The organism is Streptomyces sp. Ru71, from assembly GCF_002920535.1.
Lineage (GTDB): Bacteria > Actinomycetota > Actinomycetes > Streptomycetales > Streptomycetaceae > Streptomyces.
The window spans coordinates 1-56,998 of record NZ_PQSS01000007.1; the positions used below are offsets into that span (position 1 = coordinate 1).

48 protein-coding genes, 3 tRNA genes and 2 pseudogenes (1 of these 53 cut by a window edge) are annotated in these 56,998 nt (G+C 73.1%); 29 read left to right on the forward strand and 24 right to left on the reverse strand.

Annotation, left to right across the window (positions count from 1 at the left end; genetic code table 11):
* From C3489_RS06335 to C3489_RS06400, 14 genes and pseudogenes are all read left to right on the forward strand, one after another.
* Positions 1–373, forward strand: a pseudogene (locus tag C3489_RS06335) (ROK family transcriptional regulator); the annotation flags it as partial.
* Between the two features lie 517 nt (positions 374–890).
* Positions 891–1,724, forward strand: coding sequence for a hypothetical protein (locus C3489_RS06340; RefSeq protein WP_103780749.1), 834 nt, complete (start codon positions 891–893; stop codon positions 1,722–1,724).
* Between the two features lie 31 nt (positions 1,725–1,755).
* Complete coding sequence (locus C3489_RS06345; protein WP_103780751.1) at positions 1,756–2,535, forward strand: GntR family transcriptional regulator; 780 nt, start codon at positions 1,756–1,758, stop codon at positions 2,533–2,535.
* Between the two features lie 173 nt (positions 2,536–2,708).
* Positions 2,709–3,794, forward strand: coding sequence for a TIGR03364 family FAD-dependent oxidoreductase (locus tag C3489_RS06350; protein ID WP_258054595.1), 1,086 nt, complete (start codon positions 2,709–2,711; stop codon positions 3,792–3,794).
* A 5-nt stretch (positions 3,795–3,799) separates the two neighbouring features.
* Complete coding sequence (locus C3489_RS06355) at positions 3,800–4,483, forward strand: phosphonatase-like hydrolase (RefSeq protein ID WP_103780752.1); 684 nt, start codon at positions 3,800–3,802, stop codon at positions 4,481–4,483.
* On the forward strand, positions 4,480–5,532 hold the full coding sequence (locus C3489_RS06360) for an ABC transporter ATP-binding protein (protein ID WP_103780754.1): 1,053 nt from the start codon (positions 4,480–4,482) through the stop codon (positions 5,530–5,532). Before C3489_RS06355 ends, C3489_RS06360 begins: the two co-directional genes overlap by 4 nt.
* Positions 5,525–6,307: a 2-aminoethylphosphonate ABC transporter permease subunit gene (locus C3489_RS06365; RefSeq protein WP_103780756.1), complete on the forward strand. Its 783-nt coding sequence runs from the start codon at positions 5,525–5,527 to the stop codon at positions 6,305–6,307. The genes C3489_RS06360 and C3489_RS06365 overlap by 8 nt, the downstream gene beginning before the upstream one ends.
* Positions 6,294–7,091: an ABC transporter permease gene (locus C3489_RS06370; protein WP_103780757.1), complete on the forward strand. Its 798-nt coding sequence runs from the start codon at positions 6,294–6,296 to the stop codon at positions 7,089–7,091. The genes C3489_RS06365 and C3489_RS06370 overlap by 14 nt, the downstream gene beginning before the upstream one ends.
* A gap of 65 nt (positions 7,092–7,156) precedes the next feature.
* Positions 7,157–8,212, forward strand: a complete 1,056-nt coding sequence (locus C3489_RS06375; RefSeq protein ID WP_103780759.1) for a 2-aminoethylphosphonate ABC transporter substrate-binding protein — start codon at positions 7,157–7,159, stop codon at positions 8,210–8,212.
* A 58-nt stretch (positions 8,213–8,270) separates the two neighbouring features.
* The gene (locus C3489_RS06380) at positions 8,271–9,824 is read left to right on the forward strand and encodes an alkaline phosphatase family protein (RefSeq protein ID WP_103780761.1); all 1,554 of its coding nucleotides are present in this window, start codon (positions 8,271–8,273) and stop codon (positions 9,822–9,824) included.
* A gap of 105 nt (positions 9,825–9,929) precedes the next feature.
* The gene (locus C3489_RS06385) at positions 9,930–10,709 is read left to right on the forward strand and encodes an HAD-IIA family hydrolase (RefSeq protein ID WP_103780762.1); all 780 of its coding nucleotides are present in this window, start codon (positions 9,930–9,932) and stop codon (positions 10,707–10,709) included.
* 101 nt (positions 10,710–10,810) lie between these two features.
* Positions 10,811–11,395: a hypothetical protein gene (locus C3489_RS06390; RefSeq protein ID WP_103780764.1), complete on the forward strand. Its 585-nt coding sequence runs from the start codon at positions 10,811–10,813 to the stop codon at positions 11,393–11,395.
* 2 nt (positions 11,396–11,397) lie between these two features.
* Positions 11,398–12,063 carry a class F sortase gene (locus tag C3489_RS06395; protein WP_103780766.1) on the forward strand — a complete coding sequence of 222 codons (666 nt, stop codon included), beginning with the start codon at positions 11,398–11,400 and terminating at the stop codon, positions 12,061–12,063.
* 97 nt (positions 12,064–12,160) lie between these two features.
* On the forward strand, positions 12,161–13,156 hold the full coding sequence (locus C3489_RS06400) for a glycoside hydrolase family 6 protein (RefSeq protein WP_103780767.1): 996 nt from the start codon (positions 12,161–12,163) through the stop codon (positions 13,154–13,156).
* A 25-nt stretch (positions 13,157–13,181) separates the two neighbouring features.
* On the opposite strand, the gene C3489_RS06405 is transcribed toward C3489_RS06400, so the two are convergent.
* The 4 genes from C3489_RS06405 to C3489_RS06420 form a co-directional block, all read right to left on the reverse strand.
* Complete coding sequence (locus C3489_RS06405) at positions 13,182–17,405, reverse strand: trypsin-like peptidase domain-containing protein (RefSeq protein WP_103780769.1); 4,224 nt, start codon at positions 17,403–17,405, stop codon at positions 13,182–13,184.
* A 107-nt stretch (positions 17,406–17,512) separates the two neighbouring features.
* A complete protein-coding gene (locus C3489_RS06410) occupies positions 17,513–19,447 on the reverse strand; it encodes a kelch motif-containing protein (RefSeq protein WP_103780771.1) in 1,935 nt (644 codons plus the stop codon).
* A complete protein-coding gene (locus C3489_RS06415) occupies positions 19,444–21,531 on the reverse strand; it encodes a glycosyltransferase family 2 protein (protein ID WP_103780772.1) in 2,088 nt (695 codons plus the stop codon). Before C3489_RS06415 ends, C3489_RS06410 begins: the two co-directional genes overlap by 4 nt.
* Positions 21,532–21,882: 351 nt before the next feature.
* Positions 21,883–21,956: transfer RNA gene (locus C3489_RS06420), tRNA-Lys, on the reverse strand.
* 189 nt (positions 21,957–22,145) lie between these two features.
* On the opposite strand from C3489_RS06420, the gene C3489_RS06425 reads away from it, so the two are divergent.
* The 4 genes and pseudogenes from C3489_RS06425 (at position 22,146) to C3489_RS06440 (ending at position 25,989) form a co-directional block, all read left to right on the forward strand.
* Positions 22,146–23,594, forward strand: coding sequence for a peptidoglycan-binding protein (locus C3489_RS06425; RefSeq protein WP_103780773.1), 1,449 nt, complete (start codon positions 22,146–22,148; stop codon positions 23,592–23,594).
* Between the two features lie 31 nt (positions 23,595–23,625).
* Positions 23,626–24,740, forward strand: a pseudogene (locus tag C3489_RS06430) (SPFH domain-containing protein).
* Positions 24,741–24,861: 121 nt separating this feature from the next.
* On the forward strand, positions 24,862–25,467 hold the full coding sequence (locus C3489_RS06435) for a lytic polysaccharide monooxygenase (protein ID WP_103780774.1): 606 nt from the start codon (positions 24,862–24,864) through the stop codon (positions 25,465–25,467).
* Positions 25,468–25,542: 75 nt separating this feature from the next.
* Positions 25,543–25,989, forward strand: a complete 447-nt coding sequence (locus tag C3489_RS06440; protein ID WP_103780775.1) for a hypothetical protein — start codon at positions 25,543–25,545, stop codon at positions 25,987–25,989.
* 42 nt (positions 25,990–26,031) lie between these two features.
* On the opposite strand, the gene C3489_RS06445 is transcribed toward C3489_RS06440, so the two are convergent.
* The 6 genes from C3489_RS06445 to ehuB all read right to left on the reverse strand — a co-directional run bounded on the left by C3489_RS06445 (position 26,032) and on the right by ehuB (position 30,494).
* Positions 26,032–26,105, reverse strand: a tRNA-Lys gene (locus tag C3489_RS06445).
* A gap of 388 nt (positions 26,106–26,493) precedes the next feature.
* Positions 26,494–27,252: an IclR family transcriptional regulator gene (locus C3489_RS06455; protein ID WP_103780777.1), complete on the reverse strand. Its 759-nt coding sequence runs from the start codon at positions 27,250–27,252 to the stop codon at positions 26,494–26,496.
* 210 nt (positions 27,253–27,462) lie between these two features.
* Positions 27,463–28,245 (reverse strand): ectoine/hydroxyectoine ABC transporter ATP-binding protein EhuA, encoded by a 783-nt coding sequence (gene ehuA, locus C3489_RS06460; RefSeq protein ID WP_103780778.1) that lies wholly within the window; start codon positions 28,243–28,245, stop codon positions 27,463–27,465.
* The gene (ehuD, locus tag C3489_RS06465) at positions 28,235–28,885 is read right to left on the reverse strand and encodes an ectoine/hydroxyectoine ABC transporter permease subunit EhuD (RefSeq protein WP_103780779.1); all 651 of its coding nucleotides are present in this window, start codon (positions 28,883–28,885) and stop codon (positions 28,235–28,237) included. Before ehuD ends, ehuA begins: the two co-directional genes overlap by 11 nt.
* The gene (gene ehuC / locus C3489_RS06470; protein WP_103780780.1) at positions 28,882–29,583 is read right to left on the reverse strand and encodes an ectoine/hydroxyectoine ABC transporter permease subunit EhuC; all 702 of its coding nucleotides are present in this window, start codon (positions 29,581–29,583) and stop codon (positions 28,882–28,884) included. Before ehuC ends, ehuD begins: the two co-directional genes overlap by 4 nt.
* On the reverse strand, positions 29,580–30,494 hold the full coding sequence (gene ehuB, locus C3489_RS06475; RefSeq protein ID WP_103780781.1) for an ectoine/hydroxyectoine ABC transporter substrate-binding protein EhuB: 915 nt from the start codon (positions 30,492–30,494) through the stop codon (positions 29,580–29,582). Before ehuB ends, ehuC begins: the two co-directional genes overlap by 4 nt.
* Before the next feature lie 47 nt (positions 30,495–30,541).
* Here ehuB and C3489_RS06480 point away from each other — a divergent pair, with 47 nt between their 5' ends.
* Positions 30,542–31,036, forward strand: coding sequence for a DUF3830 family protein (locus tag C3489_RS06480; protein WP_181139521.1), 495 nt, complete (start codon positions 30,542–30,544; stop codon positions 31,034–31,036).
* On the opposite strand, the gene C3489_RS06485 is transcribed toward C3489_RS06480, so the two are convergent.
* Positions 31,017–32,417: an amidase gene (locus C3489_RS06485; RefSeq protein ID WP_103780783.1), complete on the reverse strand. Its 1,401-nt coding sequence runs from the start codon at positions 32,415–32,417 to the stop codon at positions 31,017–31,019. The genes C3489_RS06480 and C3489_RS06485 overlap by 20 nt on opposite strands.
* 17 nt (positions 32,418–32,434) lie before the next feature.
* Complete coding sequence (locus tag C3489_RS06490) at positions 32,435–33,388, reverse strand: D-2-hydroxyacid dehydrogenase (RefSeq protein ID WP_103780784.1); 954 nt, start codon at positions 33,386–33,388, stop codon at positions 32,435–32,437.
* A 149-nt stretch (positions 33,389–33,537) separates the two neighbouring features.
* Between C3489_RS06490 and C3489_RS06495 the strand changes: the two genes are divergently transcribed.
* The 3 genes from C3489_RS06495 (at position 33,538) to C3489_RS06505 (ending at position 36,545) form a co-directional block, all read left to right on the forward strand.
* Positions 33,538–34,347 (forward strand): aspartate/glutamate racemase family protein, encoded by an 810-nt coding sequence (locus tag C3489_RS06495; RefSeq protein ID WP_103780785.1) that lies wholly within the window; start codon positions 33,538–33,540, stop codon positions 34,345–34,347.
* Complete coding sequence (locus C3489_RS06500; RefSeq protein ID WP_103780786.1) at positions 34,344–35,075, forward strand: aspartate/glutamate racemase family protein; 732 nt, start codon at positions 34,344–34,346, stop codon at positions 35,073–35,075. Before C3489_RS06495 ends, C3489_RS06500 begins: the two co-directional genes overlap by 4 nt.
* A 360-nt stretch (positions 35,076–35,435) precedes the next feature.
* Positions 35,436–36,545: an LLM class flavin-dependent oxidoreductase gene (locus tag C3489_RS06505; protein WP_103780787.1), complete on the forward strand. Its 1,110-nt coding sequence runs from the start codon at positions 35,436–35,438 to the stop codon at positions 36,543–36,545.
* Here the strand turns inward: C3489_RS06505 and C3489_RS06510 are convergent.
* Positions 36,518–38,362 carry a bifunctional diguanylate cyclase/phosphodiesterase gene (locus C3489_RS06510; protein WP_103780788.1) on the reverse strand — a complete coding sequence of 615 codons (1,845 nt, stop codon included), beginning with the start codon at positions 38,360–38,362 and terminating at the stop codon, positions 36,518–36,520. The genes C3489_RS06505 and C3489_RS06510 overlap by 28 nt on opposite strands.
* Positions 38,363–38,675: 313 nt before the next feature.
* On the opposite strand from C3489_RS06510, the gene C3489_RS06515 reads away from it, so the two are divergent.
* Complete coding sequence (locus C3489_RS06515) at positions 38,676–39,992, forward strand: M6 family metalloprotease domain-containing protein (RefSeq protein ID WP_181139522.1); 1,317 nt, start codon at positions 38,676–38,678, stop codon at positions 39,990–39,992.
* Positions 39,993–40,096: 104 nt separating this feature from the next.
* On the opposite strand, the gene C3489_RS06520 is transcribed toward C3489_RS06515, so the two are convergent.
* The 7 genes from C3489_RS06520 to C3489_RS06550 all read right to left on the reverse strand — a co-directional run bounded on the left by C3489_RS06520 (position 40,097) and on the right by C3489_RS06550 (position 46,289).
* A tRNA-Lys gene (locus tag C3489_RS06520) sits at positions 40,097–40,170 on the reverse strand.
* Entirely contained in the window at positions 40,161–40,739 is a 579-nt protein-coding gene (locus C3489_RS06525) for a bifunctional DNA primase/polymerase (protein ID WP_219821932.1), read from the reverse strand. The genes C3489_RS06520 and C3489_RS06525 overlap by 10 nt, the downstream gene beginning before the upstream one ends.
* A gap of 133 nt (positions 40,740–40,872) precedes the next feature.
* Positions 40,873–41,238, reverse strand: a complete 366-nt coding sequence (locus C3489_RS06530) for a hypothetical protein (protein WP_103780791.1) — start codon at positions 41,236–41,238, stop codon at positions 40,873–40,875.
* A gap of 123 nt (positions 41,239–41,361) precedes the next feature.
* Complete coding sequence (locus C3489_RS06535; protein WP_103780888.1) at positions 41,362–42,699, reverse strand: AAA domain-containing protein; 1,338 nt, start codon at positions 42,697–42,699, stop codon at positions 41,362–41,364.
* 2 nt (positions 42,700–42,701) lie between these two features.
* The gene (locus tag C3489_RS06540; RefSeq protein WP_103780792.1) at positions 42,702–44,291 is read right to left on the reverse strand and encodes a hypothetical protein; all 1,590 of its coding nucleotides are present in this window, start codon (positions 44,289–44,291) and stop codon (positions 42,702–42,704) included.
* Positions 44,282–45,403, reverse strand: a complete 1,122-nt coding sequence (locus tag C3489_RS06545) for a hypothetical protein (protein WP_103780793.1) — start codon at positions 45,401–45,403, stop codon at positions 44,282–44,284. The genes C3489_RS06540 and C3489_RS06545 overlap by 10 nt, the downstream gene beginning before the upstream one ends.
* A complete protein-coding gene (locus tag C3489_RS06550; RefSeq protein WP_103780794.1) occupies positions 45,354–46,289 on the reverse strand; it encodes a phosphatase PAP2 family protein in 936 nt (311 codons plus the stop codon). The genes C3489_RS06545 and C3489_RS06550 overlap by 50 nt, the downstream gene beginning before the upstream one ends.
* A 207-nt stretch (positions 46,290–46,496) precedes the next feature.
* Between C3489_RS06550 and C3489_RS06555 the strand changes: the two genes are divergently transcribed.
* Positions 46,497–47,093, forward strand: a complete 597-nt coding sequence (locus C3489_RS06555) for a histidine phosphatase family protein (protein ID WP_103780795.1) — start codon at positions 46,497–46,499, stop codon at positions 47,091–47,093.
* Positions 47,094–47,410: 317 nt separating this feature from the next.
* Here C3489_RS06555 and C3489_RS06560 read toward each other — a convergent pair whose 3' ends face one another.
* Positions 47,411–48,844 carry a hypothetical protein gene (locus C3489_RS06560; RefSeq protein ID WP_103780796.1) on the reverse strand — a complete coding sequence of 478 codons (1,434 nt, stop codon included), beginning with the start codon at positions 48,842–48,844 and terminating at the stop codon, positions 47,411–47,413.
* 269 nt (positions 48,845–49,113) lie between these two features.
* Between C3489_RS06560 and C3489_RS06565 the strand changes: the two genes are divergently transcribed.
* The gene (locus C3489_RS06565) at positions 49,114–49,593 is read left to right on the forward strand and encodes a hypothetical protein (protein ID WP_374936722.1); all 480 of its coding nucleotides are present in this window, start codon (positions 49,114–49,116) and stop codon (positions 49,591–49,593) included.
* A gap of 188 nt (positions 49,594–49,781) precedes the next feature.
* Complete coding sequence (locus C3489_RS06570; protein WP_103780798.1) at positions 49,782–50,651, forward strand: spermidine synthase; 870 nt, start codon at positions 49,782–49,784, stop codon at positions 50,649–50,651.
* Between the two features lie 67 nt (positions 50,652–50,718).
* On the opposite strand, the gene C3489_RS06575 is transcribed toward C3489_RS06570, so the two are convergent.
* Positions 50,719–51,258, reverse strand: coding sequence for a hypothetical protein (locus tag C3489_RS06575; RefSeq protein WP_103780799.1), 540 nt, complete (start codon positions 51,256–51,258; stop codon positions 50,719–50,721).
* 98 nt (positions 51,259–51,356) lie between these two features.
* Here C3489_RS06575 and C3489_RS06580 point away from each other — a divergent pair, with 98 nt between their 5' ends.
* From C3489_RS06580 to C3489_RS06590, 3 genes are all read left to right on the forward strand, one after another.
* Entirely contained in the window at positions 51,357–52,082 is a 726-nt protein-coding gene (locus tag C3489_RS06580) for a response regulator transcription factor (protein ID WP_103780800.1), read from the forward strand.
* Entirely contained in the window at positions 52,079–53,458 is a 1,380-nt protein-coding gene (locus C3489_RS06585) for a HAMP domain-containing sensor histidine kinase (RefSeq protein ID WP_103780801.1), read from the forward strand. The genes C3489_RS06580 and C3489_RS06585 overlap by 4 nt, the downstream gene beginning before the upstream one ends.
* A gap of 195 nt (positions 53,459–53,653) precedes the next feature.
* Positions 53,654–55,126: a cellulose binding domain-containing protein gene (locus C3489_RS06590; RefSeq protein WP_103780802.1), complete on the forward strand. Its 1,473-nt coding sequence runs from the start codon at positions 53,654–53,656 to the stop codon at positions 55,124–55,126.
* Between the two features lie 24 nt (positions 55,127–55,150).
* Here C3489_RS06590 and C3489_RS06595 read toward each other — a convergent pair whose 3' ends face one another.
* Positions 55,151–56,587: a GH1 family beta-glucosidase gene (locus tag C3489_RS06595; RefSeq protein WP_103780803.1), complete on the reverse strand. Its 1,437-nt coding sequence runs from the start codon at positions 56,585–56,587 to the stop codon at positions 55,151–55,153.
* 139 nt (positions 56,588–56,726) lie between these two features.
* Positions 56,727–56,998 carry the 3' portion of a carbohydrate ABC transporter permease gene (locus C3489_RS06600; RefSeq protein WP_103780804.1) on the reverse strand. It continues 622 nt past the right edge of the window, so the window shows 272 of its 894 coding nt (coding positions 623–894); the start codon falls outside the window, past its right edge — the gene reads right to left on this strand; the stop codon is at positions 56,727–56,729.

The following is a 56,998-nucleotide window of genomic DNA, read 5'->3' on the forward strand; positions in this document are numbered from 1 at the left end:
GTTCGGACACCAGGTGATCCAGCTGGACGGGCCGGTGTGCGGGTGCGGCAACCGCGGGTGCGTCGAGGTGCTGTGCCTGGGGGCGGTGCGGCGCGGGGACGTGGCCGAGGCGGCCCGGGTGCTGGGCGCCGGGGCGGCCAACCTGGTGGGGCTGCTGGACATCGACGGGGTGCTGCTCGGCGGACGGGTCGTGGCGCGGGCGGCGGAGACGTTCGTGCGCGGTGTCGCCGAGGTGCTTCAGGAGCGGGCCGAGCGCGAGGGGGCACCCGACGGGGCGGTGCCGGTACGGGTCGCCGGGGGCGGCGAGTGGGGCGTCGCCGCGGGCGCGGGGCACCTGGTGCTGGGGCCGGTGTTCGGGCGACGGGACGGGTGAGGCGACGCCGGGTCGATCACGGCCCTCGCCTCCAGCGCGCTGCCCGGCGGCTCGGCCGAGGCCCTGGCCGCCTCCGCGGTGTGCTGCTCGGCGGCTCGGCTGAGGCCCTGGCCTCCCGGGCGTGCTGCTCGCTGGGCGGCTTTCGGGGCGTGGGGGGCTGGTCGCGCAGTTCCCCGCGCCCCTTCTGTTGGCATCCGTCCCTCGGCCGAGACCCTGGCCCTCCGGTGAACTGCCCGGCGGCTCGGCCGAGGCCCTGGCCTCCCCGGCGCGCTGCCCGGCGGGTCCGACCGAAGCCCTGGTTCCCCCGGGCGCGCTGCCCGGCGGGTCGCCCGAGGCCGTGCATTCCCCGGCGTCCGGGCCGGCCAGACGGGCCTCCCCGGCGCGCTGCTCGACGGCTCGGCCGAAGCCCCGGCCTCCCGGCCCCGGGACCGCCCGGGTGGGCCGCCTCGGCCGTTCGAGGCACCCCTCGGTACGCCTGCGCCGCAGCCGCCGCCCCACCCCCCAGACTCATGTGATCATGCGACTGTTTCCGCCTTCCCTCGTCCCCGCGGCGGCAGCCGCCACGCTGCTGCCCCTGCTGCCGTTACCCGCCCTCACGGCCCCCGCGCACGCGGCCCCGCCCGTCCCCGCTCGCGCCGCCGACCCGACCTGCGCCGGTTCCGACTCCCCCGACTTCCCCCTGCGCGCCCGCATCCGCGGAGGCCCCGCGGCGTACGAGGCGGGTGGCGGGTACGGCGTCTGGTACCTCGACCTGACGAACACCACCGGCGGCACCTGCATCGCCGTCCACCCGGTGGTCGTCCTGGTCGACGACCGGCACGCCCTGACGGCCGCTCAGCCGCGGCTGGACTTCCACGACGGCCGGCGCCTGCGCGCCGTACGGTTCGAGACGACCGACGAGGACGAACTGGTCGGCGCGTTCGGGGAGACGGACGGCTTCCCGGGGTTCAGCGTCGGGCCGCGCCGCACGCTCACGGTGAAGGTGCGGCTGGCGTTCGCCCCCGACGCCGTACCCAACGAGGTCACCGCCGAGGCGGCGGTCGTTCAACGGCACGAGGACGACGGCGACTGGGTGGGCCAGTCGAACGACTACCGCTTCACCGTACGGAACGCGGCACGGCCCCCGGCGGAGACCGGCACCGGGACCGACCCGACCGGCGCACCCACCGCTCCCGGCGAGCCCTCCACCACCCCCTCCAGCACCCCCTCGGCCTCCGCCTCGGCCAAGCCCCCCGGCACCCTGTTCGCCGACGAGCTGGCCCGCACCGGCATCGCCGACGGTGTCCTCGCCGCCACCGCCGCACTGCTGCTGGCCGGCGCGGCCCTGCTGACGCTGCGGAGGCGCCGCTGAGCCGGACCGCCCCGTCTGCGACGATCCTGGCGTGGACAACCCGAACGACCAGCCCCACGGCTACCCCAACGACCAGGCCCCCGGCGCACCGGTGCGCTCCGGCATCCCCGAGCACGGGCGCATCCCGAAGTACTACGCGGTCAAGGCGCGCATCGACCGTCTCGTCGCCGAGCTGGGCGAGGGCCGCGTCATCCCCACCGAGCGCGACCTGGCCGAGCGGTACGACGTGGCCCGGGAGACCGTCCGGCAGGCACTGCGCGAGCTGGTGCTGGAGGGCAAGCTGCGCCGGCGGGGCCGGGGGACCGTGGTCGCCGGGCCCAAGCTGGAGCAGCCGCTGTCGCTGGCCAGTTACACCGAGGGCGTACGGCGGCAGGGGCGCACCCCCGGCCGCAGCCTCGTCACCCTGGACCGCTTCCCCTGCCCGCAGGCGCTGGCCGCCGAGACCGGGCTGACGCGCGGTGAGCCGGTCTGGCACCTGGAGCGGGTGCTGCTCGCCGACGACGAGCGGGTCGGCCTGGAGAGCACCTATGTCGCCGTGGCCCGGGTGCCCGACCTGGACGCCGACTTCGAGCCGGACTCCTCCTTCTACGGCTATCTGAAGTCCCGCGGGATCGCGTTCGGCGACGCCGACGAACGGATCGAGACCGTGCTGGCCACGCCGCGCGAGGCCCTGCTGATCGGCACGCCGCCGGCGCTGCCGATGCTGCTGATCCACCGCGTCTCCCGGGACGCGCAGGGCCGGCCGCTGGAGCGGGTGCGCAGCCTGTACCGGGGGGACCGGTTCTCGTTCACGACGCATCTGCGTGGCTGAAATCCATCGACGATCACTCCCGAGGTAAACGGTAACGAAAAGATAACGGGTCTAGCCCAAACGTGATGGCTCGTTCACGCTCTCGTTGGCAGCCGGACCCTTCCGGTTCCCCGAGCGAGAGGAGCGTGACCGCCGTGAGAGTGACAGTCGTCGGAGGCGGCGTGGTCGGGACCATGCACGCCTGGCAAGCAGTCCAGCGCGGCCATGAGGTCGTCCAGATCGAACGCGAGAGCGAGGCGCGCGGTGCGTCGCTGCGCAACTTCGGCCAGATCTGGGTCAGTGGCCGCGCGGGAGGGGAAGAGCTGGAGACCGCGCTGCGGGCGCGCGAGCTGTGGGAGGAGATCGGCGCCCGGGTGCCCGCGCTCGGCTTCCGCCCCAACGGCTCGCTGACCCCCGTGTGCGGCGACCTCGAACTCGCCGTCGCCGAGGCGGCGGTGGCCCGCGCGGACGCTCCGGCCCGCGGCTACAAGCTGCTCACCCCGGACGAGGCGCGCGCTCTGAACCCCGCCCTGCGCGGCGAGTTCACCGCGGCCCTGTACTGCGAGCGCGACGCCGCCGTCGAGCCGCGCACCGCGCAGCTCGCCCTGCGCGCCGAGCTGGCGAAGTCCCCGCTGTACACCTTCCTGCCGGGCCGCGAGGTCCGCGAGGTGATCGGCGACAACGCCGTCCGCGACGACCACGGCGACGTGCACCGCGCCGACGTCGTCGTCCTGGCCACCGGCGCCTGGCTCGGCGGCCTCGTGCGCGAGCTGGCCGGACCCGATCTGCCCGTGCGCCGGGTGCGGCTGCAGATGATGCAGACCGACCCGCTCGGCGAGACCCTGCCCACCTCGGTCGCCGACGCCGACAGCTTCCGCTACTACCCGGCCTACGCCTCCCCGCAGCTGGACGAGCTCAACGCCCGCCGGCCGCAGCCCGAGACGGCCGCCGAGCACCGCATGCAGCTGCTGATGGTCCAGCGCGCCGACGGCGGGCTCACCATCGGCGACACCCACGAGTACGAGCACCCCTTCGCCTTCGACACCGTCGAGGACCCCTACGACCACCTCACCGGGGTCGTGGAGTCCCTGCTGGCCCGGCCGCTGCCGCGCATCCGGCGCCGCTGGGCCGGGGTGTACGCCCAGTGCACCGACCCGCGCCGGGTCGTGCACCGACAGCAGGTGCGCGAGGGCGTGTGGCTGGTCACCGGGCCCGGCGGGCGCGGCATGACCTGCTCGCCCGCGATAGCCGAGACCACCGCGAACGAACTGAAGTGGTGAACCGTATGACCAGCCCCGACATCCGTCTCGTCGTCCTCGACATGGCCGGCACCACCGTCGCCGACGGCGGCCTCGTCGAGCAGGCCTTCGAGGCGGCCGCCGCCGAACTGGGCGTCGAGCCCGGCACCCCCGACCACGCCGACAAGCTCGCCTACGTGCGGGCCACCATGGGCGAGTCGAAGATCTCCGTCTTCCGGCACCTGTTCGGCGCGGAAGACCTCGCCCAGCGCGCCAACACCGCCTTCGAGAAGGCGTACGGCGACCTCGTCGACGCCGGCCGGGTCGCCCCGGTCCCCGGCGCCCGCGAGGCCGTCGAACGGATCCAGGCCACCGGCCGCACCGTCGTGCTGACCACCGGCTTCGCCCGCGCCACCCAGGACGCCGTCCTCGGCGCGCTCGGCTGGCACGACCTGGTGCCGCTCACCCTGTGCCCGGCCGACGCCGGCGGGCGCGGGCGGCCCTACCCCGACATGGTGCTGGAGGCGTTCCTGCGTACCGGGGCCGCCGACGACGTCCGCCAGATCGCGGTCGTCGGCGACACCTCGTACGACATGCTCAGCGGGGTCCGCGCGGGAGCCGCCGTCGTCGCCGGTGTGCTCACCGGCGCGCACGACGCGGACGCGCTGCGTGCGGCCGGCGCCACCCATGTCCTGGACTCGGTGGCCCAGTTGCCGGGAGCGCTCGCGTGACCAGCGGCATCCGCTTCGAGAACGTCACCGTCGCCTACGACGGGAACGTCGTCCTCGACGCCCTCGACCTCACCGTCGAACCCGGCGAGGTCATGGCGCTGCTCGGGCCGTCCGGATCCGGCAAGACCACCGCGCTGCGGGCGGTCGCCGGGTTCGTACGGCCCGCCGCCGGGCGCGTCCACCTCGGCGGCCGGGACGTCACCGAACTGCCGCCGCACCGGCGCGGCATCGGCATGGTCGTCCAGAGCTACGCCCTCTTCCCGCACCTGCGGGTCGAGGACAACGTCGCCTTCGGACTCAGGGCCCGCAAGGTCGCCAGGGCCGAGATCCGCACCCGGGTCGCCGAGGCGCTGGAGATGGTCGGCATGGCCGGCTACGCCCGGCGCCACCCGCGCGAGCTGTCCGGCGGACAGCAGCAGCGCGTCGCCATCGCCCGCGCGCTCGCGATCCGCCCCTCGGTGCTGCTGCTGGACGAACCGCTGTCCGCGCTGGACGCCCGGCTGCGCTCCGGGATGCTCACCGAACTGGCCCGGCTGCACCGCGAACTGCCCGAGGTGTCGATGCTGTACGTCACCCACGACCAGGTCGAGGCGCTCACCCTCGCCGACCGGATCGCGGTCATGGACAACGCGCGGCTCCAGGCCTGCGGCACGCCCGGACAGCTGTACCGGGCGCCGGCCGACGCGTTCACGGCGTCCTTCGTCGGCAACGCCAACCTGCTGCCGGTCACCGTGGCAGCCGAGGGCGCCGACTTCGCGGGCACCAAGGTGCGGGTCGACACGGCGGGCGCGGCCGCCGGGGCGCGGGCCACCCTGTGCGTACGGCCCCATCTGGTGGGCTTGGGCGACGGACCCAACCGGCTCACCGGCACCCTGCGGGAGATCCAGTGGCGGGGGGCCACCCACCGGCTGTACGTCGACGTCGACGGGCACACGCTGACCGCCGACGTACGGGAGCTGAAGGCTCCGCCGGCGCTCGGGGACGCGGTGATCCTCCACTTCGCCGCCGAGGACGCGGTGCTGCTGCCCGCCGGAGTCGCCGATGAGTAGGCGCCTGTGGTGGGCCCTCCCCCCGGTGGCCCTCCTCTCCCTCTTCTTCCTCTACCCCCTCGCCCTCGTCGTCCAGCAGTCCTTCCGGCCGGACGGCGGCGGGGCCTCGCTGCAGCCCTACGCCGACGTCCTCGCCTCCCCGGCGTTCCGGCGCGCGCTGTGGACCACGGTCTGGCTGGCGCTGGGGTCGACCGCCGGATGCCTGGTGCTCGGGTTCCTGCTCGCGCTGGTCATCGCCTTCGTACCGTTCCCCGGGGCGAGAGCGGTGGCGCGGTTCATCGACGTCTACCTGTCCTTCCCGTCCTTCCTGATCACGCTGGCGCTGCTGTTCATCTACGGCACCACGGGGATGGTCGGCTCCCTTCAGTTCCTGGCCACGCCCTGGGGGGTGCTGCTGGCGGAGGTCACCTACTTCACCCCCTTCGTCATGCGGCCGCTGCTCGCCGCGTTCGCCCAGCTCGACACCGCCCAGCTGGAGGCGGCCAGTTCCCTGGGCGCCCGCGCGCCCCGCATCGTCCGGCAGGTGATCTGGCCGGAGGCGCTGCCCGCGCTGGCCGCCGGCGGCAGCCTCGTGCTGGTGCTGTGCCTGAACGAGTTCGGCATCGTGCTCTTCACCGGCGCCAAGGGCGTCACCACCCTGCCGACCCTCGTCTACGGCAAGGCGATCCTGGAGTCCGACTATCCGGGGGCGTGCGTGGTCGCTGTCGTCAACGTCCTTCTGTCCGTGGGCCTGTACGGCCTGTACCGTGTGGTGAGCCGTCGTGCTGGTGCATAGCCGCAAGGGGAAGGCGGCCGTCTGGGCCGTCTTCTGGGTCCTGTTCCTGCCGCTGTTCGCGCTGCCCCTGCTCGTCGTCCTCGGCGCGTCCTTCGCCACCCACTGGTCGAGCGTCCTGCCCTCGGGCCTCACCACCGCCCACTACCGGTCCGCGACCCGCGGCGAGGCCCTCCAGGCGCTCACCACCAGCCTGCTCACCGCGCTGGCCGCCAGCCTGCTCGCCCTGGCCGCCGGCACCTGGGCGGCGCTGGCCGGCGCGGCGCTCGGACGACGGCAACGCCGGCTCATGGACGCCCTGTTCGTCCTCCCCGTGGCCGTGCCCTCCGTGGTCGTCGGGCTGTCCGTCCTGGTCGCCTTCTCCAAGCCGCCGCTGCTGCTCAACGGCACCCGCTGGATCGTGATCGTCGCCCACACCGTGCTGGTCACCGCCTTCGCCCACCAGTCGGTGTCCGCCGCGATCCGCCGCCTCGACCCGGTCTACGAGCAGGCCGCCGCCTCCCTCGGCGCCCGTCCCGCGTACGTTCTGTGGCGGGTCCGGCTGCCGCTGCTGCTGCCCTCGCTCACCGCAGCCGCCGGGCTGTGCTTCGCCCTGTCCATGGGCGAGCTGAGCGCCACGATGATGCTCTACCCGCCCGACTGGACCCCGCTGCCCGTCCTGATCTACGCGGCCACCGACCGCGGCGCCCTGTTCGCCGGGTCCGCCGTCGCGGTGGTGCTCATGGCGGCGACGCTGCTCGCGCTGTTCGCCGTCTCCCGCGTCCGCACCAAAGCCACCTATCGCTGACCGCGCAAAGCCTCCTACCGCTGACCCGCACAAAAACCCCGCAGACACCTGGAGTTGGCCTCGCCATGCCCAGAAACACCCTCAAGGTCGCCACCGCCCTCGCCGCACTGGTCGTCGCGGCCCCGCTGCTCACCGCCTGCACAGGCTCCGCCGCCGACGACAAGGCCGTCACCGTCTACAGCGCCGACGGACTCAAGGGCGAGAACGGCGACGGCTGGTACGACCGCGTCTTCAAGGACTTCGAGAAGCAGACCGGCATCAAGGTCAAGTACGTCGAGGGCGGCTCCGGCGAGATGGTGCAGCGCGCCGCCCGCGAGAAGAGCAACCCGCAGGCCGATGTGCTGGTCACCCTGCCGCCGTTCATCCAGCAGGCGGACGGCAAGGGCCTGCTGCAGAAGTACGCGCCGCAGGGCTCCGCACAGGTCAGCGGCGCCGACAAGGCGGCCGACGGCACCTGGACCGCCGTCGTCAACAACTACTTCGGCTTCGTCTACAACAAGAAGGAGCTGACGCAGGCCCCGAAGACCTGGCAGGAACTGCTGGACGCCAAGTACAAGAACAAGCTCCAGTACTCCACGCCCGGCGTTGCCGGCGACGGCACCGCCGTCCTCATCAAGGCCATGCACGACTTCGGCGGCAAGCAGCCCGCCCTGGACTACCTGGGCAAGCTCCAGGCCAACAACGTCGGCCCGTCCGCCTCCACCGGCAAGCTCGCGCCGAAGGTCGACAAGGGCGAACTCCTCGTCGCCAACGGCGATGTGCAGATGAACCACGCCCAGTCCAAGACCATGCCGAACCTCGGCATCTGGTTCCCGGCCGGCGAGGACGGCAAGCCCACCACCTTCGCGCTGCCCTACGCGGCCGGCCTGGTCACCAAGGCCCCGCACAGCGAGAACGGCAGGAAGCTGCTCGACTTCATGCTCGGCCAGACCGCCCAGCAGCAGGTCAGCGAGATCGGCGGCGGCTTCAGCGCCCGCACCGACGTCAAGGCCACCGACGCCAACGCGATCGCGCTGGCCAAGCTGATGGACGGCGTGGAGGTCTTCGAGCCCGACTGGGCCGACATCGACAAGAACCTCACCGCGTACGTCGAGGACTGGAAGTCCGCCACCGGCAGCTGACCGGCGCAGCACCCCGAGCACCCTCCGCACCGCCCCTGGCACCACCGGGGGCGTTGCCATGCCCGCACGCACCCGCCAGCCCCTGCGGTACCCACCGCACCCCACCCCGGAGGATCCCGTGTCGCCCCACCCCTCCCGCCGCACCCTCCTCGTCTCCGCCGCGGCCCTCGCCGTCGCCGCCGGCCCCCTCACCGCCACCGCCCGCGCCGCCGGCCGCACCCCGAAGGTGCTGGTCATCGGTCTGGACGGGGCCCTGCTGAGCCGGATCAAGGACGCCGACGCGCCGAACCTGGACGCCCTGATGGCGGCCGGTCTCACCGCGCCGAGCAGCATCTACGCCAACCCGCTCGCGTCCACCCTGTCCGGCCCGGGCTGGTCCACGCTCATCACCGGCGTCTGGCCCGACAAGCACAACGTCAAGGACAACACCTTCACCGGCAACCGGTTCGACCGGTACCCCGACTTCGTCACCCGCGTCGAGACCGCGCGGCCCGACCTGTCGACGTACGCGGTCTCCTCCTGGGCGCCGATCACCGACACCGTGTTCTCGGCGAAGGCCGACACCCGGGTCTCCACCCCGAGCAGCGAGTACGACACCGGCACCACCGCCCGCGCGGTCGACAAGCTGCGGAGCGGCGACCCGGACGCCGTGTTCGTGCAGCTCGACGGCATCGACCACGCCGGCCACAGCTACGGCGCCGCCTCCCAGCAGTACCTGGACGCCATCCACACCGCCGACGCGCAGGTCGGCCAGATCGTCGCGGCCGTCAAGGCCCGGCCGGCGTACCCGGACGAGGACTGGCTGATCATGGTCACCGCCGACCACGGGCACACCGACGCCGGCGGCCACGGCGGCTCCACGCTCGCCGAACGCCAGACCTTCCTCATCGCCACCGGTCCCACCCTGGCGCCCGGCTCGGTCCGCCACGACGTGAAGATGCCGGACGTCGCCGCCTCCGCGCTCGCCCACCTCGGCATCGCGCTCGACCCCGCCTGGGACCTGGACGGCCGCCCCGTCCAGCAGCCGGCCCCGGACGACTTCGACGCCCTGCGCGGTCAGCTGGCGACCCGGGCCGACGAGACCGGCATCCCGGCCGGGCCGGCCGGCTTCACCCACACCCCGCCGCCGGGCTGGTCGGTGGACAACTCCGCGATGGGCGGCGGCGGGGTCACCGAGTGGCGCGGATGGTCCTTCACCACGGACGAGTTCTGGACCCAGGCCCAGCGCGACCAGAACCGCGAGTGCAACGTCCGCGCCCGGAACGTCTTCGCGGTCGCCGACGGCGACGAGTGGAGCGACAAGGCCGTCACCGGCACCTTCGACTCCACCCTGGTCAGCCCGGCGTACCCGGTCACCGGCGGGCGCGCTGCCACCCTGACGTACACCACCTTCTACCGGCAGGAGGCCCCGCAGAAGGGCGAGGTGCTCGTGTCCTACGACGACGGCACCCCGGTGAGCGTGCGGACGTACACCGCCGACGTGCCCTCGCGCACCGAGAGGCTCACCCTGCAGGTGCCGGCGGGCGCCGGCACCGTCCGCGTCCGCTTCCGTTACACCGGCGGCAACAACTGGTACTGGGTGGTCGACGGTGTGAAGATCACGCAGTCCTGACGGGGTCGAGATCGGCAACGGCTGATTAGGCTGGGGGCGTCGGTACGCCGTGGTTCCGGCGCCCCCAGCCCGTGTAGGACCGTACGTACGCAGGAGACGCAGCACATGGCAGACCGCAAGCCCATCGAGTCGTGGCTCACCGACATGGACGGCGTCCTGATCCACGAGGGAGTGCCGATCCCCGGTGCCGACGCCTTCCTGAAGAAGCTGCGCGAGTCCGGCCGGCCCTTCCTTGTGCTCACCAACAACTCCATGTACACCGCCCGTGACCTGCACGCCCGGCTGCGGCGCATGGGCCTGGACGTGCCGGTGGAGAACATCTGGACCTCGGCCCTGGCCACCGCCCAGTTCCTGGACGACCAGCGGCCCGGCGGCAGCGCCTACGTCATCGGCGAGGCGGGCCTGACCACCGCGCTGCACGACATCGGCTACATCCTCACCGACCACGAGCCGGACTTCGTGATTCTCGGCGAGACCCGCACCTACTCCTTCGAGGCCCTCACCAAGGCCGTCCGGCTGATCAACGGCGGCGCCCGGTTCATCGCCACCAACCCCGACAACGTCGGCCCGTCCACCGAGGGCGACCTGCCCGCCACCGGTTCGGTGGCCGCGCTGATCACCGCCGCGACCGGCAAGAAGCCCTACTTCGTCGGCAAGCCCAACCCGCTGATGATGCGGGCCGGGCTGAACGCGATCGGTGCTCACTCCGAGCACTCCGCGATGATCGGCGACCGCATGGACACCGACGTGCTCGCGGGTCTGGAGGCCGGGATGCGCACCTTCCTGGTCCTCACCGGCGTCACCCGGCCCGCCGACGTGGACCGCTACCCGTTCCGCCCCTCGCAGGTGGTCGACTCCATCGCCGACCTGGTCGATCTGGTCTGACACGGGGCCCGGGAACATCACCCGGACGGAGTAATCTCGCCGCTCCTGCGGATGCGTGGGCGGGTCCGGACGGGGAGCCTCCAGATAACTGGAGGTACACGATGGGCTCACTCAAAGTCACTCTCTGTGCAGGCGCGGCGATGGCCGCCGCCGCGCTGACCCCGACGGCGTACGCGGCGGCCCATGCGGCGGACGCGGGCGGCGTCTCGGTGACCCCGTCCTCGCCCGCCCCCGGTGCCGATGTGACGCTGACGGTGCGCGGCTGCACCGGCGGCACGGCCACCGCCGCCTCCACCGCCTTCGTCGCCGACGCCCACCTGGCCGGCGCCGACGGCACCCTGGCCGGGGAGACCAAGGTCCGCTCCGCCGTGGCACCGGGCGCCTACGACGTGAAGGTCGCCTGCGCCGGGCGCACGCTCCGAGGGAGGATCACCGTCGTCCGGCCCGGCGGGACGGACCACCCGGCACGGCCCACGGAAGCGCCCGCCGCACCCGCCTCCCCCGTCGCCCCCGTCCACGCGGGCGGCGGCGGCACCGCCCCGCTCACCGCCCCGCTGACCGCCGCCGACACCCGCGCCGACGGGCCCGGCACCGGGCACACCGTCATGGGCCTGGTACTGGCCGGCGTCGCCGGGACCGCGGTGGTCGCGCGCGGCGTCGCCCGCCGGAGCCGCGGGACGCACTGACCATGGCGGACACCGAACGCTCCTCCGGCGCCGCGCGCCTGCTCATGGGCGCCGCCTGGGCGGTGCTGCTGCTCGGGCTGTGGCTGTGGGGCATGAAGGTCACCGACGTACGCCACGGCGTGCCCGCGCCGGCCACCGGGGACCTGGCCGCCGCCGGCCGGCCCGCGCCGGTGCACCTGCCCCCGGCCGCCCGGCCGCTGAGGGGGGCCGTGCCGCAGCGCATCGACATCCCCGACCTGGGCGTGCAGGCGCCGGTCGTGGAGAGCGGCCTGGACGCGGACGGCGCCATCGAGGCGCCGCCGTTCGACCGGGCGGCGGTGGTCGGCTGGTACGCGGGCGGCGCGGCGCCGGGGGCGCCCGGGACCGCCCTGATGGTGGGTCATGTGGACACCGAGACCCGCCCGGCCGTCTTCCACCGGCTCGGCACGCTCAGGCCGGGCAGCACGGTCCGGGTGGTCCGCGCCGACGGACACGTCACCGAGTTCACCGTCGAGGACGTCGAGGTCCTGCCGCGCGACCACTTCGACGCCCACCGCGCCTACGGCCCCCGCCGGCCCGGACGCGCCGAACTGCGGCTGATCACCTGCGGCGGCACCTTCGACCGGGCCGACCGCAGTTACACCGCCAATGTGATCGTGTCGGCGTACCTGACCGGCAGCCGGCTGTAACAGCTCGCCGACGGTCCGCCCGGACGACCTCGTGGGCGTCGCGGGTCGTATGTCAGGATTGGCGCCCTGGACAGACGTGCACCCAAGGGGGAGTTGGATGTACCGCAAGAGGGGGGTGGCAGTGGCGCTGGGTGCGGCGCTGCTGATCGCCGGCTGCTCCTCCGGGGGCGGTGACGACAAGGCCGCGGGCGCGAACATCACCCAGCAGCCCAAGGAGGCCGACCCGTTCTGGGTCAACCCGGACGGCAGGGCCGCACAGCAGGTCGCGGCCTACCTCAAGGACGGCAGGAAGGCCGAGGCCGACCAGATCCGCAAGATCGCCGAGCAGCCGACCGGCGAGTGGATCGGCCCGGAGAACCCGGAGGCGGAGGCGCGCGGCTTCACCGAGGCCGCCGACAAGGCCGGCCGCACCGCGCTGCTGGTGCTGTACAACATCCCGCACCGCGACTGCGGCCAGTACTCGCAGGGCGGCGCCGCCGACGGCGACACCTACCGCACCTGGCTGGACGGCGTCGCCAAGGGCATCGGCGACCGCAGCGCCACGGTGATCCTGGAGCCGGACGCCGTGCTGCACCTGGTGGACGGCTGCACCCCGGACGAGTTCCACGAGGAGCGCTACGACCTGCTCAAGGGCGCGATCGCCAAGCTGAAGTCGCTGAAGAACACCAAGGTGTACCTGGACGCGGGCAACGCCGGCTGGGGCCATCCCGACCAGGTCGTCGAGCCGCTGAAGTGGGCGGGCGTCGACCAGGCCGACGGCTTCGCGGTCAACGTGTCCAACTTCTACTCCACCAAGGACTCCCTGGCCTACGGCAAGCAGCTGTCGGCGAAGACCGGCGGCAAGCACTTCGTCATCGACACCAGCCGCAACGGCAACGGCCCCTACAGCGGCGGCGACGCGGGCGAGCGCTGGTGCAACCCGCCGGGCCGGGCGCTGGGCGAGCCGCCGACGACGAGGACGGCCGACCCGCTGGTGGACGCCTATCTGTGGGTCAAGCGCCCCGGCGAGTCCGACGGCGAGTGCAAGGGCGGCCCGAAGGCGGGCGAGTGGTGGGCGGACTACGCGCTGAAGCTGGCCAAGGCCAGCCGCTGACCGGCGACTCGGTGCCCGGGCGACGCTAGGCGTCCGGGCACACGTCCTCCGTCCTGCCGCCGGAGGGCGCCAGCTTCCGTTCCCCGGCCGTCATGTCCCGCTCCGCCAGCACGCACAGCCGCGCGGCCCAGCGCTTCGGGTCCAGCGGTACGACGGACACCCGCGAGCCGTCGACGATCGTCAGCGCCCTGCCGTCCGCGCTCGGCGAGATCCGGGCGCCGTATCCGACGTAGTAGCCGTAGGCCTCCCGGCCGGCGGCGACGTCCCACACCCGCTGCTCACCGCTCGTGCCCGTGGTGTGCAGCAGGTGGTCGCCGAGGAAGAGGCCGATGTAGTACACCCCGTTGTAGGTGAGCCTGGGCAGGTCCCGCTTCTTCTCGACGTCCCACAGGCGCACCTCGCCGCCGAAGTACTGCACGGCGAGCAGCTTGCCGTCGGAGGACAGGCTCACCGCACGCACCGACCGGTCGTTCTCGCCCTTCGCGATCCACGTCGTGAACTCGCCCTTGGTGAAGTCCCAGCTGCCGATGGCGCCCGGTTTGCGGACCACCGCCCGCGCGGTGCCGGGGATCGCCGCGGCGAACGTCGCGGCCGCCTCGTTGGCGAGCTGCCACCGCTCCTGCACCGAGGGACGGTAGACCTCGCCGTCCAGGGCCCCGGTGTCCAGCCGCCAGCGCGAGACGTACGACAGCGCCGAGATCATCGCGTGGCCGTCGTCCAGGAAGGCCATGTTGACCGAGGACGGGGTGAGCCCGGTGAGCGGGTCCGGCCCGGAGGCGGTGAGGCCGGGCGGGGCGGGCAGCTCAAGGACGTGCTCCTCGGTGAGCGTCACCGTGTCGCCCGGGGCCCCGCTGATCCGCCAGGACAGGACCGTGCGCTGGTCGGACGCGAGGGTCAGCATGCGCCGCCCGTCCGGGCTGAAGACGGCGGGCTGGACGGCCAGCGGCCGGGACGCCCGCGCGGTGGCCAGCAGCCGCCGCCGGGACAGGTCCCACAGCTGGACCCCCCGGTAGGTGGAGTCGACGACGGCCATCCGCTGGTGGGCCCCGTCCGGGGTGCGGACCCGGTTGAGCAGGGCGTTGCTGTCGAACTGGGTGGGCGGCCCGACCCGAACGGTGACCACGCTCCCGCCCACGCCGACGGCGGCCCGCAGATGACCGGGCGGCCCGGCCAGGGCGACGGCCGGCGCGAACCGGCGCCCGGTGACGTTCTGGTCCTCGGGCGCCGCCGCCGGGGTGTCGAAGGTGGCCGGCCAGCCCTGCTCCAGGTCCAGCACGAGGAAGCGCAGCCGGCCCAGGTCGGCGCCGATCCGCCCGGTCGGGTTGATCAGAAAGCGGCCCGAGGCGTCGAGCCGGGGCGTGTACAGCGGGCACAGCCCCTGGAAGCCGCTGTTGCTCCAGCTCTGGAACCGGCGCGGCGACGCGCCCAGCCGCCAGGCCTCCAGCACCCCCTGCTGGGTGCAGGTGACCAGGGTCCGCCCGTTGCCGCTGACCGTGGCGGAGGCCGCCGCCTGATCGCCCCATGGGCGCTGCACCGTCCCCCGCTCCAGGTCCCAGACGAGCAGCCGGCCGCGTTCGTCGTCCGCGTCCGCGCCGGCGGGCACGATCCTGGCCACCACCGTGCCGTCGGCGCCGAACCAGGCCTGCGCCGCGTCCCAGCCCTTCGGCGGGACCAGGGTGCGGCCGGCGCGCTGGTGCGTGTCGGTGCGCCAGACGAGGACGCCCTCGCGGGGGATCGCCGCGAGGATGCGCTGCCCGGTCCCGTCGAAGCGCAGGTCGTGCACGCCGCGCGGGTTCTTCTCGACGGGCTCGCCCTCGCGCAGGACGACCGTCCGCGGCGTGCCGGCGCCGGGCGAGGTGCGCACGCCCAGCGAGATGAGCCCCCAGTCGCTCGCCCGGGCCATGATCCGCCCGTCGGGGGAGACGGCCGTGCGGTCGTTGTTGCCGCGCTTCGTCTGCAGCTTGGGATCGGCGCGGGGCTTCTTGCGCAGGTCCACGTGCAGGAGCTGGCCGTTGCGCAGCCGGGCGTACAGCTGCTCGCCGTCCTCGGTGAGCGCGACGTCCGCCACCTCCCCGCGCCCCTCCAGCGCGACCCGCTCCACGTCCTGCATCCGCAGGTACTGCGCCAGCAGCGAGGTGCGCGCGTCCGGGCGGTCCCCGCTGCGGTAGGCGGCGGCGGAGAAGAGGGAGGAGGTGACGACGGAGACGTCGTCGAGGGAGGCGGCCTGCTGGGCCATCCGGTCGGAGGCCAGACGCCGTTGCTCGGTGAGCAGGTTCAGATAGAGCACGGAGACGACCGACGCCGCGACGACCGCGAGGACGGTGACGACGATCCCCAGATACCGCAACTGGCGCCGGCGCCGCTCGGACCGCGCCACCTCCCGTTCCTTGCGCTCCCGCAGGGCCACCCCGGCCGCGATGAACTCCCGGTCGGCCTCGGTGAGTTCGTCGCCGCGTTCGGCGAGCCACCGCTCGGCCGTTGCCAGCGCCGGGTCCTCCAGCAGCGCGCCCTCCGGCCGGCCGGCCTGCCACCAGCGGGCGCGGTCGTAGCGCAGTTCGTCCCGCCAGGTGAGGAACGCCCGGTCGTTCTGGAGCTGTTCGGCCAGCGGCTGCCAGTGCTCGATCAGGGCCTCGTGCGCCAGCTCCACCGTCTCGCCCCGCTCGGGGTCCGCGCCCAGCACCAGCACGCGGGCCTCGGCCAGCCGGCGGGCGATGGCCCACTGCTCCTCGCCCGTGTCACGGCGTGCGAGCCGGGCGCGCAGCGGGGTGGTGCCGCCCGGCGGGAGCTGGATCAGCGCCCGCAGCAGACCGGCCGCGGCCTGCGGCGGTGCGTCGCGCAGCGCCCGGCGCCACGCCGAGTCGGCCCGGCTGCTCAGCACCCCGCCGACCCCGCCGAGCTCCCGGTAGGTGTCCAGGCGCAGCCGGCCGCCGACCTGCCGCTCCCACAGGGTGGTCAGCACGAACCCGAGCAGGGGCAGCGCGCCGGGCCGGCCCGCCGCGTCCTCGACGAGCCGGTCGGCCAGCCCCTCGTCGTACTCGACACCCGGGATGGCCCGCAGCGGCAGCCGGACCACCTCGGTGAGCTGCTCGCGGGTCATCACGCCCAGCGGGTGGGCGGGCGCACCGCCGAGCAGCCGGCTCAGCTCCGGGTGGCGCAGGGCCGCGTCCTGGAAGTCCGCCCGCAGCACCACCAGCACGCCCACGCCCGGGCGGCGGCAGGCGTCCAGCAGCGCGTCGACGAGCGGGCGCAGGTCGTCCTCGGGGCGCAGCAGCAGCGCCTCGGCCTGGTCGAGGGCCAGCACCAGGCCGTGTGGCGGGCGTTCCCGCCCGAGTACGGCGGTGACCTCGGCGGCGTCCGGCCGGCCGCCCTCGGCGCGCAGGACGACGACGTCCGTGCCCCGCTCCTTCAGACGGGGCAGCAGGCCGGCCAGCAGCAGCGAGGACTTGCCGGAGCCGGACGGTCCGGTCAGCGTCACACAGCCCTCCGGCGGCCCGTCGGGGCACAGCAGAGCGGTGACCGCGTCGACGTCCTCCTCCCGCCCGAAGAAGTGCGCGCTGTCGGCCTCGGTGAAGGGGCGCAGTCCCGGGAACGGTGAGGCGGGCGCCAGCAGTTCGGCCAGCGCGGGCACTTCGGCCAGCACGGTCGCGGTCGGGATGCAGAAGCTCTGCCCGCGCGCCGGGGAGGACACCGAGGCGACGATGCCGACGACGGCGCCCAGCTCCCGGTCCCACACGGGTGAGCCGCTGAAGCCGGGCTGGATGGGGTCGGACTGCGCGTCGAGGGGCGCCATCTGCAGCCGGCCGGTGCTGGTGCGGGCGCGCAGCACGGCGGTGTGCCAGCCGCCGCCGGTGTCGTCGCGGGGCAGTCCGAACGCGATGGCCTGGTGGTCCCACACGTCCCGGGGCGCCACCATGAGCACGGGCCGGGCGCCGGCCAGCGGGCGTTCCAGGGCCAGGACGGCGACGTCCCCGGTGCCGTCGGCGCGCACCGGCACCCAGTCCCGGACGACGGCCTCGGTTTCCTCGCCGTCGCGCAGGACCAGACGCAGCCGCACCGGCCCGTCGGGCGGTTCGGGCCGGGTCAGCGGCAGGTTCAGGGCGCCCAGGACGACATGGGCGCAGGTCAGCACCAGGGTGGGGGCGATGACCACCCCCAGGCCGCCGATGTGTCCGTCCCGGTCGGCGATCCGGACCGTCGCGGCGGCCAGGACCTCGTCGGCCACCGCGTCCGATGCGGTCGGCTCGGCCATCTCCCGTATCCCCCAGCGCCGTTGACCACAGGTGTTACCGGTGCCTGTCGAGATCACACCAGGCACCGGCCACCGGTCAAGGCGGGTTCACGCCAAGAGGCTCCCGCTCACGGCACCCGCACCCACTGTGCCTGGCTGGGCGTGCCCTGGTCGTCGTCGACGAACAGCATGTACCAGCCGGACTGGACGAGGTTGCGGTTCTTCGGGACGGTCACCGTCACCTTGTCCCCGGACACTGTGAAGTCCAGCGCGATGGAGCGCTGGTCGACGTCCGTGACATGGGTCGAGGCGCTGGGCCGGATCAGCCGGGCCTTCTTGAGGGTGGAGGCGTGCTGCGAGGTGAAGGTGCCCGAGCCGCCGCGCCGGATGGTCTGCGGTCCGCCGGACAGGTCGGGCCGCGCGTCCCGGTACAGATAGGGCGGGGTGTAGATCTCGATGCGCTGCTCGAACTTGCCGGGCTTGGTGTTGGCCTTGTCGCCGTACAGCGAGTCCGACCCGAAGAACATCACCCGCCCGTCCGGGAGCAGGATCGAGCCGGAGTGGTAGTTGCGGCCGACCAGCGGGTCGGCGACCCGCTTGAACGCGTTGGCCTTGGGGTCGTAGATCCGCGCCTGGAGGATGTTGGAGTCGCTGCGGCCCCGGTAGTCCTCCGAGCCGCCGGAGACCAGCACGGTGTCGTCGGGCAGGATCGAGGACTGCGGGTAGCGGGTGCCCTTCTCCAGCGTCGGCCCGTCCACGAACTTCGGGTCCGGGTCCTTCAGATCGACGATCCGGGTCTTGTTGCTGGACAGCTTGGACTCGCCGACCCCGCCGCCGCCGATCACCATGAACCGCTCGTCCTGCGCGGGCGGCAGCAGCACGGTGCCGGAGGTCTCCATCTCGTTGGCGTCGCTCAGGCCGGGGATCTTGGTGAACTTGTTGGTGTCCACGTCCCAGACGCCCGGGTCACGGCCGACGTTGTCGGGGCCGTAGCCCGCGTTGGACCCCGAGTAGAAGATCTTGCCGTTCTGCATCAGGAACAGCGCGGGGTAGGTCGGGAACTGACGGACCGTCTTCGTGTAGTTCCAGGTCTTGGTCTTGGGGTCGAAGACCTCGTTCTTGCCCGGCACCAGCTGGCCGATGTCGTCGAGGCCGGAGACGCTGAGGATCTTGCCGTCGCTCAGCGTGGTGAGCGTCGGGTACCAGCGGGCCTCGTTCATCGGGTCGACCTTGATGTACTTCTCGGCGACCGGGTCGAACTCGTAGGCGTCGCGGATGCCCTGGAAGTCCTTCTTGTCCAGGGCGAGCTTCTGCGCGATGCCGTAGGTGTTGCGGGCGTCGACGCCGCTCAGGCCCTGGATGCGGTAGTTGTCCTGGGTGCCGGTCTCGTACTTCTGCCCGCTCTTCTGCGCCTCGACGTAGATCCGGCCGAGGCCGGGGTCGTTGCGCAGGAACCGGCCCGCCTTGTCGAAGACCTTCTTGGCGCGCGGCACCAGCACCGGGTCCTTGGAGACGAACGTCTTGCCGTTCTGCTTGCCGGTGAACCGGGTGCCCGCGGGCAGGGTGATCGGCTTGTCCGGGTTCTCGTTGTGGACGATCATCAGGCCGCCGGCCTTGGTGACGTCACCCTTGAGCTTCTCGTACCGTCTGGTGCCGCCGGCGATCAGCAGGTTGCCGTTGGCCAGCTGGGTGTGGCCCGTGCAGAACAGGTCGCTGGGGGTGGGCACCTTCTTGATGGTGCCCTTGACCGGGTCCCAGATCCGGGTGTCGAACTTCTTGGCGTCGAAGTTGTCCTGGTTGTTGCCGGACCCGGCGACGAGCAGGATCTTCCCGGTGTGCAGCAGCGCCGCGTGGATGGTGTTCTGGCGGTACTCCTCGGGGAACTCGACGATGTCCCAGTGGCCGTTCTCCGCCTTGTACTCCGGCTTGTTGATCTTGTAGTCGTGGTACTTCGCGGTGCTGAAGCGGTACAGCCACGGACCGTTCATCCCGGCCAGCGCGAGTACCACCGCCGTGCCTATCGCGAGTCGACGGGCGCGGCGGCGGCCGGCACGGTCGTTCATTCCTTACGTCCCCCCAGCCCACCAAGGGCGATCTGCATGGTCTGGTCGTTGCCCGAGCCCGGCTCGGCCCACTCGGGCCGCGGGGCCGGGGCGTGCGGCGCGTACTGCGCCGGGACGCCGGGCGCCGGGGTCCCCTGAACCGGGGTCCCGTGGGCCGGTGCCCCATGGGCCGGTGTGCCGGGGGCCGGTGTCCCGTACGCCGGGACGCCCTGCGCGGGGGTCCCGTGGGCCGGGACGCCGTGCGCCGGGGCCGCGTCCCGGGGCCCGCCCGCGGTGCCCGCGGCGGGCTGCTTGGTGGCCTGCCGCAGCTCATGGCGCCAGACGAAGATCGGCGTGGCGGTGATGAGCAGCGCGAACATGGCCCAGGTGATCATCGCCGGGTGGGAGTGCCCGAGGGCCAGGCCCGCGGCGATGGAGCCACCGAAGATCGCGATGAAGTACCAGTGGTAGCGGAAGGTGCCGAACCAGGTGTCCGGGCTCGCCGAGTCGCCCTTGGGCGTGACCACGAACTTGGACTTGCGGCGCAGCAGGGAGTCGATCAGCGCCTTGGCGTACAGCGGCGCCGACAGCGCGGACATCACCATGCCGGCCACACCGCCGGAGCCCTCCGGCTCGTGCGGGGAGACGTTGTGGCGCCGGTTCCAGATGTACAGGCCGATCTGCAGCGCGGAGGCGTTGCCGTAGAGCATCAGCCACACGGTGGGGTCGATGTTCACGCCCGAGGCGCCCAGGCCCAGGAACAGCGCGCAGCTGAGCGCCGCGAGCATCCAGTTCAGGGCGGACATCGGATAGAAGATGATCATCATCGTGTAGTTGAAGAGCCGGCCCGCCGGCAGCGTGCCCCAGCCCTTCCAGTACTGCTTGAGGATCGTCTCGTAGGTGCCGCGCGACCAGCGCATCTGCTGGGTGAAGAAGTCCGTCCAGGCGGCCGGGCCCTCACCGACGGCGAGCACGTCCGGGGTGTAGACCGACTTCCACTTGCGGCCCGTCGCCGGGTTCTTCGCCCGGTGCATCTCGAAGCCGGTGGCCATGTCCTCGGTGATCGAGTCGTACAGGCCGCCGATCTGCTTGATCGCCCTGATGCGCACGGCGTTGGAGGTGCCGACGAACATCGGGGCGCCGTACTTGTTGCCGGCGCGCTGGATCAGCGCGTGGAAGAGGAACTGCTGCGACTCGGCCGCCTTGGTGACGAACGAGTCGTAGTTGCCGTACACCTGCGGGCCGATGACGAAACCGACGTCCGGGTCGCGGAAGAAGCCGAGCATCCGCTCCAGGTAGTTGGGCATCGGCACGTGGTCGGTGTCGACGGAGGCGAAGAAGTCGTAGTCGTCGCCGTGCGCGTCGAGCCAGGCGTTGTAGTTGCCGTGCTTGGTCTTGGCGCGGTGCGGGCCCTTGGCCTGGTTCCACTTCGCCACGCCCTTGCGGGAGAAGTGGTGCACGCCGAGCCGCTCGCACACCGCCTTGACGTCGGGGTCGTCGCCCTCGTCGAGCAGCCACACGTGCAGCAGGCCCCGGTGGCGCAGCTTCACGGCCGCCTCCAGGGTCTTGGTGACCATCTCCAGCGGCTCCTTGCCGGGCACGAAGGAGGTGAGGAAGGCGACGCGGGTGCCGGTCTCGGGTACGACCGGGATCGGGTCGCGGGCGACCAGGGTGGCGTGCGCGTTGGAGAGCACGTTCATGCAGCGGAAGAACTCGATCAGGCCGATCGAGACCAGCATGACGACGTCGAGGGCCGGCAGGAAGTCGAAGGCGGGGTAGTCGCGTTGGGTCCAGTGCTCGGGCTGGAGCAGCCAGAACAGCAGCACCAGCGACAGCACGGGGGCCGCGGCCAGCATCAGGGCGACCCGGATGCGGTGCGGCTCCTGCGAGATCAGCGAGCGGTACTGGACGGTGTACGGCTTGCCCGGGTCGGGCTGGGTGAGGGGCCCGGCCAGCCGGCTGTAGTGCTCGTAGTCGTATCTCGGCAGGGTCTTCTTGATCCTGCGGAAGGTTCCCGTGGTGCTCATCCGGTGTCCGGGCACCCTGAGCTGAGTGGTCTGTGACGGGTCGGAGCCGTGCCGGGCGCCCGTCGGCGTCGACGTCATGAGTCATCCCCCCACACGCATGGTCATCGCGTGTCGATCGGTCGCTTCACCTGCTCCGGTCCCCCTCGACCTTCACAGACGTTTCAGTGGCGGGCCGCTGTCCCCATGTCGTCCCAACCCTATAGACATGGAACGGCAGCCTTCCGGTTGCATGATGCCCCCCTCGGCATCAGCCCTTCGAACGGGGCCCCTCCTCCCCGTGAAAATCCGCGCAACCGGCTCTTAGCCCCCCAAGTGCCGTGTATCCGCAGTTTCTTGAAGGACCAGGGTTCTACGGCGTTCAGCATGATCGCAAGATGCCCGCCGGAACAGCACAAGGCCCCCCGCCGAAGCGAGGGGCCTTGCCGTCGGTGCGCCGCCAGGGACTCGAACCCCGGACCCGCTGATTAAGAGTCAGCTGCTCTAACCAACTGAGCTAGCGGCGCCTGCTGACGTCGTTAACTCTACATGACCTCCAGGGGTGCCTCTGACCACGCACCGCGTGTCCGTAATGTCATGAAATGGGAAAGTCGTACATCATTCGGACCGTCACCATGCGCATCAGGAAGACGGTTGGGAAACTGATCACCGTGTACAGGCCAGGACAAAACGGACCGGAGTGTGAGGCAGATCGCATGAACCGTCCGGTATTCGAGGAAATCGATCCTGCGAGCGACTGCGGCTGCCCCGGCTGCGCCCGGCAGCCCCGCTCCGCCCCGCCGCCCTCCCCGTCCCCCGGTACGGCCGCCGCCCACCGGGTGGTGATCGTGGCGGCCGCCACCTCGGCGGCGCTCGGCGCGAGCAGCGCGGGGGTGGCGGACGCCGTGGGGGAAGCGGGGGCGGCCGGGGCCGCGGGGGGCGCGCAAGCGGCTGACGCCGTGGCCGCCCCCGGTGAGCCGCGCGCCCCTGTCGGCCGGCCCGGCGTTCCCGCGGGGGACGAGCCGCAGACGCCGCAGGGCGGCAAGGCTCCACTGCACGGGCCGGCCGGTGCCCCGGCCAGGCCCGGCGACGGGGTGAAGCTGCCACCGACCACCCGGGCGGAGATCATCAACCGGGCCAAGGCGTGGGTGGCGGCCCAGGTGCCGTACAGCATGTACGCCTACTGGTCCGACGGGTACCGGCAGGACTGCTCGGGCTTCGTGTCGATGGCCTGGCATCTGGCCGGGAACGAGTGGACGGGCAGCCTCGGCCAGTTCGCCGAGCGGATCTCCAGGGACGAGCTCCAGCCGGGCGACATCCTGCTGTTCCACAACCCGGCCGACCCCGAGAAGGGGTCCCATGTGGTGATCTTCGGCGGCTGGACGGACTACACGCACACCTACTACACCGCCTACGAGCAGACCCGCCCCACCACCCGCCGCCAGGTCACCCCCTACCCGTACTGGAGCAACGGCTCCAAGTACCTGCCGTACCGCTTCAAGGGGCTCACCGACGGCGCGTCCGGCGCCAAGCCGGCCGGCGGGGCCGCCCAGGCGGGCGCCACCGCCTTCCCCGGCGCCGGCTCCTTCGGTCCCGGCGCGAACAACGCCGACGTCACCCGGCTGGGGCAGCTGCTGGTCAAGCGCGGCGGCGCCCGCTTCTACACCAGCGGCCCGGGGCCCGTCTGGACGGACGCCGACCGGCGGGCCACGCAGGCCTTCCAGCAGGCGCAGGGCTGGACGGGCGCCGGCGCCGACGGCCTGCCGGGCCCGAGGACCTGGGCGCTGCTGGTCTCGGGCACAGGCAAGAACATCCCAGCGGCGGGGACGGCAGGCGCGGCGGGACCGGCGAAGCCGGCGCCCCCCGCTAAGCCCGGCACGCCCGCGAAGCCGGCCACCCCCGCGAAACCCGCGCCGGCCGCCGCCGTCCCGCCCTTCCCGGGCGCGGACAGGTTCCGTCCGGGCGCGAACAACGCCTACGTCACCCAGCTCGGCCGGCAGCTGGTGAAGAAGGGCTTCGGCAGGTTCTACGCGTCGGGCCCCGGCCCGCGCTGGGGCGAGGCGGACCGCAGAGCCGTCGAGGCCTTCCAGCTCGCCCAGGGCTGGCGCGGCTCGGCCGCCGACGGCTACCCCGGCCCGGAGACCTGGCGGCGGCTCTTCCGGTGACATCACCCATCCGCAGTGGCTGGAGGCACGCATGAGTACGACCACGACGCCCGAGTCCGACGGGTCCGCGGACGGCACCTCGTCCCGCCCGGCCCGGCTGATCCAGAACGAGGCCACCACCGAGATCCCGGTCCATCTGCTCTTCCGGGACGACCCGGACCCCGAGCCGGTGCCGCTGCGGCCCACGGTCGTCGCCCGCCGGCAGGGCACCGGTGAGCAGCCGCGGGTGCGCCGGCCGGCCCCGGCGGCGCCGCGACCCGCGGTGCCGGAGGTCGACCCGGAGCTGGTGGAGCGCCGGGCGCGGGTGCTGCCCGGGGTGGTGGGCGTGCTGGCCGGGGCCTGCGGGGTGCGGGGTGCGCGGTCACCGTCCTGGTGGCGGGGCTGGTGCCCTCGCTCGCGCTCCGGGCGCTGCACCTGCCGGCGGTCGAGGGCGCGGGGCCCGGGCCGGCGCAGTGGGCGGCGTACGCGGGGGCGGGCGCGCTCGCCCTGTTCGGCTTCGGCGGGCTGGCGCGCGGGCGGACCGGGCGGGCGTGGGTGCTCGGTCTGTTCGGCCGCTACCGGGGCACGGTCCGGCGCACGGGCCTGCTGTGGGTCAACCCGCTGCTGCTGCGTCACCGCGTGGACGTGCGGCTGCGGCACTGGCGCAGCGAGCCGGTGCCGGCCGCCGACGGCAACGGCGTGGCGCTGGACGCCGTCGTGCTGGTGGTGTGGCGGGTGCGGGACACCGCGCGGGCCGTGCTCGGGGTCGAGGACCACGAGACGTATCTGCGCGAGTGCGTCGAGGCGGCGCTGTCCCGGGTGCCGGTGGAGCCGCCCGGTGCCGGGCGGGGTGCGGCGGAGGCGGCCGGGGAGACGCTGACCCGGCTGGTCGCGGCGGATGTCGCGCCGGTGGGCCTGGAGGTGTTCTCGGTGCGGCCGGTGCGGGTGGAGTACACCCCGGAGGCGGCCGCCGCGATGCAGCGCCGGCAGCTCGCCGTGCTGGACGCCCAGCACCGGGCGAGCGTGATCGGCTCGGTCGTCGACTCGGTGGAGGACACGGTGACCCGGCTGACCATGCGCGGCCTGGTGGCGCTGGACGACTACGAGCGCAAGGCCCTGGTGAAGGACCTGACGGTGGCGTTCTGCGTGGGGCGCGGCGAAAGCTGACCGGTCGGGGCAGTGAGCCCTGCGATTGGTATGGACATGTTCAACGCTCAGCAATAACCTCGAACTTGGTCTAGACCTACCTGCACGGCTCACTGAACTCCCCACATCCAGGAGCGGCAGCATGCGCACAAGGACCAAGCTGTACGCCGCCGTGGTGGGGCTGGCCACGACCGGAGCCCTCGCGCTCTCCTCCGGCGGCGCCAGCAGCCACGGCTACACCGACCTGCCCGTCAGCCGGCAGAAGCTCTGCCAGCTGGGCACCGTCACGAACTGCGGCGACATCCAGTGGGAGCCGCAGAGCGTCGAGGGCCCCAAGGGCTTCCCGGCCGCCGGACCGGCCGACGGGCAGCTGTGCTCGGGCGGCAACACCCGCTTCGCCCAGCTGGACCGCTCGCGCACACCGTCGGGCGGCGCCTGGCCGACCACGAAGGTGTCGGGCGGGCAGAGCTACACCTTCCGCTGGCAGTTCACGGCGATGCACGCCACGACCGACTTCAAGTACTACGTCACCAGGCCGGGCTGGAACCAGGACCACAACCTCTCCCGCTCCGACCTCAACCTCACCCCCTTCCTCACCGTCCCCTACGGCGGCCAGCGCCCGCCGTCCACCCTCTCCCACAGCGGCACCCTCCCGACCGGCCTCAGCGGCCACCACGTGATCCTCGCGGTATGGACGATCGCGGACACGGGCAACGCGTTCTACGCCTGCTCGGACGTCACGTTCTGAGCCGGGTAGGCTCCCCCGGCGCGGTCATGGTCATGGCGGCGTCGGGGGATCATCTGCTCGGTTTCGGGGGGAAGCGTGCTGGACGTCGTCGTCTTCGGGGGCCTCGGCCTGGTCATGGCCGTGGTCCTCCTCCTCGCGTACGTCGCGGTGCGCCGCTGGCGGCGGATGCGCACCGCCTGGAGGAGCGGGCTGACCGCGAAGGCCCGCTGTGTGACGGCCTGGACGGTCGTGCGCGGGGGAGGTGAGGCCGCGGCCCGCACGGAGGTGCACCGCCTCTACGAGTTCACGACCCGCCGCGGCCACATCGTGCGGTTCAGGGAGGAGGACGGCCCGGTCCCCACGCGTGAGGGCGATGTCGTCACCGTCCACTATGCGGAGGGGCCCGAGGTGGTGGCCACCACGCTCACACCACGGCAGGGCCGGGCGGCGGTGGGCGTGGTCGGGATGCTGGTGACCCTCGTGGTGGTCACGGGTTTGTGCGTCGCCGCCGCGGTGTCCTACGCCCTGCTCTCCGGGGCCTGATACGCGAAGGGCCCCTCGCTCTCGCGAGGGGCCCTTCTTCTGTGCGCCGCCAGGGACTCGAACCCCGGACCCGCTGATTAAGAGTCAGCTGCTCTAACCAACTGAGCTAGCGGCGCATGACTCCCGCCGACCGCTTCACCAGGTGTTTCTCCCGGCCCCGCGGGCGGCGACGAAGAAAATACTACCTGGTTCTCCGGGGTGCTCGTGACCACCCGCCCGGGGGCTAGGCCCTGTCGTCTGGATCATCCCGGCGTCGCGGGGTCTGGCACGCTCCCCCGAGCTCTTCGAGCAGGGGGGACCCCCAGCGGCGTTGTCGTCGGTTGCCAACTCCCCCAAGCTCTTCGAGCAGGGGGCACCCCCACCGCGTTGTCGCCCTCCTCCGCCTTGCAGCTGCACGCTCCCCCACGCTCGAATCGAGCTCGCGCGGGGGCACCCCCATCGCCCCCGCTCGGCTCGGCCGAGAGGCGCCGTTTCTCACAGCCGGCCTGATCCAAACGACAGGGCCTAGATCGCCAGCGACAGCAGGACCGGCGCCGCGCTGCGGCCCAGCGCGTCCGCGGCCGTGCGCAGCCGGTGCGCGTGCTCCACCGGCATCGACAGCGCGAGGCACCCCACCGAGGAGCCCGCCGTGATCGGGACGGCCGCGCACACCGTGCCCACCGCGTACTCCTGCAGATCGAGCACGGGCACGGTGGGCGGCTGCGCCTCCAGGCGGGAGAGCAGCAGCTTGTCGCTGGTGATCGTGCGGGAGGTGAGGCGGGCCATCTTGTGCCGGGAGAGGTGGTCGCGGCGGCCGTTGTGGTCGAGCTGGGTCAGCAGGCTCTTGCCGACGGCGTGCGCGTGCGCGGACTCGCGGAAGTCGACCCACTCGTTGACCGGGGGAGCGCCCGGCCCGGCGGCGTACTGGGTGATGCGCACCTCGCCGTCGACGTACCGGCTGATGTAGACGGCGGCCCGCACCGAGTCGCGCAGCCGGTCCAGGGTGCGCTGGAGGTGGGCCCGCAGCGCCTCCTCGCGGCCCTGGGCGGAGCCGAGCCGGGCCAGCGCGTCGCCGGTGACGTAGGCGCCGCCGGTGATCTGCTCGACGTATCCCTCACGGCGCAGCATCCGCAGCAGGGGAGTGAGCCGCTCGGTGGTCAGGCCGGTGCGGCGGGCTATCTGGGCGTCGGTGACGCCGGCGGCGTGTCGCGCCACGGTCTCCAGCACGCGCAGCGCGTCCTGTGCCGCGTGGTACGGCGCGGTCGGCTCGTTCATCAGCGCCACGGTGTCTCCCCTGCGGTCGCTTTCAGGCCGTGATCCGAAGCCCGGATCCCCTCCACGATAACGGGCAAGCGCCCTGCGTGGAGGGGGTGTTGGCGAGATTGAATCCCCGTCATCTGGGGCACTGAGCGTCTGGCATATGTCTCAGTCATGCCCCGTGCCATAGACCTGGAGTGATGGCCCGTACACGCGCAGCGACCTAAGCGCCGGCCGTCACAGCACGGCGCTCAGGAACTCCCGCGTCCGCTCCTGCTCCGGGTCGTTGAAGATCTGCTCCGGCGGCCCCGCCTCCACGATCCGGCCCGCGTCGAACATCAGCACCTGGTCGGAGATGTCCCGAGCGAAGTTCATCTCGTGGGTCACGCACAGCATGGTGATGTCGGTGGAGCGCGCGATGTCCCGCAGCAGGTCCAGCACGCCCGCGACCAGCTCCGGGTCCAGCGCCGAGGTCACCTCGTCCAGCAGCAGCACCTTCGGCCGCATCGCCAGCGCCCGCGCGATCGCCACCCGCTGCTGCTGCCCGCCGGACAGCTGAGTCGGCCGCGCGTCGCACTTGTCCGCCAGGCCCACCAGGTCCAGCAGCTCCCGCGCCCGCTGCTCCGCTTCGTCCTTGTCCAGGCCGAGCACGGTGACCGGCGCCTCGGTGAGGTTGCGCAGCACGGTCATGTTGGGGAACAGGTTGAACTGCTGGAAGACCATGCCGATCTTCTTGCGGACCTCCCGGCACTGCTTCTCGCTCGCCGGGAACAGCTGCTCCCCGTCGACGGTGATCGTGCCCGTGTCGGGCTTGGTCAGCGTCATCAGCAGTCTGAGGATCGTCGTCTTGCCGGAGCCGGACGGCCCGATCAGGGTGACGTGCTTGCCGGCGTCGACGGAGAAGTCCAGTTCGTCCAGGACGGTGTTGTCCCCGAACCGCTTGGTCACCTGCTCCAGGCGCACCAGCGGCGTCAGATCGGCGGGCGTGGCGGTCGGCTGCTTGCTGGTGTCAACGGACAAGGCGTCGCTCCAGGGTGCGTAGGAGAAGGGAGGCCAGATAGGAGATGACGATGAAGGCGACACCGATCACCGTCAGCGGCTCGGTGAACTGGAAGTGCTGCTGGGAGTACAGCCGCGCCTGGCCGAGCATCTCCAGCACGGTGATCACCATCAGCATCGGCGTGTCCTTGAGCATGGAGATCACGTAGTTGCCCAGCGCGGGCACCACCCGGCGCACCGCCTGCGGCAGGATCACCGCCGTCCAGGTGCGCACCGGCGGCAGGCTCAGCGCGGTCGCCGCCTCCCACTGGCCCGGCGGCACCGCCTCGATGCCGGCCCGGTAGACCTGCATGGTGTACGTCGAGTAGTGCAGGCCGATCGCGACCACACCCGTGGTCAGCGCCGACATGGTCACCCCCCACTCGGGCAGCACATAGAAGAGGAAGAACAGCTGCACCAGCAGCGGGGTGTCCCGCACGAACTCCGTGACCACCCCCACCGGCCAGCGCACCCAGCGCGTCGGCGCGCGCATCAGCAGCGCCCACACCAGGCCCAGCGCGAACGAGATCAGCGAGCCCAGCACCAGCGCCTGCAACGTCACCAGCAGGCCGTCCCAGAAGTGCGGCATGAAACCGCTGACGGCACTCCAGTCCCACTTCACGCGACACCAGCTCCCTCGGGCACCCGCACCGGATCGGTCTTCCGGGCCGGCGCCCTGCCGATCCCGGCCTTCAGCCGCCGCTCAAGGCCCCGCATCACCCGCGTGAGCAGGAAGGCGATCACGAAGTAGATCAGCAGGACGTACGAGTAGATCTCCGCGCTCTCCTGCAGCGCCAGGCGCACCAGGTTGCCGCTGAAGGCCAGGTCGCCCATGCCCATCACCGACACCAGCGCGGTGCCCTTGAGCAGCTCGATCAGCAGGTTGCTGAACGGCGGGATCATCTCCGGCACCGCCTGCGGCAGCAGGATCTTGCGCATCCGCTGCCCCGGCGTGAACCCGAGCGCGATACCGCCCTCGCGCTGCGCCGGATCGACGGAGTTCAGCGCCCCGCGCACGATCTCCGCGCCGTACGCGCCGTAGGTCAGTCCGAGCGCCAGCGTGCCCGCCCACAGCGGCACCAGCTGCCAGCCGAAGGCCGGCGGCAGCACGAAGAACACCCAGAAGATCATCACCAGCGCCGAGGTGCCGCGGAACACCTCCGTGTAGAAGCCCGCGAGGAAGCGGACGATCCACAACCGGTGGGTGCGCGCGACGCCCACCGCGAACGACACCGCCGCGCCCAGCAGTGCGCTGAACACCAGCAGCTGGAGCGTGACCCACACGCCCCGCAGTACGAGTTCCCACAGTCCCGAGGTCATCCGCCGCACAGCTCCTTCGCGGTCAGATCGGTCATCTCGGCCTGCGTGAAGCCGAACGGCCGAAGGACGCGGAACAGTTCGCCGCTCCTCTTCAGCTTGTGCAGCTCCGCGTTGAAGGCGTCGCGCAGCTTCGTCTCGGTCGGCCGGAACGCGAACGCGCCGCCGTCGACGTGCGGCTTGCCCTTCACCAGCGGCGCGAACGGCTTGGTCGCCTCCGCCCTGGCCGACTTCTTCACCACCTCGCGGGTGGTCAGCGCGGTCCCCGCGAACACGTCGACGCGGCCGGCCTCCACCGCGTTCAGCCCCGCGACCTGGTCCGGGACGATCAGGATGTCGCTCTCCTTGTAGCCCGCCTCGACGGCGTACTGGATCTCCGCGTATCCCGTGCCGGTGGCGAACTTCGCCTTCTTCTCGACGATGTCCCGATAGGTGTGCAGACCCTTGGGATTTCCCTTGCGGACGATGAAGGAATCGAGCATCTGATAGTCGGGATCGGCGAAGATCACCTGCGCGCAGCGCTCGGCATTGACATACATCCCGGCGGCCACGACATCGAACTGCTGGGAATTCAGCCCGGGTATGAGCGAGCCGAACTCGGTCGGCACGGGCTGCACCTTCTCCACCCCGAGCCGTTTGAAGATCACCTTGGCGAGTTCCGGCGCCTCACCGGTGAGTTCGCCGTTCTTGTCGATGTATCCGAAGGGAATCTCGCCGGCTATTCCGAGCCGTACGACGCCCTGCGCGCGCAGCCGGTCGAGCAGGTCACCGCCCTGAGTCGTGGACGCGGTGGCCACCCGTGAGCAGCCCGCGGCGCCCAGCGCGCCGACCGCCGCCACCCCCGCGAGCAGCGACCGGCGAGTGGGTCCGGTTGTGTGTGCGCCATGTCGTGCATGACCGTGTGGTGGAGCCATGGCGGCGCTGCTACCCAACTCCAAGCGATGCATGCACCATGGTTTTCATGGCGGATCGCTACCTCGAAGTGTCCCTGGTCAAGCGTCAAATCCACTGCACGGCAAAGCTCCTGGACGACCGCGCCCCGCTCACCTGCGCCGCGGTGTGGGACGCCCTGCCGCTGTCCGGCGACGTCTACCACGCCAAATATGCGCGTAACGAGATCTACGCCCTTTTCCCGCCCTTCGCCGGGGCCGAACCACCCCTGGAAAACCCGACCGTCACCCCGATTCCGGGAGATCTCTGCTATTTCTCCTTCGCCGGCGCCGAACTGGGCACCCGGGCCTACGGCTACGACCGCGAGGTGCGCGCCGGGACCACCGTCGTCGACCTGGCCCTGTTCTACGAGCGCAACAACCTGCTGCTGAACGGCGACGTGGGCTGGGTGCCCGGGATCGTCTGGGGCCAGGTCGTGGACGGGCTGGACGCCATGGCCGAGGCCTGCAACGACCTGTGGCGCACGGGCGCGGCGGGGGAGAGCCTCAGCTTCCGGCGGCTGTGAGGCCCGCGGCGCCCGCCTCGTACAGGGCGTGCGCCGCCCGCAGCACCAGGTCGTCGCGGTGCCGGGCGGCCACGATCTGCAGACCCACCGGCAGCCCGTCCGCGTCCGCGCCGACCGGGACGGACGCCGCCGGCTGCTGCGTCAGGTTGAACGGGTAGGTGAACGGCGTCCACCCCGTCCAGCGCTTCAGCCCCGAGCCGTGCGGCACCTCGGCGCCCGCCTCGAACGCCGTGAGCGGCAGGGTCGGGGTCAGCAGCAGGTCGTACGACTCGTGGAAACGGCCCATGCGCCGGCCCAGGTCCATCCGGACATCCACCGCGGCGAGGTACTCCAGCGCCGACAGCCGGGCCCCGGCCGCGCAGATCTCCCGCAGGCCGGGGTCCAGCAGCTCCCGCTGGTGCGGGCTCAGCCGCTGCACCACCCGGGCCGCGCCCGCGAACCACAGGGCGTGGAAGGCGTCCACCGGGTCGGCGACGTCCGGGTCGGTCTCCTCGACGTACGCGCCGAGCCCCGCGAGCCGCTCCGCCGCCCGCCGCACCGCCGCCGCGACCGCCGGCTCCACCGCGACCTGCCCGCCCAGCGACGGCGAGTACGCCACCCGCAGACCCCGCACCCCCGCGCCGAGCACCTCCGTGTACGACAGCCCGGCCGGGCCCAGCGCCGACCAGTCCCGGGCGTCCGGCGTGCCGATCACGTCCAGCATCAGCGCCGCGTCCGCCGCGGTACGGGTCATCGGTCCCACGTGCGACAGCGTGCCGAACGCGCTCGCCGGGTACAGCGGCACCCGGCCGTACGTCGGTTTCAGGCCGAAGATCCCGCAGAACGCGGCCGGGATGCGGACACTGCCGCCGCCGTCCGTGCCCAGCGACAGCGGCCCCGCGCCGAGGGCCACCGCGGCCGCGCTGCCGCCGCTGGAGCCGCCCGCCGTGCGCGAGGAGCCGTACGGGTTGCGGGTGACACCGGACAGCGGCGAGTCCGTCACGCCCTTCCAGCCGAACTCGGGCGTGGTCGTCTTGCCGACGAACACCGCGCCGTGCTCGCGCAGCCGGGCCACCGACGGGGCGTCCTCCGCCCACGGCCCCGCCGCCTCGATCGTGCGCGAGCCGCGCAGGGTGGGGTGGCCGCGCAGCAGCAGGATGTCCTTGACGGTCACCGGCACCCCGTCCAGCAGCCCGGCCGGCTCACCGCGCCGCCACCGCCCGGCCGACGCCCGCGCCTGCTCCAGGGCGTCCTCGGGCAGCAGCCGGACGAAGGCGTTCACGTCCGGCTGGACGCGCTCGGCCCGCTCCAGCACCGCGCGGGTCGCCTCCACCGGGTCGAACTCGCCCTTGCGATAGCCCTCGACCAGCTCGGTGGCGGTCAGCTCGGTGAGTTCCGTCATGCAGGCCTCCCAGGGTGTCAGTGACCGGGTACGTACCCGCGCTGCTTGTCGACCACGTTGAGCAGCGGCCGGCCCGCCGCCCAGCGCTCGTACAACTCCACGAACTGCTTGCCCAGTTCATCCCGCCAGCCGACCGTGTCCCCGCTCATGTGCGGGGAGACGATCAGGTCCCGCACCTGCCACAGCGGGCTGTCGGCGGGCAGCGGTTCGTCGGCGAACACATCCAGCGCGGCCCCGGCGATCCAGCGCTTGGCCAGCGCCTCGGCGAGCGCCTCCTCGTCGACCAGCGGCCCGCGGCCGACGTTGACGAAGCACGCCGACGGCTGCATCACCCCGAAGCGGCGCGCGTCGAACATGCCCCGCGTCTGCTCGGTCAGCGGGGCCGCCGCGATCACCCAGTCGGCGCGGGACAGCAGCCGGTCGAGGTCGTCGGGGCCGTACACGCCGGTGCGCGGGGTGCGGCCGACGAGCGCGGTGGTGACGCCGAGCGCCTTCAGCAGCCGGGCGATCGCCCGCCCGATCGGCCCGGAGCCGACCACGCACGCGCGCGTACCGGTCACCCGGCGCGACTCGCGGTGCCGCCACTCCCGCTTCTGCTGGAACTCCAGGGTGCGCGGCAGGTCCTTGGCCATCGCCAGCACCAGGGCGGCGACGTACTCGGCGATCGGCTGGTCGAAGACGCCACGGGCGTTGGTCACGACGGTGTCCGAGGCGGCGAGCTGCGGGCACATCAGGTGGTCCACGCCGGCGCTGGCGGTGTGCACCCAGCGCGGCCGCGGCCCCTCGCCCGGCCAGGCGTCCCGTACGGCGGTGGAGGTGAAGTCCCACACCAGCAGCACATCGGCGTCGGGCAGCCGCTCGGCGAGACCTGCGGCGTCGGTGTGCACGATCCGCGCCCGGCCGGTCAGGCGGCCCAGCCGGGGCGGGGGATCGGCGTCGAGGACGAGGAGCGTGGGCGGTGCGCTGGTCATGCAGGGGCCGTTTCTCCGGGACCGGGCGAGATGATCTGGCGTCTGACATGCACGGATTGACCACGCTCGCACCGGAACCTACCGTCGTCAACAGGGCCGCGCGTACGATCCGTTGCCCTGTCGTCTCCCACCGTGAGGCGGTGCCCTTTATGGAGGCCATGTTCCTGGGCGGCCCCCGCCCGCAGCGCGGTGTCGGCGTCGTCGCGCCCTTCGACTTCGCGCTCGACCGTGAGCTGTGGCGCTGGACGCCGGACGAGGTGTCGCTGCACCTGACCCGCACCCCGTACGTACCGGTCGAGGTCAGCCTGGATCTCGCCCGGCTGGTCAGCGAGCACGAGACGCTCTCCGACGCCGTGCGCACCCTGATCGCCGTACAGCCGGAGGTCGTCGCCTACGCCTGCACCTCCGGCAGCTTCGTCGGCGGGATCGCCGGGGAGCGCGCGATGTGCGAGGCGATGGACGCGGCGGGCGCGGTGCCCTCCGTGACGACCTCCGGGGCGCTGCTGGAGGCCCTGGCCGAGCTGGGCGTACGGCGGGTGGCGCTGGTGACGCCGTACACGGTGTCGGTGACGCGCTCGCTGCGGGCGTACGTCGCGCAGGCCGGGGTCGTGGTCACCGGGTGCGTGTACATGGGGCTGACCCGGCACATCTGGAAGGTGCCGTACCGGGACGTGGTCGAGATGGCCCGGCGGGCGGTGGGGACACCGGGCGCGGCCGGCGGTGCGCAGGCGCTGTTCCTCTCCTGCACCAACCTGCCGACGTACGACGTGATCCCGCAGCTGGAGGCGGAACTGCGCATCCCGGTGATCTCGGCCAACCAAGTGACGATGTGGGCGGCGCTGCGTCGGCTGGGTACCCGCGCGGTAGGGCCGTACCAGGCGCTGATCGACATGTCGGCGCGCGCGTGGCCCCCCGTACTGCCGGACGAACCGCAGGAACAGCAGGAAGGGCGAACATGACCGCACTCGGATTCCTCTACCCGGGTCACTCGGCCGAGGACGACTACCCGCGCATCGAGCAGCTCCTGGGCAGTGACATCCGGGTGGACCTCGTCCACACGGACATCGGCGAGGACGCCCACCGGGTCGACGCGCTGCGCCGGATGGGCGCGGTCGAGCGCCTCCGCGCGGGCGTGGAGGAGCTGCGGCTGTCCGGCGCCGAGTCGGTGGTGTGGGCGTGCACCAGCGGCAGCTTCGTGTACGGCTGGGAGGGCGCCCATGATCAGGTCCGCTCCCTGGCCATGGCCGCCGGGATGCCCGCCTCCTCGACGTCGTTCGCCTTCGTGCACGCGGTGCGGGAGCTGGGGCTGCGCAGGGTCGCGGTCGGGGCGACGTACCCCGAGGACGTGGCGGTCCTGTTCGAGGAGTTCCTCGCCGCCGGGGGCGTGCGGGTGACCGGGGTGCGCAGCTCGGGGATCGTCACGGCGGCGGAGGTCGGCACGTGGGGCGAGGCCGAGGTGCTGGCGCTGGCCCGCGCGGCGGACCGCCCGGACGCGGAGGCGGTGCTGCTGCCCGACACCGCGCTGCACACGGCGGCGCATGTGCCGGTGCTGGAGAAGGAACTGGGCAAGCCGGTCCTCACGGCGAACCAGGTCACGGTCTGGGAGGGCCTACGCCTGGCCGACCGCAGGGTCAACGCCCCGGCCCTGGGCACCCTGTTCCTCCGCGAACCGCTCGTCCAGGCCTAGCGGCCCCCCCGGGGGTTCACCCGTCGCCCTCCTCGACCGGGAGCCCGCCCCGGGGCTCCGCCCCGGACCCCGCCAGGGGCTCCGCCCCGGCCCCCGAGGCGCGCACCATCTGCATAGCTGCGGGCAGTCGTGCCGCTGGGGCGGCACGGGTGGGCGCTGGGGGTCCCCCCTGCTCGAAGAGCTTGGGGGAGGCACCCCGTCGCGCCGGGCTGCGCACCTACCCCCGGTCCGCCACAGCGCCGGGCGCCGCCCAACGGACCCCTCCGGGCGCAGCCCGAACCTGGAACCCCGGGAATAAGCGGAGACCCCCTCCTGTTAGCCGGAGGCCAGCGCATCGCACACGCAGGAGGAGACCTCACCGTGGCCGCAGCAGACACCCCCGGCGACGAGATCCGGGGAACGGCACAGGGCACCGCACCCGTCCCGCTCTCCGTGTTGGACCTGGTCACCGTCGGCGCGGGCCGCACCGCCACCGACGCCCTGCGCACCAGCGTGGCCATGGCCCGGCTCGCCGAGAACCGCGGCTTCCACCGCTACTGGGTCGCCGAGCACCACTCCATGCCCGGCGTCGCTTCCTCCTCGCCCGCCGTGATCCTCGCCCACCTCGCCGCCCACACCGACCGCATCCGCCTCGGCTCGGGCGGCGTCATGCTGCCCAACCACGCCCCCCTCGTCATCGCGGAGCAGTTCGGCACGCTGGAGGCCATGGCGCCGGGCCGCATCGACCTCGGCCTCGGCCGGGCCCCGGGCACGGACGGGGCCACGGCCGCGGCCCTGCGCCGCAGCGACCGGCTCAACGAGGGCGCCGACGACTTCCCGCAGCAGCTCGCCGAACTGACCCGCTTCCTCGACGACGACTTCCCCGACGGGCACCCGTACCGGAGGATCCACGCCGTACCGGGACCCGTCCAGGCCACCTCTCCCGGCGGCGTGCAGTCACCGCACCGCCCGCCCATCTGGCTGCTCGGCTCCTCCGGGTTCAGCGCCCGGCTCGCCGGCATGCTCGGCCTGCCGTTCGCCTTCGCGCACCACTTCTCCGCGCAGAACACCCTCCCGGCCCTCGACCTGTACCGCGAGTCCTTCCGCGCCTCCGACGTCCTGGACGAGCCGTACGCCCTCATCGGCGTCGCCGCCCTCGCCACCGAGGACGAGAAGGAGGCCCGCCGGCAGGTGCGCGCCGCCGCGCTGAGCATGATCCGGCTGCGCACCGGACGGCCGGGCCTGGTGCCCACGCCGGAGGAGGCCGAGGCGTACGAGTTCAGCCCGATGGAGGAGGAGTTCGCCGCCTCCTGGAACTCCAACGTCGTCCACGGCACCCCGGACGAGGTGCGCACCGGGCTCGACGAGCTGCAGAAGCGGACCGGCGCCGACGAGCTGATGATCACCGGCAACGCGCACAGCGGGGACGTGCGGCTGCGCTCGTACGAACTGATCGCGGACGTCTACGGCTTGCCGACCACGTCCGCCTGAACCCCCGGCGCCCCCCGCAGCGCGGAGATACGATCCGGCGGCACCGGACGGGAGTACAGCCACCCCTGCCCGGTGTCGCAGCCGATCAGCCGCAGCCGGTCGGCCTGCGCGGAGGTCTCCACGCACTCGGCGGTCACCGTCAGGCCCAGTCGGTGCGCCAGCTGGATCATCGCCTCGACGATGACCTCGTCGGCGGGGCTGGGGTGCGCGGCCGGATCGTCGTAGCGGAATCCGCGCACGAAGGAGCCGTCCAGCTTCAGGACCTTCACCGGCAGCCGGGAGAGGTACGCGAGGTTCGAGTAGCCGGTGCCGAAGTCGTCGATGGCGATGCGCACGCCCATGTCGCTGAGGGCCTTGAGGGCCTGCAAGGGCCGGCCGGCGGAGCCCATGACCGCCGACTCGGTCAGCTCCAGCTGCAGCAGGTGCGGCGCCAGGCCCGTCTCGGCCAGCGTCTCGGCCACGTCCGCGACCAGGTCGGAGTCCCACACCTGGCGCACGGCCACGTTGACGCTGACGAACAGGGGCGGCTCGCCGGGGTTCTCCAGCTGCCAGCGGCGGGCCTGGCGGCAGGCGGTGGCGAGGATCCACCGGCCGAGCGGCACGATCGAACCGTCCTCCTCGGCGAGTCCGATGAACCGATTCGGCGGCAGCAGCCCGAACTGCGGGTGGTTCCAGCGGATCAGCGCCTCCACCCCGTGCAGCCGGCCGTCCGCCATGCCCACCAGCGGCTGGTAGTCGAGCACGAACTCCCCGCGCTCGATGGCCGGTCGGAGGGTGGAGGCGAGCGCCTGACGCGTCATCAAGTGCGCGTTGCGCTCCGGGTCGAACAGCGTCCAGCGGTCCTTGCCGTCCGACTTGGCCCAGTACAGCGTCGTGTCGGCGGCCTGCATCAGCCCGGTCGCGGACGTGCCCGCCGCCTGGCGCTCCACCACGCCGATGGACGCCGAGACAGACAGCCGCTGGCCGGCCAGGTCGAAGGGCTCCTGAAGGGCCTTCAGCACCGACTCGGCGAGGTCGGCGAGCTGGTCGGTGCCGGTGGAGTTCTCCACCAGCAGCGCGAACTCGTCGCCGCCGAGCCGCGCCACCAGCGGTGCGCCGGCCCGGCCGCAGCCCGCCTCGTCCGCGCAGCGCGTGAGCCGCTCGGCCACGGCCGCCAGCAGCTGGTCCCCGACGCGGTGCCCGAGGGTGTCGTTGACGGCCTTGAACCCGTCCACGTCCAGGTAGCACAGCCCGATCCGGCCGGTGCCGCCCGTCTCGTACGCCTCGGCCTCCAGCGCGGCCGACTCCAGCGCCGCCGTCAGCCGTTCGAAGAACAGGGTGCGGTTGGGCAGCCGGGTCACCGGGTCGTGCATCTGCAAGTGCCGCAAGCGCGCCTGGAGTTCACGGCGGGCGCTGACGTCGGCCACGGACAGCAGTACGCCCTCCTCGCCGACGGGCAGCGAGCTGACGGTGACCTGCGCCCACAGCGAGTGGCCGTCGGGGTGTTTGAGGCGGCGGGTGCAGCGCAGCCGGGGGCGGTCGCCCACGAGCACCTCGCGGTAGGCGTGCCAGGTGCGGCTGTCGGTGGCGAGGTCCAGCAGATCGGACGCGACCTGGCCGGTGAGGCCGGTCCGGTCGCCGCCGAGCAGCTCGCCGAGGGTGTCGTTGGCGTCGACGATCAGACCCTCGCGGTCGACGACGGCCATGGCGAGCGGCGCCGCCGTGAAGGCGGAACGGTAGGGCGGCTCGGCACGGGCAGGGGTGGTGCGGTTACTCTCTGTAACGACATGCCCGTCGGCTTCCGCCACGGGTGTCGACCCTTCGGACGTTCCGCTCACCGCTCGCTCCCGCAGTGCACTCGTTGGCTGTCCGCGCAGGAAAGTGTGCCGATCATAGAGGCTGCCCCGGGGCCGTTCCAGCCATGGGCCGCTCTGGGGCGGCCGGAGCGGGGTGCCCGGCACCCCGCCGGATCGTTTCTGTTCGCAGGTGGGCGGCCTGGGCGGACCCCCGACCGAATGTGACGTTCCGTGAGCGCTTCGGGGGTGTCGCCGCGCGTGGCACTCACTCGTCCGGGTCAGATAAACAGGGCATACGACAATAAATGCCACCAGGCTGGGTGCGGCGTCCCGTGAACCGCACCCGGAGGTCCCCTTGCCGCGTCAGCGCACCCTGAAAGGACTGGGCCGAAGTACCCGCAGGGGACTGAGCCGGGCGCTGGAACCGCCCCGACTGCGCAGCACCGCCGCCGTGTTCACCACCATGTCGGCGCTCGCCGCGACCTCCCTGCTCAGCGCCCCCTCGGTCGCCGAACCCTTCTCCACCGAGCCCTGCGCCCTCCAGCGCACCGGCGCCCACCACTCCGAGGGCGTCGATACCTGGAACGCCGCCTACCCGCGGCCCACCCGCGCCCTGAACGCGGTCATGGTCTTCCTGTCCTTCCCCGACTCCACCCCGCTGACCACCCCCGCCGAGCTGACCGCCGACCACTTCCCGGTCACCAGCGAGTTCTTCCGGCGCACCTCCTACGGCCGCTTCACCCTGACCGCACACGCGATGCGGCAGTGGGTCCGCATGCCCCGGCCGTCCACCGCGTACCGCATACAGCGCGACTGGAGCGCGAGCCTGCGCTCCCTGTACCTGCGCGACGCCCTGCGCGCCGCCGACGACCAGGTCGACTTCTCCCGCTACGACATCGTCTACTTCGTCGCCGACCCGGACGCGCCCGGCGTCGACTCCGACGCGACCAAGGTCGTCAACCTGGACGCCCCGCTGCGCGCGGACGGCGCGGACATCCGCCGGGTGGTCACGGTCTTCGAACGGCACCCACCGGACCGGCTGGTGCTCGCGCACGAGACCGGGCACGTCTTCGACCTGCCCGACCTCTACCACCGCCCGGCCGACGGCAAGGGTGACTGGGACACCTACGTCGGCGACTGGGACATGATGGGCAGCCAGTTCGGCCTCGCCCCGGACCTGTTCGGCTGGCACAAGTGGAAGCTGGGCTGGCTCCAGCCCCGGCAGGTGGTGTGCGTGCAGCGCCCGACCCGGCTCACCCTGGAGCCGCTCGGCGCCGGCCCCGGTGTGCCCGTGCCCGGCGCCGCCGGCGCACCGGCCTTCGGGCTCGGCGACGGCACCAAACTCGCCGTCGTGCGCACCGGCCCGGACAGCGCCCTCGCCTTCGAGGTGCGGGACCCCGTCGGCAACGACAGCATGGCCTGCCGGGCCGGGGTGCTCGTCTACCGGGTGCGCAGCACGACCGAGTCCGGGCGCGGGCCCGTCGAGGTGATCGACGCCCACCCGCACACCCAGGCCTGCTGGGAGGACTCCGTCTACCCGCCGCTCGCCGACGCCCCGGTCTCCCTCGGCGAGAGCTTCACGGTGCCCGGGGACGGGGTGCGGGTGGAGGTGGAGGACCGCTCCGCGTCCGGGACGTGGACGGTGACGATCACACCGGGGGTGACCGGTTGATCCACCGGACCGCTTGATCCATCGGGCCGCTTGATCCATCGGGCCGCTTGATCCTCGGGTACAGCAGAAGGCCCCTCGCTTGCGCGAGGGGCCTTCCCGTCGTGTGCGCCGCCAGGGACTCGAACCCCGGACCCGCTGATTAAGAGTCAGCTGCTCTAACCAACTGAGCTAGCGGCGCCTGCTGACGTCGTAGACCTTAGCATCCTGGTCGGCGGGGTGCGAAATCGATATCCGCACCGCCGCCCGGGCCGCCCGCACCGCCGCCCACAGCAGGATCTCCGGGCCCGGCAGCCAGGGGTGGCGGGTGTCCGGGGCGACCAGCCAGCGTGTCGCGGACGTGCCCGCCGTGACCGACGACACCGGCGGGACGGTCACCGCGTCACCGGACCCGTGGCAGGTCAGCGGCGGAATGCCGTCGGTGCGGCCGGTGCGGCCGCCGCCCGCCCCCCACTCCTCCCACTCCAGCAGCGAGGGCAGCCGCTGGGCCGAGCCGGGCGCCGCGAAGAGCAGCATCCGGCCCCGGAAGACGGCGACCGGGCCCGAGCCCGGCCCCTCGTCCCACAGCCGGTCCAGCATCCGGCGCCCGAACAGGGCGGGGACGCCGATGACGTCGAAGGCGGTGCCGCAGGGAAGCACCACCGGGGCGTCCGGCTGCTCCTCCCACAGGGCGAGGGTGCTGCGCGGGTAGGTTCCCGCCGAGGCCAGCCAGCTGGCGCCGTCATGGGTGACAAGGCACGTACTGCTCATGCCGTCCAGGTTTACCGGGCGTGAGGGTGCGCTTCCCCAGGGTTGCGGGAAATCCGGACAGGAGGGGGCGTCAGGGAGTATCTTGCCCGGCTGTTGCCCGCCTGGCATATGCCGAACGTGCGTGCGGGTGGAGTCACAGCGGGTCGGAGGGGTTGGTCCCGTCCCCGCCGCGCAGCAGGTCACGGCCGAACTCGACCATCTTCTTCGCGTAGTCCTCGGTCCACTCGGCCCGCTCGGCGATGTCCCCCGCCGTCAGCCGGTCGAACCGGCGCGGGTCGGCCAGCTGGGCCGCCGCGATCGCCTGGAACTCCACGGCCCGGTCGGCCGCCGCACGGAAGGCCTGCGTCAGCTCCGTCGCCCGCTCCAGCAGCGTGCGCGGGTCGTCGATCGACTCCAGGTCGAAGAAGTGCTCCGGATCGGCGGCCGCCGCCATGGGCTCGAAGAGCAGGGGCGCGGGGCGTAGCCGCGGTTCGTTCCGACGCGGCGTGGGCTCCGCCATGTCTTCTCCTTCTCGTACGGGGGCGTACGTCACGGGTGGCGCCGCCTACGGGTGGACCACCCTCCATTGTCCCGCGCGTGCGCAAGGGGGCCTCGGGGCCATGGCTCGCGACCGACGAGACGCTCAGGGCCGCCAGGTCACCCGGTGCTCGCTCAGGTGGGCCAGGACCGCGTGGTTCGCCTCCCAGCCGTCCGGGAACTTCACGAGCGTGCCCAGCTGGACCGGTTCCGTCGACGGGTAGTCGTCCAACAGGTCTTCCACCCCCGCGCGGCACACCACGATGCACGCGTGCCGGTGGCGGGAGGCCAGGACGCACAGACGGCCGGTCTCCAGGTGGAAGGCCGTGGCGTCGGGCCTGCCGGACAGCGGGTGCAGGACCACCGTCACGTCGTACTCCCGGCCCTGCAGCCGGTTCGCCGTGTCCACCGTGACGTCGGACACGCCCAGCTCGGCCAGCGCCGCGCGGATGGCCGCCGCCTGGTCGCGGTGCGCGGTGCCCACGGCGACCCGGTCGGCGGTCAGCGGCGACGGCCCCCCGGAGCGCTCCGAGGTGGCGGCACCACCCCGGTCGAGCAGCCGCCGTACGACCGTCGCCACCGCCCGCACCGCCTCCGGGTCGGTGCGCGGGGTGTGCCGGGCGGGCAGCTCCAGCAGCCCCCAGCCGCAGGCCGCGGCCTCGTCGATCACCCGGTCGGGACCGGAGCCGTCGGAGGGCACCGCGAAGGACAGGCGGCGATCGTCCGGACCCGTGCCGCTGCGGAAGGGCGTGTAGGGGTAGAACGCGTCCGACACCAGCGGCGCGGCGGACGCCGGCAGCCGCCAGGACACCGGCAGGCGGTGCTGCGGCAGGTCCGGGTTGTGCGCGAGCAGCGTCGTCACCGCCGACGCCGACGGGTCGTACGACAGTCCCGCCCACTGCTCGCTGCCCACGATCGCGAACGGGTCCAGCTGGCCGGGGTCGCCCACGAACAGCGCCCGCTCGAACAGCCCCGCCACCGCCAGCAGACCGTCGGAGCGCATCTGGTACGCCTCGTCGACGATCGCGTGCCGCCACGGCTCGTCCACCTTCACATGCGCCCACTTGGCCGCCGTGGACAGCACCACCGGCAGCCCGGTGAGGTCGGCGGCCTTCGCCGAGGTGCGCACCTGCGGCAGTTCGTCCAGGGCACGGTCGTAGGCGTCGGCGTCGCTGCTGTGCAGCCGGCCGACGGGCAGCTCCGGGTCCTTCTCGGCCAGCCGCAGCACCAGGTCGTCGACCTGCGCGTTGGTCTGCGCGACGACCATCAGCGGGCGCCCGGCCCCGGCCAGCTCCAGCGCCGCCCGCACCACCAGCGTGGACTTGCCGGCGCCGGGCGGGGAGTCGACGACGACCCCGCGCGCGGAGCCGTGCAGCGTGTCGGCGAGGATCGCCTCGGTGGCCCGGGCCGCGGCCGCCCCCGGATCGAAGGCCGTCTCGGTCACGGTCACAGCACGTCCTCCTCGGTGACGGGATCGGCGGGCTCGGCGACCTGCTCGCCGGGCGGCCCGCCGTGCGTCCACGGGGTGTCCTCCGGGTCGGGCAGCTTCGCACCGCCCCGCTGGTCGTGCTCGAACAGCGTGAAGCACACCCGGTCGCCCTTCTCGGGCAGCGACCCCGCCTCGGGCTCCTTGCCGCGCCCCATCTTGTCGAGGATCCGCAGCACGAACAGACCCTCCTCCTCGGCGCCGACGAACTCCGCCGTCTGCGGCCGCCCGCCCAGCGACCGGTACACCTTCGCCCGCTCGCCCAGATGCGGCCGGTCGTCCGTGCGCACGGTCACCAGCGGGCGCGGACTGGGCCGCTTGCCCTCGCTGTACGCCATGACCACGTCCGTCACCTCCCCGGCGAACGCCTCCCCGGCCAGCCGCCGCCCCGCCATCACCAGCGGGTCGTCGAGCGCCTCCTGCGCCTCCAGCCGGGCCTGCTCCCGCTCCCGCGCGGCCAGCTTGTTCGCCGCGGTGACCGCGTCGTCGCGGCGCGGCTGCGGTGGCTCACCGGCCAGCACCCGGTCCCGGTGCCCGGTGAACGACCACCGGTCCCGCGTCCAGCGCTCCTCGGCATGCGCCCCCTCGGGCAGCGACCGCAGCAGGTCCAGCCCCCGCCAGACCTTCTCCCAGGTGGGCAGCGTGACCCGCGCGAGCAGCTCACGGATCTCCCGCTCGGCCCGGGTGAGCGCGCCCAGCCGCTCGTCGGCCTCCAGACCGTCCTGCGCGGCGGCGAGCGCGCTGCGGGCACGGTCGAAGCGCTCGATGGCCGGGGCGAGCAGCCGGTTGTCGAACGCCGGGTCGGTGGCCGGTCCGGCGGGCGGGCACAGCAACTGCCCGGCGCCGTCCCGCGCCAGCTCGGCCGCCAGCGCCGCCTCCGCGCCCGAGACGCCCTCCGGCGGATCGATCCACGCCAGCAGCGCGCCCAGATGCTGGTCCTCCAGGCCGGACTGACCCGTCGCCCAGTGCCGGGCGAGCACCTCGGTCAGCGCCAGCAGCAGCGAGGACCCGGGCACCCGGGCCCGCTCGGCGTAGTGGGTGAACCAGCGCCCCAGCAACGGCACCCGGGGCGGCGCCGGATACGGCGTCTGCGGGTCCTGCTCCGCCGTCCGCCGAAAACGCATCGACCGGCCCAGCAGCCGCACGAGGTCGACGCCGGCCCGGCTCGGCACGATCAGCTGCGGGGCGTCCGCGCACAGGTCCACCTCGACCTTGACCCGCTTGCCGGTCTCCGGGTCGGTCTCCGTGCGCTCGGCGGCCTCCACCACCCCGGTGTACGACTCGATGTACGGCAGGACGACGTCGGCCAGCTCTGCGAGGAAGGCGAACCGCAGGTCGCGGTCGCGCGGCTGCGGCACGACCAGCAGCCGGGGCGCGTCCCGGTCGGTGCCGACCAGCGCCCCGAGCGGGGCACCGGCCTCACCGCCCGTGATCAGCGGCACCAGGACCAGCGGCCGGTCGGACAGATGCCGGTGCCGCACGGTGGCGGCGGGCTGGGCGTACCCGCTGCTGACCGCCTCCATACGGGCCAGGGTGGCGATCAGCGACATGCGGCCTCCCCAAGCGCCTCCGCGCGCAGCACGGCCGCCCGGCGCAGCGCCGCCACCGCCGGATCGTCCGGGTCCCCGGCCTCCCCGCGGGCCGCCGCCAGCACCTCCGTAACGGTGGTCAGCCCGCCCAGCTCGGCCCGTACGGCCCGCCCCAGCGTGGTCACCGCGGCCGCCTCACGGGACCGCCGCCGGCAGTGGAAGGCCAGCTCGCAGGTGGCCAGGCAGTCCGGTGCGTACGTCGCCGGAACGGACTCCACCGCCTCCGCCAGTTCCTGAGCCGGCAGCGCGGGCGAGAAACAGGTCCCCTCGGGCAGCGAGTCGGCGATCTCCTCGATCCTGGTGAGCCGGGCGAGCTGGCGCCGGGTCACCGCGAGCTGCTTGCGCACATCGACCGCGCAAGCGGCGGGCAGATTGGAGAAGTCCTTCGGGCAGACGAGCAGGACCCGGTGCCGCACCCGCGGCGCGGGCTCCAGCCGGCCGGCGACCTCCTCCAGCGCCAGCACGTACACGGCGGCCTGCCGGGCGGCGGCACCCACCTTCGCCGGGTCCGCCGAGCCGTCCAGCATCGGGAAGGACTTGATCTCGACGACCGTCCAGGTGCCGTCCGGGTGCACCACCACCGCGTCCGGCTCAAGGAACGCCGGCGAACCGGCCACGTCGAGGGCCAGCATCGGATGGTCCAGCAGCGTCCAGCCGCCCGCCTCGACGGCCTCCCGCAACGCCAGCGCCGTACGCGCAGTGCGCCCCTCGGGCCCGGACGCGGTCAGGTCGGGCACATGACCGCCCTCCGGCGGCTCGGCGCCGGGATCGAGCTTCTCCCGCACCAGCCGGAGCAGCTCCGCGCCGCCGTCCGCCTTGACCTTCGCCTCGAAGGAGTTGCCCCGGATCAGCGCGAACTGCGACTGCCCGAACACCGAAGGCGCCCCCAGCGCGCTCGCCAGCGCCGCCTTGTCCACCCCGGCGCCGTCGAGGATCGCTCGCCGCCGGCAGCCCGGGTTCGCGGCCAGGGCCGCGAGCGCGCGGGCGTCCAGCGCCTTGCCGGGTACGTCGGGTCCGCGCAGCTCAGCGAGCCGGTGCCGGAGCGCCGTCCCCTGTGTCCGTGGGGGCGGCACCCGGCTCGGCGTCGGCGTCGAGCCGCGATGCGCGCTGCCGTGGAATTCGCTCACCCGCCGAAGTCTGGCATCCGCCACTGACAATCGAGGCGGGAGCGCCGGAAGAGCCACCCGTGACGAGCCGCGCCCGCACCCGGTCGGCGAGCCGCGTCACGGCCGGCGCGAGCAGCAGCCCGACGCCCATCACGGCCACGCCGGCGACGGCGTCGAGCAGATAGTGATTGGCGGTCCCCATGACGACCAGAGTCGTCCCCAGCGGATACACCACCGCCAGAACCCGGGCCGCCCGGCCGCGGCCGTAGCGCCACAGCATCACCCCGCACCACAGCGCCCAGCCGACGTGCAGGCTCGGCATGGCCGCGTACTGGTTCGTCATGCCGCCCATGCCGCGCGGCGCGCTGGCCTCGCCGCCCCACCAGCCGTACGAGCTGTAGTAGGCCATCGTGTCGACGAAGCCGTGCTGCGCGGCCAGCAGGCGGGGCGGGCACGTCGGCAGCAGCGTGAAGCCGATCAGCCCGAGGAACGTCGACGTCATCAGCCACGTGCGGGCCGCCCGGTAGTGCGCGGCGCGGTTGCGGAACAGCCACACCAGCAGCGCGGGCGTCACCAGGTAGTGCAGCGAGGCGTACCAGAAGTCGGCCGGCACACCCAGCCAGGACTCCCTGGTGAACAGCCGGTTCAGCGGGTGCTCGGCGTTGATGTGCAGGAACTTCTCGATCCGCAGGATCGCCAGGCCGTGGTCCACGGCGTCCGAGACGCCACCGCGGGCGAGCAGGCGCCCGGCCGAGTAGCAGCCGTACACGAGCAGGATCAAGGGCAGCTCGATCCACCAGCGCGACCGGGTCTCCGGGGCCGCCTCGATGCCTGGTGACTCGGTCTGCGGCATCCGATTCGCCCTCCCCCTTCTACTCACTGCTGGATCGTTCGGCCGGGGATCACCCGGCGGTGCGGGGGAGTCACTCTACGGCGTGGGCGGCGTCCCTCTCGGGTCGCCCCCGGCCCAGGAAGACGCCGTAACCGGCCCGCGGGTTGCCCGTGACGCACGTGCGCGATGATGGAGGTGATTTCCCCGCACACCCGAAAGGTCCCTCGCATGGCACCGCGCATCCTGCTGGCCCGGCACGGACAGACCGAGTGGTCGTTGTCCGGCAAGCACACCGGCAGGACGGACATCCCGCTCCTGGAGGAGGGCCGGCGCGGCGCCAAGCTGCTCGGCGAGCGGCTGCACCGGGCGCCGCTGGACGGACTGCCCGGCGTCGAGGTGCGCACCAGCCCGCTGGCACGCGCGCGTGAGACGTGCGAGCTGGCCGGCTTCGGCGACCGTGCCACTGTGTGGGACACGCTGATGGAGTGGGACTACGGCGCGTACGAGGGCCTCACCCCGGCCGAGATACAGGCGCTGCGCCCCGGCTGGCTCATCTGGCGGGACGGCGTCCCCGAGGGCGAGACGCTGTCCGAGGTGACCGCCCGCGCCGACGAGGTCGTCTCCTGGGCCCGCTCGGCCGACCGCGACGTCCTGATCTTCGCGCACGGCCACATCCTCCGCTCCATCGGCGCCCGCTGGCTGGGCCTGCCCCTGGACTTCGCCGCCCGCATCCGCCTGAACCCCACGTCCCTGTCCACCCTCGGCTGGGCCTATGGAGAACCGGCCCTGGAAACCTGGAACGACGTGGGCCACCTGGCGGCTTGACCGGGGCTGGCTTGAGCACCCGGCGTTTCCAAGCGCCCTTGCTGCGGCGGGCCGGGTGTGGGTCACGCAGCCCGGCGCGACGAGGTGCCTCCCCCAAGCTCTTCGAGCAGGGGGGACCCCCAGCGCCCACCCGTGCCGCCCTGGGGGCACCTCCCAGGCCCTTAAGGCACTGGGGGAGGCACGACTGCCCGCAGCTACGTGGGGATGGCGACGCACGCCACGACGCGACAGCGACGGGCCGCCGCAGGCATGAAAGGGGCGCGGGGAACTGCGCGAGCAACCAGCCACCCACCCGCGGACGAACGACAACCCCCCGCTCAAGCCAAGCGCGGCGCCGCCGCGTGCCGTTCCAAGAACTCCGAAACCCCCGAAGCCCGCCGGTGAGGCAACAGCACCCGCGCCGTCCCCGCCAACATCCCCTGCACCCGAGACGACTGCACCTGATCCAGCAGCCCCAGCACCCGCAGCCCCGCCGCCGCGGCCTCGTCCGGCCGCCCCCCACGCGCCAGGTCGTCCGCCAGCTCCGCAGTGAACAGCGCGGTGTTCCGCAGGAAGTGCGGATTCTGCAGCCGAGCCGCCCGCCGCGCCTGCCGCGCCGCCCGCTCCCAGTCCCCCAGCGCGGACCAGCACTGCGCCTCAAGACCCGCCAGCTCGGCCTCGCCGTAGAAGCTCATCCACTCCGGGTCGGCGTCCGACGCCCCCCGCTCGAACAGCGCCTGCGCCCGCCCCAGCGCCTGCTCGCACCCGAACCGGTCCGCGAGCCCCGCCCACCCTCCGGCCTCGCGCAGCGCCAGCAGCGACATCAGCCGCGCCGACCCCAGCGGCCGCGCCACCCGCTGCGCCGCCTGCGCCGCCCGCACCGCCTCCCGGGGCCGCCCCGCGTCCCGCGCCAGGAACGCCGTGTTGCAGAAGGCGTGCGCCTCCAGCCCCGCGTCCCCGGTCATCCGCGCGGTGGCCAGCGCCTCGGCATAGTGCGAGCGCGCGTCCTCGAAACGCCCCGAGTCGTGCGCCAGCCATCCCACGGAGATGGCCAGCTCACCCGCGCCCGAGTGCAGCCGGTCGGCGGTGGCCTGCCGGGTCGCCCCGGCGTCCAGCAGCGCGTAGGCGGCCCGCAGCGGGGCGGCCGCACGCCGGTACAGCCCGTCGGCGCCGTGCCGGTCGTCCAGCAGCCGGATCCTGCGGACGGCCTCTTCCAGCGCGCCGGCCTCGCTCGCCCCGGCACGGCGCCTGGGGCGGTCGGACGCCAGGGCGTCCGGGGCGAGCACGATGGGGCCCAGCGAAGCGGCGGCCACCGTGGCACCCGTGCCGCTGATGAATGCGCGACGCAGCACGTCGCTCTCCTCGTTGTCGTGGTGGTGCGTGTCGTACGGGTCCTGCGTGTCATACGGCTCGGCGTCCGCACCCGGTTCAGCGACGGGCGCACCCGGTTCACCGAGGGGCGCCCGCGCCGCACGCCCGCGTACGGCGGACCGGGGCGCGAAGCCCAGGTCCACGAGCGTGCGGCCCGGGAACATGTGCAGGAACACCCGTTCGTAGGCGTAGTTGGGACAGCGGATCTCGCCCGCCTCGACCCGGCCGATGTAGCGCGCGTCACAGCTGACCCGCTCGCCGATCTCGCGGGCAGCCCGCCTCACCAGCGCGGCGAACTCGGCCGGCGAGCGCTGTCCGCGCAACTGCCGGAAGACGAGGTTGGGCCGCGCAGGCCGCTGGGGCTGGGACGCGTGGGCAGCGTTCATCGTCGACGACGCCATGGCCGGGTCCTCTCGTGCGAACCGTCGAACCATGCCGGGCGCGAGGTGAGTTGCCCCGATTGTCGGGGTGATCACCCTGTTGTCCGGCGGCAAGAACGTACCTGCTGCGATCGGGCCGCCATGCGGTGTTTGGCTACAAACCGGATATCCCACCCACGATCTGCCATGAACTGCCATCCTTTGCGGCGGACTTCCGCCGTAGCCGTTGACACGGTGGCGCGTTGAACTCGACGGACGGCGACAGGCCGCGAGAGGCGTTGAGGGATTCCGTGGTGGAGGCCGGGATGGAGACCAGCCAGAGCATCGCACCTTGCATGTCACCCGGTACGCCACCGGATACGCCGCCGACGTCGGCGACACATGCGCCGAGCCCGGAGCACAGCGTGGCGCCCGGCACGGCAGGCGCCTGCGACCTCGTCACCGTGCCGGCCCGCCAGGGCCTGGAGGCGGTGGACATCCTGCGGCGCGGCGCCTCGGACGCCGTCGGCCCGGTCCTGCACGACGGCGGCTGCGACACACTGGGCTTCCTGGTCCCGCCCGGTACGGCGGCCGGCTGGGACGTCCCTGGCAGCATCTGCACCCGCACCGACGGCCGCGGACTGCGCCTCGCCCCCGAGCCGCCGGTGGAGGGCTCCGACTGGCTGCTCCCGCCCGGCGCGGACGCGGACCGGGCCACCGACCCGGCGGTCCTGCGCCGAGCCCTGGGCGAGGCGGCCCGCCTGATCGAGGCGGCGGACAGCTGCCGCTGAAATCCCGCGCCACGGCCCCACAACCCGCAGCGCGCACCACGGCCCCAGTAACCACAGCCCCCGCCCACGGCCCCACAACCCGCGCCCACGGCCCACAACCCGCAGCCCGCACGCACCACCCCCACGAACCGCAGCCCCCGCCCCCGGCCCCCACACCCCCACCACCACCCACCCGGGATAATGGCCGGATGGCCAAGTCCAGGAACCCCCGGCGCAAACAGCCCGGTCCCGAGCCCGTCGCGGAGCAGGTCGACGGCGGGCTCGCCGAGCTCGTCCCCGACCGGGACCGCCCCCGCGCCTGGACCCTCCTGCTGGACGGCGCCCCGCAGTCGCACGTCGACCTCGACGACCCGGCGTACCTCTCCTTCGAGTACCAGCGCCGCCTCGGCCACGTCATCGACCTCGCCGCCCCGCCCGGCAAACCGGTCCACGCCGTGCACCTCGGCGGCGGCGCCCTCACCCTGGCCCGCTACGTCGCCGCCACCCGCCCCCGCTCCACCCAGCAGGTCGTGGAACGGGACGCGGCCCTCGTCCAGCTCGTGCGCCGGGAGCTGCCGCTGGACCCCGCCGCCCGTATCCGGGTCCGGTCGGCCGACGCCCGCGAGGGCCTCGGCAAGGTGCCGGACGGCTGGGCGGACCTGGTGATCGCGGACGTGTTCAGCGGCGCCCGCACCCCCGCCCACCTCACCTCCACCGAGTTCCTCGACGAGGTCCGCCGGGCGCTGAAGCCGGGCGGCGTGTACGCCGCGAACCTGGCCGACGGCCCGCCGCTGGCGCATCTGCGCGGCCAGATCGCCACCGCCGCCGCCCGCTTCGCCGAACTGGCGCTGGTCGCGGACCCGGCGGTGCTGCGCGGCAAGCGCTTCGGCAACGCGGTGCTCGTCGCCCGCGACCTGCCCCTGCCCGTCGCGGAGCTGACCCGGCGCGCGGCCTCCGACCCGCACCCGGCCCGCGTCGAGCACGGCAAGGCGCTGCTGGACTTCACCGGCGGCGCCGCCCCGGTCACGGACGCGGCGGCCGTGGCCTCACCGGCCCCACCGCCGTCGGTGTTCCACTAGCCGCCGACGAGCCCGTCCACAAGCCGCCAGCCCGTCCACGAACCGCCGACAAGCCCGGACGGGGCGGTCAGTACGTCCCGACCTCCACCCGGGGCGGCCCGTCGTGCCACGTACAGAACACCGACACCCGGTCCGCACCCGAGGAGAACTCCACCCGGATCCACGACTCCGTCTTCCACCACTGCATCGACCAGCCCGCCTTCGGGGTCGCCGACACCAGCGACGCGCTCGCCGAACCGATGTCGAACACCACCCGGCCGCCGTCGGAGTCGTAACTCCTGATCCGCCCCGAGGAGCCGGCCGACGGGCTCGCGGAGGCGGCCGGCGTGCGCGGGGAGCCGGACGCCCGCCGCCCCGGCGACGAGGACGGGGCCGAGGAAGACGGCGCCGGACGGGACGCCGGCGGGGACGGGGGCACGGTCCGGGCCGTGGACGACACCCGGGGCCGCGACTCCTGCGTCGTCGCCCGCGCCGCCGTGATCGGCAGGGCGCGCGGCGGGTCGTAGGCGGTGCCCGCCATCACCGTGTGCACGCCCCACCACGACAGCGTGACCGCCGCGCCCGTGGCGAGCGACCAGGCCAGTACGTGTACGAGTCCTCTGCGCATCGCGGGCCATACTGCCCCAGGGTGAGCGCCGTGTGCACATGCCGGGAGTTGTCCACAGGCCCGCACCGGCGTCCGGCGCATGGCGTACGGTGCGGCGCATGGCAAGTGTGCTCGTGGTCGAGGACGACCAGTTCGTACGCTCGGCGCTCATCCGGCATCTGACCGACGCCGCCCACACGGTGCGCAGCGTCGGCACGGCGCTGGAGGCGCTGCGCGAGGTCGCCCATTTCCGCTTCGACGTCGTCATCCTGGACCTTGGACTGCCCGATCTGGACGGCTCCGAGGCGCTGAAGATGCTGCGCGGCATCACCGACGTACCGGTGATCATCGCCACCGCCCGTGACGACGAGGCGGAGGTGGTACGGCTGTTGAACGCCGGCGCGGACGACTACCTCACCAAGCCGTTCTCCCCGGAGCACCTGTCGGCGCGGATGGCCGCCGTGCTGCGCCGCGCCCGGGCCGGCGCCTCGGACACCCCGCACTCCACCGTGATCCGGGTCGGCGGCCTCACCGTCGACCCGCTGCGCCGCCAGGCCGAACTGGACGGCGTCCGCCTCGACCTCACCCGCCGCGAGTTCGACCTGCTCGCCTTCCTCGCCGGCCGCCCCGGTGTCGTCGTCGCCCGCAGGGAACTGCTCGCCGAGGTGTGGCAGCAGTCCTACGGCGACGACCAGACCATCGACGTCCATCTGTCCTGGCTGCGCCGCAAACTGGGCGAGACCGCCGCCAACCCGCGCTACCTGCACACCCTGCGCGGGGTCGGCGTGAAGCTGGAGCCACCGCAGACGGCGGAGCCACCGCAGACAGCGGAGCCACCGCGATGAGGTGGGCACTGGTGCGGGTGTGCCTGGCGGTCACCACGATGGTCGTGGTCGCCTTCGCCGTCCCGCTCGGCCTGGTCATCAAGGAGATGGCCCACGACCGGGCGCTGTCCAACGCCGAACGGCAGGCGGCGGTCGTGGTGCCGGCGCTGTCCATCACCACCGACCGCGAGCAGTTGGAGCGGGTCGTCGCCTCGGCCGGCACGGACGACGGCATGGCGATCCACCTTCCGGCCGGTGACGGCAAGGCCGCCCTCGACCTCGGCCGGCAGCGCGCCGACGGCCAGGACATCGAGGCGGTACGCAGACTGGGCCGCGCCTCCACCGCGAAGGTGCCCGGCGGTTCGGTGCTGCTGCAGCCGGTCGCGCTCAGCCTCGGCACGGTCGTGGTCGAGGTGTACGTCCCGGAGTCGGAGGTCAGCTACGGCGTCGGCACGGCCTGGGCGGTGCTCGCCGGGGTGGGTGTCGCGCTGGTCGTGGGTTCCGTCGCGGTCGCCGACCGGCTGGGCGTGCGGATGGTCCGCCCGGCCCAGCGGCTGGTGGAGGGCGCGCACGAACTGGGGGAGGGCAAGCTGGGCGCGCGGGTGCCGGAGGAGGGGCCGACGGAGCTGCGGCTCGCGGCGGTCGCGTTCAACTCCATGGCCGACCAGGTCGTCCAGCTCCTCGCCAACGAGCGGGAGCTGGCCGCCGATCTCTCGCACCGGCTGCGCACCCCGCTGACGGTGCTCAGACTGAACGCGGCCTCGCTCGGCGACACGCCCGCGGCCGAGCAGACCCGGGCCGCCGTCGCCCAGCTGGAGCGCGAGGTCGACACCATCATCCGCACCGCCCGGGAGGCCAAGCCGCAGACCGCGGCCGCCGGGCCGGGAGCCGGCTGTGACGCGGCCGAAGTGGTGCGCGAGCGCATGGAGTTCTGGTCGGCGCTGGCCGAGGACGAGGGCCGCAAGTGGCGGCTGGCCGGGGTGGACCGCCCGGTGCGCATACCCGTGGCGCGCGCCGACCTGGCCGCCGCGCTGGACGCGCTGCTCGGCAACGTCTTCCGGCACACCCCGCAGGGCACGGCCTTCGCGGTCGACGTGCACAACGGCGAGGACGCGGTGCTGGTGCTGGTCTCCGACGCCGGGCCCGGCATACCCGACCCGGAGGCGGCCATGGCGCGCGGCCAGGGCTCGGGCAGCGACGGCTCGACCGGCCTCGGCCTGGACATCGTGCGCCGGCTCGCGGAGTCCACCGGCGGTGACGTACGCATCGGCTCCTCGGTCCTGGGCGGCACCGAGGTGCGGATCTGGCTCCAGCTGGACGGCCGCCGGAGCGTGCCCGGCCGCCGGGGACACCGGGGGAGCGTACGGCGGCGCAGACGCACGGCCGGAGCCCGCTGAGGACGGCCACCGGAGCCGCGACGGGCCTCCGCAATGCCTCTGTAATTGGTCTCTACCTTTAACCGCCCCCGATCCCTTCCTTAAGCGCACCCTAAGAAGCTCAACGGCCGTCTGCATCAGGACATTTGTCCGATTCGGGCTCGCTAGCGTGCTGCCGCATCTCACCCCCCGTGAACAGCGAAGGCAGGCACGCCCATGAGCACGCACCGGCGCAGGATCAGTGGCAGGAACAAGGCGATCGGCGCTCTCGTCGCCGCGGCCGTCGCGGGCGGCGGCGCCGTCCTGCTCACCGGCACGGCCCAGGCGGCCGGCGTCGGCGCCGTGTACACGAAGACCAGCAGCTGGTCGACCGGGTACACCGCGCAGTACGTGGTGACGAACAACAGCGGTCAGGCCGAGCAGGACTGGACCCTGGAGTTCGACCTGCCGGCCGGCGCCCGGCTCGGCTCCCTGTGGAACGGCGAGTCGAGCGTGAGCGGACAGCACGTCACCGTCAAGCCGCCGAAGTGGGACACCGACGGTCTGAAGGCCGGTGAGTCCGCCACCGTCGGCTTCGTCGTCGACGGCACCGGCGACCCGACGGGCTGCCGTATCGACGGCGGAGCGTGTTCCGCCGACGGCGGCGCCACCCCGGAGCCCAGCGGCCGCCCCACCCAGCCGCCGACCCCCACCCCCACGGCAACCCCCACGGCGACCCCCACCGCCCAGCCCACCCGGACGCCCACGGCGACCCCGACCCCGACCGCCACCGGCGGCACCGGCACCGGGAACACCACCTCCGCCGGCTTCGCCCCCTACGTCGACACCTCCCTCTACCCGGCGTTCGACCTGCTGAAGAACGCCGACGCCACCGGCGTGAAGAACTACAACCTCGCCTTCGTCACCGACGGCGGCGGCTGCACCCCCAAGTGGGGCGGCGTCACCGACCTCACCGCCGACGCCGTGGCCGGCCAGATCGGCGCCCTGCGCGCCAAGGGCGGCGACGTCCGCGTCTCCTTCGGCGGCGCCTCCGGCACCGAACTGGCCACCTCCTGCTCCTCCGCCGACGCCCTGGCGGCCGCCTACGGCAAGGCCGTCGACGCCTTCAAGCTCACCAAGGTCGACTTCGACGTCGAGGGCGGCGCGCTGCCGAACACGGCCGCCAACACACGCCGCGCCCAGGCCATCGCCAAGCTCCAGCAGAGCCACCCCGGCCTGGACGTCTCCTTCACCCTGCCGGTCATGCCCGAGGGCCTCACCCAGGACGGCGTGAACCTGCTCTCCAACGCCAAGTCCAGCGGCGTGAAGATCTCCGCCGTCAACATCATGGCGATGGACTACGGCCCCGCCTACAGCGGCGACATGGGCACCTACGCCGAGCAGGCCGCCACCGCCACCCAGGCCCAGGTCAAGGGGGTCCTGGGGCTGTCCGACAGCGCGGCCTGGAAGGCGGTCGCCGTGACCCCGATGATCGGCGTCAACGACGTCTCCTCGGAGGTCTTCAAGGTCGACGACGCGACCCAGCTGGTGGCCTTCGCCAAGTCCAAGGGCCTGGGCTGGCTGTCGATGTGGTCGGCCACCCGCGACAAGGCCTGCGCCGGCGGCCCCAAGCCGTCCGCCGACGCCACGTGCAGCTCGATCGCCCAGGACCCGTCCGCCTTCTCCAAGGCGTTCGCGGCCTACAACTGAGCCCTTACGGCTGAACCCTTCGGGTTAGGCGGCCTCCACCGGCGGCAGGGTGCCGGTGCGGGCCGCCCGGCCGTACCAGTGGGCGCTGGACTTCGGGGTGCGGGCCAGGGTGGCGTAGTCGACGTAGATCGCGCCGAAGCGCTTGCCGTAGCCGTAGGCCCACTCGAAGTTGTCCATCAGGGACCACAGGTAGTAGCCGCGCACATCGGCGCCGTCGGTGAGGGCGCGGCGCACCGCCGACAGATGGGCGTGCAGATAGGCGATGCGCTCCGGGTCGTGCACCCGGCCGTCGTGGTCGGGCTTGTCGTCGTAGGCGGCGCCGTTCTCGGTGATGTACAGCGGCAGCCCGGGAGCCTCGCGGTGGTAGCGCATGATCAGCTCGTGCAGGCCGGTCGGGTCGATCGTCCAGCCCATCTCGGTGCGCTCGCCCGGCGTCTGGTGGAAGGCCACGTCGTCGGCGGCCGGCCAGGGGGAGTGCTCGCTGGCCCCGTGACCGTCGGCGCGCGGGCCGGGCCGGTCCGGGTCCGCCGCAGAGACCAGGGCCGGGGTGTAGTAGTTCAGCCCGAGGGCGTCCAGCGGCTGGTGGATCAGGCGCAGGTCGCCGTCGTGGACGTAGGACCAGTCGGTGAGCGAGGACGTGGCCTCAAGCAGGGTGCGCGGATAGGCGCCGTGCAGGATCGGGCCGTGGAAGACGCCGTTGGCCAGGTCGTCGATACGGCGGGCCGCCGCGAGGTCGGCCGCCTCCTGCGAAAGGGGGCGCACGACGGAGGAGTTGAGGCTGATCGCCACCTGGTTGCGGGCCGGCATCACCGAGCGCAGCGCGGAGGCGCCCAGTCCGTGCGCCAGGTTCAGGTGGTGCGCGGCGCGCAGCGAGGCCACCGGGTCGGTGCGGCCGGGCGCGTGCACCCCGGAGCCGTAGCCGAGGAAGGCGCTGCACCACGGCTCGTTGAGGGTGGTCCACTGCTCCACGCGGTCGCCGAGCGCCTCGCCGACGATCTGTGCGTACTCGGCGAAGCGGTACGCGGTGTCCCGCTCCGGCCAGCCGCCCGCGTCCTCCAGCTCCTGCGGCAGGTCCCAGTGGTAGAGGGTGAGGGACGGCCGGATGCCGTGCGCCAGCAGCTCGTCCACCAGCCGGCGGTAGAAGTCCAGGCCGCGCTGGACGGCCGGGCCGCGGCCGGTGGGCTGCACCCGGGGCCAGGAGACGGAGAAGCGGTAGGCGGTCAGGCCCAGCTCCGCCATCAGCGCCACGTCCTCGCGGAAGCGGTGGTAGTGGTCGACGGCGAGGTCACCGGTCTCACCGCCGGCCGTCTTGCCCGGCGTATGGCTGAAGGTGTCCCAGATCGAGGGGGTGCGGCCGTCCTCCCGCACCGCCCCCTCGATCTGGTACGCGGAGGTCGCGGCGCCCCAGAGGAAGGCGGGCGGAAACGTCACCGGGTTCACCGGGTTCACGGGCTCAGACATGGAAGCGCTCCCATTGGTGGTCGTGGAGACCTTGGTGGTCGTGGAGACCGACGAGTGAAAGAGAACGGAGAAGAGAAAGGGTGAGGTGGGGGCCGGGGCGGCGGTGGCCCGGCCCCCGGACGGGGTCCGCGCGAGCGGGTCAGCCCTTGACCGCGCCCTGCATGATCCCGCCGACGATCTGCTTGCCGAACAGCAGGAAGGCCAGCAGCAGCGGCAGCGTGCCGAGCAGCGCGCCCGCCATGATCACCGAGTCGTCGGGGATGTAGCCGGTGCCCAGCTGGTTCAGGGCGACCTGCACGGTCGGGTTCTCGCCGTTCAGGGCGATGATCGGCCACAGGAAGTCGTTCCAGGCCATCACGAACGTCAGCAGCCCCAGCACCGCCATCGCCGGGCGGGCCGCCGGGAAGACGA

Excerpts from the sequence above, each read along its gene's own strand:
- C3489_RS06340 (WP_103780749.1), top strand. The coding sequence starts at position 891 with ATGCGACTGTTTCCGCCTTCCCTCGTCCCCGCGGCGGCAGCCGCCACG.
- C3489_RS06350 (WP_258054595.1), top strand. The coding sequence starts at position 2,709 with ATGCACGCCTGGCAAGCAGTCCAGCGCGGCCATGAGGTCGTCCAGATC.
- C3489_RS06355 (WP_103780752.1), top strand. The coding sequence starts at position 3,800 with ATGACCAGCCCCGACATCCGTCTCGTCGTCCTCGACATGGCCGGCACC.
- C3489_RS06365 (WP_103780756.1), top strand. The coding sequence starts at position 5,525 with ATGAGTAGGCGCCTGTGGTGGGCCCTCCCCCCGGTGGCCCTCCTCTCC.
- C3489_RS06375 (WP_103780759.1), top strand. The coding sequence starts at position 7,157 with ATGCCCAGAAACACCCTCAAGGTCGCCACCGCCCTCGCCGCACTGGTC.
- C3489_RS06380 (WP_103780761.1), top strand. The coding sequence starts at position 8,271 with ATGCCCGCACGCACCCGCCAGCCCCTGCGGTACCCACCGCACCCCACC.
- C3489_RS06385 (WP_103780762.1), top strand. The coding sequence starts at position 9,930 with ATGGCAGACCGCAAGCCCATCGAGTCGTGGCTCACCGACATGGACGGC.
- C3489_RS06390 (WP_103780764.1), top strand. The coding sequence starts at position 10,811 with ATGGGCTCACTCAAAGTCACTCTCTGTGCAGGCGCGGCGATGGCCGCC.
- C3489_RS06395 (WP_103780766.1), top strand. The coding sequence starts at position 11,398 with ATGGCGGACACCGAACGCTCCTCCGGCGCCGCGCGCCTGCTCATGGGC.
- C3489_RS06400 (WP_103780767.1), top strand. The coding sequence starts at position 12,161 with ATGTACCGCAAGAGGGGGGTGGCAGTGGCGCTGGGTGCGGCGCTGCTG.
- C3489_RS06405 (WP_103780769.1), bottom strand. The coding sequence starts at position 17,405 with ATGGCCGAGCCGACCGCATCGGACGCGGTGGCCGACGAGGTCCTGGCC.
- C3489_RS06410 (WP_103780771.1), bottom strand. The coding sequence starts at position 19,447 with ATGAACGACCGTGCCGGCCGCCGCCGCGCCCGTCGACTCGCGATAGGC.
- C3489_RS06415 (WP_103780772.1), bottom strand. The coding sequence starts at position 21,531 with ATGACGTCGACGCCGACGGGCGCCCGGCACGGCTCCGACCCGTCACAG.
- C3489_RS06425 (WP_103780773.1), top strand. The coding sequence starts at position 22,146 with ATGAACCGTCCGGTATTCGAGGAAATCGATCCTGCGAGCGACTGCGGC.
- C3489_RS06435 (WP_103780774.1), top strand. The coding sequence starts at position 24,862 with ATGCGCACAAGGACCAAGCTGTACGCCGCCGTGGTGGGGCTGGCCACG.
- ehuC (WP_103780780.1), bottom strand. The coding sequence starts at position 29,583 with ATGACCTCGGGACTGTGGGAACTCGTACTGCGGGGCGTGTGGGTCACG.
- ehuB (WP_103780781.1), bottom strand. The coding sequence starts at position 30,494 with ATGGCTCCACCACACGGTCATGCACGACATGGCGCACACACAACCGGA.
- C3489_RS06480 (WP_181139521.1), top strand. The coding sequence starts at position 30,542 with ATGGCGGATCGCTACCTCGAAGTGTCCCTGGTCAAGCGTCAAATCCAC.
- C3489_RS06485 (WP_103780783.1), bottom strand. The coding sequence starts at position 32,417 with ATGACGGAACTCACCGAGCTGACCGCCACCGAGCTGGTCGAGGGCTAT.
- C3489_RS06490 (WP_103780784.1), bottom strand. The coding sequence starts at position 33,388 with ATGACCAGCGCACCGCCCACGCTCCTCGTCCTCGACGCCGATCCCCCG.
- C3489_RS06495 (WP_103780785.1), top strand. The coding sequence starts at position 33,538 with ATGGAGGCCATGTTCCTGGGCGGCCCCCGCCCGCAGCGCGGTGTCGGC.
- C3489_RS06500 (WP_103780786.1), top strand. The coding sequence starts at position 34,344 with ATGACCGCACTCGGATTCCTCTACCCGGGTCACTCGGCCGAGGACGAC.
- C3489_RS06525 (WP_219821932.1), bottom strand. The coding sequence starts at position 40,739 with ATGAGCAGTACGTGCCTTGTCACCCATGACGGCGCCAGCTGGCTGGCC.
- C3489_RS06530 (WP_103780791.1), bottom strand. The coding sequence starts at position 41,238 with ATGGCGGAGCCCACGCCGCGTCGGAACGAACCGCGGCTACGCCCCGCG.
- C3489_RS06540 (WP_103780792.1), bottom strand. The coding sequence starts at position 44,291 with ATGTCGCTGATCGCCACCCTGGCCCGTATGGAGGCGGTCAGCAGCGGG.
- C3489_RS06550 (WP_103780794.1), bottom strand. The coding sequence starts at position 46,289 with ATGCCGCAGACCGAGTCACCAGGCATCGAGGCGGCCCCGGAGACCCGG.
- C3489_RS06555 (WP_103780795.1), top strand. The coding sequence starts at position 46,497 with ATGGCACCGCGCATCCTGCTGGCCCGGCACGGACAGACCGAGTGGTCG.
- C3489_RS06560 (WP_103780796.1), bottom strand. The coding sequence starts at position 48,844 with ATGGCGTCGTCGACGATGAACGCTGCCCACGCGTCCCAGCCCCAGCGG.
- C3489_RS06570 (WP_103780798.1), top strand. The coding sequence starts at position 49,782 with ATGGCCAAGTCCAGGAACCCCCGGCGCAAACAGCCCGGTCCCGAGCCC.
- C3489_RS06575 (WP_103780799.1), bottom strand. The coding sequence starts at position 51,258 with ATGCGCAGAGGACTCGTACACGTACTGGCCTGGTCGCTCGCCACGGGC.
- C3489_RS06580 (WP_103780800.1), top strand. The coding sequence starts at position 51,357 with ATGGCAAGTGTGCTCGTGGTCGAGGACGACCAGTTCGTACGCTCGGCG.
- C3489_RS06585 (WP_103780801.1), top strand. The coding sequence starts at position 52,079 with ATGAGGTGGGCACTGGTGCGGGTGTGCCTGGCGGTCACCACGATGGTC.
- C3489_RS06590 (WP_103780802.1), top strand. The coding sequence starts at position 53,654 with ATGAGCACGCACCGGCGCAGGATCAGTGGCAGGAACAAGGCGATCGGC.
- C3489_RS06595 (WP_103780803.1), bottom strand. The coding sequence starts at position 56,587 with ATGTCTGAGCCCGTGAACCCGGTGAACCCGGTGACGTTTCCGCCCGCC.